Source organism: Burkholderia reimsis (genome assembly GCF_003294055.1).
Taxonomy (GTDB): domain Bacteria; phylum Pseudomonadota; class Gammaproteobacteria; order Burkholderiales; family Burkholderiaceae; genus Burkholderia; species Burkholderia cepacia.
In genome coordinates, this window is record NZ_QMFZ01000002.1 from 280,934 (window position 1) to 336,603 (window position 55,670).

Annotated in this window: 54 protein-coding genes and 1 pseudogene (1 of these 55 cut by a window edge); 34 read left to right on the top strand and 21 right to left on the bottom strand. The window is 68.2% G+C overall.

Annotation, left to right across the window (positions count from 1 at the left end):
* The 7 genes from DPV79_RS04155 to DPV79_RS04185 form a co-directional block, all read left to right on the top strand.
* Window positions 1-644, top strand: partial view of an aldehyde dehydrogenase gene (locus DPV79_RS04155; protein ID WP_113044855.1) — the 3' portion only. It extends 808 nt beyond the left edge of the window; 644 of the gene's 1,452 nt are visible here — the last part of the coding sequence; the start codon falls outside the window, past its left edge; its stop codon occupies window positions 642-644.
* A gap of 101 nt (window positions 645-745) precedes the next feature.
* Window positions 746-2,650, top strand: a complete 1,905-nt coding sequence (locus DPV79_RS04160) for a feruloyl-CoA synthase (protein ID WP_113044856.1) — start codon at window positions 746-748, stop codon at window positions 2,648-2,650.
* Between the two features lie 10 nt (window positions 2,651-2,660).
* Complete coding sequence (locus DPV79_RS04165; RefSeq protein WP_113044910.1) at window positions 2,661-4,412, top strand: acyl-CoA dehydrogenase; 1,752 nt, start codon at window positions 2,661-2,663, stop codon at window positions 4,410-4,412.
* A gap of 170 nt (window positions 4,413-4,582) precedes the next feature.
* Window positions 4,583-5,077 carry a MarR family winged helix-turn-helix transcriptional regulator gene (locus tag DPV79_RS04170; RefSeq protein WP_059487681.1) on the top strand — a complete coding sequence of 165 codons (495 nt, stop codon included), beginning with the start codon at window positions 4,583-4,585 and terminating at the stop codon, window positions 5,075-5,077.
* Window positions 5,078-5,340: 263 nt separating this feature from the next.
* Window positions 5,341-6,546 (top strand): 3-(3-hydroxy-phenyl)propionate transporter MhpT, encoded by a 1,206-nt coding sequence (gene mhpT / locus DPV79_RS04175; RefSeq protein ID WP_059651509.1) that lies wholly within the window; start codon window positions 5,341-5,343, stop codon window positions 6,544-6,546.
* A gap of 67 nt (window positions 6,547-6,613) precedes the next feature.
* Window positions 6,614-7,753 carry a porin gene (locus DPV79_RS04180; protein ID WP_021158633.1) on the top strand — a complete coding sequence of 380 codons (1,140 nt, stop codon included), beginning with the start codon at window positions 6,614-6,616 and terminating at the stop codon, window positions 7,751-7,753.
* 28 nt (window positions 7,754-7,781) lie between these two features.
* Window positions 7,782-9,506 carry a tannase/feruloyl esterase family alpha/beta hydrolase gene (locus DPV79_RS04185; protein ID WP_113044857.1) on the top strand — a complete coding sequence of 575 codons (1,725 nt, stop codon included), beginning with the start codon at window positions 7,782-7,784 and terminating at the stop codon, window positions 9,504-9,506.
* An 85-nt stretch (window positions 9,507-9,591) separates the two neighbouring features.
* Here DPV79_RS04185 and DPV79_RS04190 read toward each other — a convergent pair whose 3' ends face one another.
* Complete coding sequence (locus DPV79_RS04190; RefSeq protein ID WP_027790255.1) at window positions 9,592-10,068, bottom strand: Lrp/AsnC family transcriptional regulator; 477 nt, start codon at window positions 10,066-10,068, stop codon at window positions 9,592-9,594.
* 180 nt (window positions 10,069-10,248) lie between these two features.
* On the opposite strand from DPV79_RS04190, the gene DPV79_RS04195 reads away from it, so the two are divergent.
* Both DPV79_RS04195 and DPV79_RS04200 read left to right on the top strand, forming a co-directional pair.
* Window positions 10,249-11,481, top strand: a complete 1,233-nt coding sequence (locus DPV79_RS04195; protein ID WP_113044858.1) for a diaminopropionate ammonia-lyase — start codon at window positions 10,249-10,251, stop codon at window positions 11,479-11,481.
* A 49-nt stretch (window positions 11,482-11,530) separates the two neighbouring features.
* On the top strand, window positions 11,531-12,715 hold the full coding sequence (locus DPV79_RS04200; RefSeq protein WP_113044859.1) for a M20 aminoacylase family protein: 1,185 nt from the start codon (window positions 11,531-11,533) through the stop codon (window positions 12,713-12,715).
* 161 nt (window positions 12,716-12,876) lie between these two features.
* Here DPV79_RS04200 and DPV79_RS04205 read toward each other — a convergent pair whose 3' ends face one another.
* Entirely contained in the window at window positions 12,877-14,235 is a 1,359-nt protein-coding gene (locus tag DPV79_RS04205) for an aspartate aminotransferase family protein (RefSeq protein ID WP_113044860.1), read from the bottom strand.
* Window positions 14,236-14,362: 127 nt separating this feature from the next.
* On the opposite strand from DPV79_RS04205, the gene DPV79_RS04210 reads away from it, so the two are divergent.
* Both DPV79_RS04210 and DPV79_RS04215 read left to right on the top strand, forming a co-directional pair.
* Entirely contained in the window at window positions 14,363-14,638 is a 276-nt protein-coding gene (locus DPV79_RS04210; protein ID WP_113044861.1) for a hypothetical protein, read from the top strand.
* A 254-nt stretch (window positions 14,639-14,892) separates the two neighbouring features.
* Window positions 14,893-15,096, top strand: a pseudogene (locus tag DPV79_RS04215) (endopolygalacturonase); the annotation flags it as partial.
* Between the two features lie 75 nt (window positions 15,097-15,171).
* Here the strand turns inward: DPV79_RS04215 and DPV79_RS04220 are convergent.
* The gene (locus DPV79_RS04220; protein WP_113044862.1) at window positions 15,172-15,681 is read right to left on the bottom strand and encodes a GNAT family N-acetyltransferase; all 510 of its coding nucleotides are present in this window, start codon (window positions 15,679-15,681) and stop codon (window positions 15,172-15,174) included.
* A gap of 157 nt (window positions 15,682-15,838) precedes the next feature.
* Complete coding sequence (locus DPV79_RS04225; RefSeq protein WP_113044863.1) at window positions 15,839-16,474, bottom strand: helix-turn-helix domain-containing protein; 636 nt, start codon at window positions 16,472-16,474, stop codon at window positions 15,839-15,841.
* 311 nt (window positions 16,475-16,785) lie between these two features.
* On the opposite strand from DPV79_RS04225, the gene DPV79_RS04230 reads away from it, so the two are divergent.
* From DPV79_RS04230 to DPV79_RS04240, 3 genes are all read left to right on the top strand, one after another.
* Complete coding sequence (locus DPV79_RS04230) at window positions 16,786-17,139, top strand: RidA family protein (protein WP_042974203.1); 354 nt, start codon at window positions 16,786-16,788, stop codon at window positions 17,137-17,139.
* A gap of 31 nt (window positions 17,140-17,170) precedes the next feature.
* Complete coding sequence (locus tag DPV79_RS04235) at window positions 17,171-18,421, top strand: NAD(P)/FAD-dependent oxidoreductase (protein ID WP_113044864.1); 1,251 nt, start codon at window positions 17,171-17,173, stop codon at window positions 18,419-18,421.
* 106 nt (window positions 18,422-18,527) lie between these two features.
* Complete coding sequence (locus DPV79_RS04240; RefSeq protein WP_113044865.1) at window positions 18,528-19,919, top strand: amino acid permease; 1,392 nt, start codon at window positions 18,528-18,530, stop codon at window positions 19,917-19,919.
* A gap of 213 nt (window positions 19,920-20,132) precedes the next feature.
* Here the strand turns inward: DPV79_RS04240 and DPV79_RS04245 are convergent, their stop codons facing one another.
* Window positions 20,133-20,780, bottom strand: a complete 648-nt coding sequence (locus tag DPV79_RS04245; protein ID WP_021158654.1) for an outer membrane lipoprotein — start codon at window positions 20,778-20,780, stop codon at window positions 20,133-20,135.
* Between the two features lie 538 nt (window positions 20,781-21,318).
* Here DPV79_RS04245 and DPV79_RS04250 point away from each other — a divergent pair.
* The 3 genes from DPV79_RS04250 (at window position 21,319) to DPV79_RS04260 (ending at window position 24,358) form a co-directional block, all read left to right on the top strand.
* Window positions 21,319-22,518, top strand: coding sequence for an amidohydrolase family protein (locus DPV79_RS04250; RefSeq protein ID WP_113044866.1), 1,200 nt, complete (start codon window positions 21,319-21,321; stop codon window positions 22,516-22,518).
* A gap of 102 nt (window positions 22,519-22,620) precedes the next feature.
* Window positions 22,621-23,805: an amidohydrolase family protein gene (locus DPV79_RS04255; protein ID WP_113044867.1), complete on the top strand. Its 1,185-nt coding sequence runs from the start codon at window positions 22,621-22,623 to the stop codon at window positions 23,803-23,805.
* A 67-nt stretch (window positions 23,806-23,872) separates the two neighbouring features.
* Window positions 23,873-24,358, top strand: a complete 486-nt coding sequence (locus tag DPV79_RS04260; protein ID WP_059553173.1) for a nuclear transport factor 2 family protein — start codon at window positions 23,873-23,875, stop codon at window positions 24,356-24,358.
* Between the two features lie 115 nt (window positions 24,359-24,473).
* Here the strand turns inward: DPV79_RS04260 and DPV79_RS04265 are convergent, their stop codons facing one another.
* Genes DPV79_RS04265 through DPV79_RS04275 form a run of 3 tightly spaced genes read right to left on the bottom strand, consistent with a single transcriptional unit; the run spans window position 24,474 to window position 26,202 of the window.
* On the bottom strand, window positions 24,474-25,337 hold the full coding sequence (locus DPV79_RS04265; protein ID WP_059523154.1) for a LysR family transcriptional regulator: 864 nt from the start codon (window positions 25,335-25,337) through the stop codon (window positions 24,474-24,476).
* A gap of 27 nt (window positions 25,338-25,364) precedes the next feature.
* Complete coding sequence (locus DPV79_RS43025) at window positions 25,365-25,670, bottom strand: nucleotidyl transferase AbiEii/AbiGii toxin family protein (RefSeq protein WP_113044868.1); 306 nt, start codon at window positions 25,668-25,670, stop codon at window positions 25,365-25,367.
* A 52-nt stretch (window positions 25,671-25,722) separates the two neighbouring features.
* Window positions 25,723-26,202 (bottom strand): helix-turn-helix domain-containing protein, encoded by a 480-nt coding sequence (locus tag DPV79_RS04275; RefSeq protein ID WP_113044869.1) that lies wholly within the window; start codon window positions 26,200-26,202, stop codon window positions 25,723-25,725.
* Between the two features lie 464 nt (window positions 26,203-26,666).
* Between DPV79_RS04275 and DPV79_RS04280 the strand changes: the two genes are divergently transcribed.
* Together DPV79_RS04280 and DPV79_RS04285 are read left to right on the top strand one after the other, a co-directional pair.
* Window positions 26,667-27,470 (top strand): ABC transporter substrate-binding protein, encoded by an 804-nt coding sequence (locus DPV79_RS04280; protein ID WP_113044870.1) that lies wholly within the window; start codon window positions 26,667-26,669, stop codon window positions 27,468-27,470.
* 39 nt (window positions 27,471-27,509) lie between these two features.
* The gene (locus DPV79_RS04285) at window positions 27,510-28,358 is read left to right on the top strand and encodes a phytanoyl-CoA dioxygenase family protein (RefSeq protein ID WP_059553171.1); all 849 of its coding nucleotides are present in this window, start codon (window positions 27,510-27,512) and stop codon (window positions 28,356-28,358) included.
* A gap of 104 nt (window positions 28,359-28,462) precedes the next feature.
* On the opposite strand, the gene hutC is transcribed toward DPV79_RS04285, so the two are convergent.
* Both hutC and DPV79_RS04295 read right to left on the bottom strand, forming a co-directional pair.
* Window positions 28,463-29,200: a histidine utilization repressor gene (hutC, locus tag DPV79_RS04290; RefSeq protein WP_048023760.1), complete on the bottom strand. Its 738-nt coding sequence runs from the start codon at window positions 29,198-29,200 to the stop codon at window positions 28,463-28,465.
* A gap of 31 nt (window positions 29,201-29,231) precedes the next feature.
* Window positions 29,232-29,774, bottom strand: a complete 543-nt coding sequence (locus DPV79_RS04295; RefSeq protein WP_021158662.1) for a helix-turn-helix domain-containing protein — start codon at window positions 29,772-29,774, stop codon at window positions 29,232-29,234.
* A 133-nt stretch (window positions 29,775-29,907) separates the two neighbouring features.
* On the opposite strand from DPV79_RS04295, the gene DPV79_RS04300 reads away from it, so the two are divergent.
* From DPV79_RS04300 to DPV79_RS04310, 3 genes are read left to right on the top strand one after another with little or no spacing between them, the layout of a single operon-like run.
* Entirely contained in the window at window positions 29,908-30,690 is a 783-nt protein-coding gene (locus tag DPV79_RS04300) for an aldolase (RefSeq protein WP_059495202.1), read from the top strand.
* 49 nt (window positions 30,691-30,739) lie between these two features.
* Complete coding sequence (locus DPV79_RS04305) at window positions 30,740-31,636, top strand: dihydrodipicolinate synthase family protein (RefSeq protein WP_048023763.1); 897 nt, start codon at window positions 30,740-30,742, stop codon at window positions 31,634-31,636.
* Window positions 31,633-32,340: an MOSC domain-containing protein gene (locus tag DPV79_RS04310; protein WP_113044871.1), complete on the top strand. Its 708-nt coding sequence runs from the start codon at window positions 31,633-31,635 to the stop codon at window positions 32,338-32,340. The genes DPV79_RS04305 and DPV79_RS04310 overlap by 4 nt, the downstream gene beginning before the upstream one ends.
* 13 nt (window positions 32,341-32,353) lie before the next feature.
* Here the strand turns inward: DPV79_RS04310 and DPV79_RS04315 are convergent, their stop codons facing one another.
* Window positions 32,354-33,118 (bottom strand): SDR family oxidoreductase, encoded by a 765-nt coding sequence (locus DPV79_RS04315; protein ID WP_113044872.1) that lies wholly within the window; start codon window positions 33,116-33,118, stop codon window positions 32,354-32,356.
* A gap of 409 nt (window positions 33,119-33,527) precedes the next feature.
* Between DPV79_RS04315 and DPV79_RS04320 the strand changes: the two genes are divergently transcribed.
* Window positions 33,528-34,235: a YceH family protein gene (locus DPV79_RS04320; protein ID WP_059553165.1), complete on the top strand. Its 708-nt coding sequence runs from the start codon at window positions 33,528-33,530 to the stop codon at window positions 34,233-34,235.
* Window positions 34,236-34,326: 91 nt separating this feature from the next.
* On the opposite strand, the gene DPV79_RS04325 is transcribed toward DPV79_RS04320, so the two are convergent.
* The 3 genes from DPV79_RS04325 to DPV79_RS04335 are packed head-to-tail and all read right to left on the bottom strand — an operon-like array spanning window position 34,327 to window position 36,597.
* Complete coding sequence (locus tag DPV79_RS04325) at window positions 34,327-35,592, bottom strand: hypothetical protein (protein WP_113044911.1); 1,266 nt, start codon at window positions 35,590-35,592, stop codon at window positions 34,327-34,329.
* Complete coding sequence (locus DPV79_RS04330) at window positions 35,592-36,014, bottom strand: hypothetical protein (protein ID WP_059688088.1); 423 nt, start codon at window positions 36,012-36,014, stop codon at window positions 35,592-35,594. The genes DPV79_RS04325 and DPV79_RS04330 overlap by 1 nt, the downstream gene beginning before the upstream one ends.
* Before the next feature lie 28 nt (window positions 36,015-36,042).
* Window positions 36,043-36,597, bottom strand: coding sequence for a hypothetical protein (locus DPV79_RS04335; protein WP_113044873.1), 555 nt, complete (start codon window positions 36,595-36,597; stop codon window positions 36,043-36,045).
* 405 nt (window positions 36,598-37,002) lie between these two features.
* Between DPV79_RS04335 and DPV79_RS04340 the strand changes: the two genes are divergently transcribed.
* The 4 genes from DPV79_RS04340 to DPV79_RS04355 all read left to right on the top strand — a co-directional run bounded on the left by DPV79_RS04340 (window position 37,003) and on the right by DPV79_RS04355 (window position 41,234).
* The gene (locus DPV79_RS04340; RefSeq protein WP_113044874.1) at window positions 37,003-38,319 is read left to right on the top strand and encodes a lipase family protein; all 1,317 of its coding nucleotides are present in this window, start codon (window positions 37,003-37,005) and stop codon (window positions 38,317-38,319) included.
* Between the two features lie 194 nt (window positions 38,320-38,513).
* A complete protein-coding gene (locus DPV79_RS04345; RefSeq protein ID WP_113044875.1) occupies window positions 38,514-39,644 on the top strand; it encodes a 3-deoxy-7-phosphoheptulonate synthase in 1,131 nt (376 codons plus the stop codon).
* 16 nt (window positions 39,645-39,660) lie between these two features.
* Window positions 39,661-40,617: a hypothetical protein gene (locus DPV79_RS04350; RefSeq protein WP_060224855.1), complete on the top strand. Its 957-nt coding sequence runs from the start codon at window positions 39,661-39,663 to the stop codon at window positions 40,615-40,617.
* Window positions 40,618-40,805: 188 nt separating this feature from the next.
* Window positions 40,806-41,234, top strand: coding sequence for a PRC-barrel domain-containing protein (locus DPV79_RS04355; RefSeq protein ID WP_042974211.1), 429 nt, complete (start codon window positions 40,806-40,808; stop codon window positions 41,232-41,234).
* A 218-nt stretch (window positions 41,235-41,452) separates the two neighbouring features.
* On the opposite strand, the gene dapF is transcribed toward DPV79_RS04355, so the two are convergent.
* Complete coding sequence (gene dapF / locus DPV79_RS04360; protein ID WP_113044876.1) at window positions 41,453-42,283, bottom strand: diaminopimelate epimerase; 831 nt, start codon at window positions 42,281-42,283, stop codon at window positions 41,453-41,455.
* Between the two features lie 270 nt (window positions 42,284-42,553).
* Here dapF and DPV79_RS04365 point away from each other — a divergent pair, with 270 nt between their 5' ends.
* Both DPV79_RS04365 and DPV79_RS04370 read left to right on the top strand, forming a co-directional pair.
* Window positions 42,554-44,632 (top strand): carbon starvation CstA family protein, encoded by a 2,079-nt coding sequence (locus DPV79_RS04365; RefSeq protein ID WP_021158673.1) that lies wholly within the window; start codon window positions 42,554-42,556, stop codon window positions 44,630-44,632.
* A 12-nt stretch (window positions 44,633-44,644) separates the two neighbouring features.
* Complete coding sequence (locus DPV79_RS04370) at window positions 44,645-44,851, top strand: YbdD/YjiX family protein (protein WP_006480280.1); 207 nt, start codon at window positions 44,645-44,647, stop codon at window positions 44,849-44,851.
* A 116-nt stretch (window positions 44,852-44,967) separates the two neighbouring features.
* Here DPV79_RS04370 and DPV79_RS04375 read toward each other — a convergent pair whose 3' ends face one another.
* Window positions 44,968-46,125, bottom strand: coding sequence for an MFS transporter (locus DPV79_RS04375; RefSeq protein WP_113044877.1), 1,158 nt, complete (start codon window positions 46,123-46,125; stop codon window positions 44,968-44,970).
* Between the two features lie 135 nt (window positions 46,126-46,260).
* Here DPV79_RS04375 and DPV79_RS04380 point away from each other — a divergent pair, with 135 nt between their 5' ends.
* Window positions 46,261-46,647 (top strand): ArsR/SmtB family transcription factor, encoded by a 387-nt coding sequence (locus DPV79_RS04380; protein ID WP_113044912.1) that lies wholly within the window; start codon window positions 46,261-46,263, stop codon window positions 46,645-46,647.
* 210 nt (window positions 46,648-46,857) lie between these two features.
* Window positions 46,858-47,478 carry a PAQR family membrane homeostasis protein TrhA gene (gene trhA / locus DPV79_RS04385; RefSeq protein WP_021158676.1) on the top strand — a complete coding sequence of 207 codons (621 nt, stop codon included), beginning with the start codon at window positions 46,858-46,860 and terminating at the stop codon, window positions 47,476-47,478.
* 221 nt (window positions 47,479-47,699) lie between these two features.
* Here trhA and DPV79_RS04390 read toward each other — a convergent pair whose 3' ends face one another.
* The 3 genes from DPV79_RS04390 to DPV79_RS04400 all read right to left on the bottom strand — a co-directional run bounded on the left by DPV79_RS04390 (window position 47,700) and on the right by DPV79_RS04400 (window position 50,026).
* Window positions 47,700-49,106: an MFS transporter gene (locus DPV79_RS04390; protein ID WP_244321710.1), complete on the bottom strand. Its 1,407-nt coding sequence runs from the start codon at window positions 49,104-49,106 to the stop codon at window positions 47,700-47,702.
* Window positions 49,103-49,534: a nuclear transport factor 2 family protein gene (locus DPV79_RS04395; protein ID WP_113044878.1), complete on the bottom strand. Its 432-nt coding sequence runs from the start codon at window positions 49,532-49,534 to the stop codon at window positions 49,103-49,105. The genes DPV79_RS04390 and DPV79_RS04395 overlap by 4 nt, the downstream gene beginning before the upstream one ends.
* A 138-nt stretch (window positions 49,535-49,672) precedes the next feature.
* A complete protein-coding gene (locus DPV79_RS04400; protein WP_113044879.1) occupies window positions 49,673-50,026 on the bottom strand; it encodes a DOPA 4,5-dioxygenase family protein in 354 nt (117 codons plus the stop codon).
* Window positions 50,027-50,531: 505 nt separating this feature from the next.
* Between DPV79_RS04400 and DPV79_RS04405 the strand changes: the two genes are divergently transcribed.
* Both DPV79_RS04405 and DPV79_RS04415 read left to right on the top strand, forming a co-directional pair.
* Window positions 50,532-50,909: a hypothetical protein gene (locus DPV79_RS04405; RefSeq protein WP_060372908.1), complete on the top strand. Its 378-nt coding sequence runs from the start codon at window positions 50,532-50,534 to the stop codon at window positions 50,907-50,909.
* Window positions 50,910-51,132: 223 nt separating this feature from the next.
* On the top strand, window positions 51,133-51,621 hold the full coding sequence (locus DPV79_RS04415) for a hypothetical protein (RefSeq protein WP_042974196.1): 489 nt from the start codon (window positions 51,133-51,135) through the stop codon (window positions 51,619-51,621).
* A gap of 257 nt (window positions 51,622-51,878) precedes the next feature.
* Here the strand turns inward: DPV79_RS04415 and hpnH are convergent, their stop codons facing one another.
* Entirely contained in the window at window positions 51,879-53,039 is a 1,161-nt protein-coding gene (gene hpnH, locus DPV79_RS04420) for an adenosyl-hopene transferase HpnH (protein WP_021158681.1), read from the bottom strand.
* Between the two features lie 12 nt (window positions 53,040-53,051).
* Window positions 53,052-53,993 carry a 4-hydroxy-3-methylbut-2-enyl diphosphate reductase gene (gene ispH, locus DPV79_RS04425; protein ID WP_021158682.1) on the bottom strand — a complete coding sequence of 314 codons (942 nt, stop codon included), beginning with the start codon at window positions 53,991-53,993 and terminating at the stop codon, window positions 53,052-53,054.
* A gap of 402 nt (window positions 53,994-54,395) precedes the next feature.
* Between ispH and DPV79_RS04435 the strand changes: the two genes are divergently transcribed.
* Window positions 54,396-55,583, top strand: a complete 1,188-nt coding sequence (locus DPV79_RS04435) for a glycosyltransferase (RefSeq protein WP_059487627.1) — start codon at window positions 54,396-54,398, stop codon at window positions 55,581-55,583.
* The last annotated feature ends 87 nt before the right edge of the window (window positions 55,584-55,670 follow it).

The window sequence follows — 55,670 nt, forward strand, 5'->3', positions numbered from 1 at the left end:
TCGAGGCGGTCGCATTCGGCGCGTTCTTCAACCAGGGGCAGATCTGCATGTCGACCGAGCGCGTGATCGTCGATCGGAAGGTCGCCGATGCGTTCGTCGAACGGCTCGTCGCGAAGGCACGCACGCTGAAGGCCGGCAACCCGGCCGCGCCGGGCGTCGTGCTGGGCACGCTCGAAAGCGCGGCCGCCGCGCAGCGGATCGCGGCGATGGTGGACGACGCGCGCACACACGGCGCCGCGCTGCCGCTCGGCTGTGAAGTCGACGGCGCGGTGATGCAGCCGACGATCGTCGACGGTGTCACGCGCGACATGCAGCTGTATGCGGACGAATCGTTCGGGCCGGTGGTGACCGTGCAGCGCGTCGACGGCGACGCCGCCGCGCTCGCGGCCGCGAACGACAGCGAGTACGGGCTGTCGGCGGCGGTGTTCAGCCGCGATATCGCGCGCGCGATGCAGGTCGCGAAGCAGATCGAATCGGGTATCTGCCACATCAACGGCCCGACGGTGCACGACGAGGCGCAGATGCCGTTCGGCGGCGTGAAGGCAAGCGGCTACGGCCGGTTCGGCAGCAAGGCGTCGATCGCCGAGTTTACCGACCTGCGCTGGATCACGGTCCAGACCGCGCCGCGTCACTACCCGATCTGAGCCGTCCCGGGCGCCGCGGCGCCCCAGATAAGACAACGACACAATGAAGTCTCCGCCCGGCGCGCGCACGCGCGCGGGGCGGAACCGACCGGAGACAGAACTTGGATGCGGATCCGACCCAACTGCGCGACGCGGCTGCCGCCCAGCGCGTTCCCGCCGGCTATCGCCCCGTGGCGATCGGCACGGCGCCGCCGGAGATCGTGCAACGCGACGGCTGCTGGACCTTGCGCGCGACGACCCCGCTCGGCGCGTACCCACGCCGGCTGACCGACCGGCTCGCGAGCGGCGCGCGCGCGCATCCGGACCGCTGGCTGGTCGCGCGGCGCGGGCCCGACGGTACGTGGATCGGCATCACGTATGCGCAGATGCTCGAGCGCGCCCGCGCGATCGGCCAGGCGCTGCTCGATCGCGGGCTGTCGGCCGAGCGGCCCGTCGCGATCCTGTCGGGCAACGACCTCGAACATCTGCAAATCGCGTTCGGCGCGATGTGGGCCGGCATTCCGCATGCGCCGCTGTCGCCCGCGTATTCGCTCGTGTCGAGCGATTACGGCAAGCTGCGCCACGCGCTCGCCGTGCTCACGCCCGGGCTGGTCTTCGCGTCGGACGGCGCGGCGTTTCGTGCCGCGCTCGACGCGTCGGTGCCGCCTGATGTCGAGCGCGTGGTCGTGTCGGCACCCGACGGGATGGATGGCGTCACGCGTTTCTCGTCGCTGCTCGACACGACACCGGGCAGCGTCGATGCCGCGCACGATGCGATCACCGGCGACACGATCGCGAAATTCCTGTTCACGTCTGGGTCGACACGGCTGCCGAAGGCGGTGCCGACCACGCACCGGATGCTGTGCAGCAACCAGCAGATGCTGCTCGAGACGTTTCCGCAGTTCGGCCTGGAGCCGCCGGTGCTGGTCGACTGGCTGCCGTGGAATCACACGTTCGGCGGCAGCCATAACGTCGGCATCGCGCTGTACAACGGCGGCACGCTGTACATCGACGACGGCAAGCCGGTCGCCGGCAAGTTCGGCGAGACGCTGCGCAACCTGCGCGAGATCGCGCCCACCGTGTATTTCAACGTGCCGAAGGGCTGGGAAGAACTGGCCGCGGCGCTCGAAACGGATGCCGCGCTGCGCGAAACCTTCTTCTCGCGCGTGAAGATGTATTTCTTCGCGGGCGCCGGACTGTCGCAGGCCGCGTGGGACCGGCTCGAGCGCGTGACGCTCGCGCACTGCGGCGAGCGCATCCGGATCATGGCGGGCCTCGGGATGACCGAGGCCGCGCCATCGTGCATGTTCACCACCGGGCCGGTGTCGGGGGCCGGCTACATCGGCCTGCCCGCGCCCGGCTGCGACGCGAAGCTGGTGCCGGTCGACGGCAAGCTCGAGGCGCGCTTTCGCGGGCCGAACGTGATGGCCGGTTATTGGCGCGCGAGCGGCGACGACGCGCGCGAGGTATTCGACGAGGAGGGCTACTACCGCAGCGGCGATGCGGTGCGTTTCGTCGATCCCGCGCGGCCGGAGATCGGCCTGATGTTCGACGGGCGCATCGCGGAGGATTTCAAGCTGTCGTCAGGCACCTTCGTGAGCGTCGGGCCCATGCGCGCGCGGATCGTATCGAACGGCGCGCCTTACGTGCAGGACGCGGTCGTCACGGGGATGAACCGCGACGACGTCGGCGTGATGATCTTCCCGCGCGTCGACGATTGCCGTCGCCTGGCCGGCGCGGCACCGGACGCCGACGTGCGCACCGTCCTGCAGGCGCCCGAGGTGCGGGCGTTCTTCGCGGCGCTGCTCGAGCGCCTGAACCGCGATGCGACCGGCAGCGCGACGTTCGTCACGCGGCTGTGCGTGCTCGATACGCCGCCTTCGCTCGATCTCGGCGAAGTCACCGACAAGGGCTCGATCAACCAGCGTGCGGTGCTCATGCACCGTGCGGCGGTGGTCGACGCGATGTACGAACCGGGCGCGGCCGACGCGGGCGTGATCGTCGCCGGCACGGCGCGCCGCGCATGAGGTGCGCGCGATGAGCAACGCGTATTGCGCGCCGTTGCGCGACATGCTGTTCGTGATCGGCGAATGGCTCGATGCGCCGGCGCTGTGGCGCCGCGTGCCCGACTGGGCGGAGCTCGACCTGTCGACCGCCGGGCAGGTGCTCGACGAGGCTGCCCGCTTCGTGGTCGAACGCATCGCGCCGCTCGATTCGACCGGCGATCTCGAGGGCTGCCGGTTCGACGGTGCCGGCGTGACGATGCCGGCGGGCTTTCGCGATGCGTACCGCGACTACGTCGACGCCGGCTGGCCGACGCTCGCGCTCGACGCCGATTGCGGCGGCCAGGGGCTGCCGCATCTGCTCGACGTCGCGCTGCAGGAGATGCTCGCGGGGGCGAACTATGCGTGGCTGATGTCGCCAGGGCTCACGCACGGCGCGGTGGCGTGCCTGCGCGCGCACGGCGGCGAGCGCCTGAAGCGCGACGTGCTGCCGAAGATCGCGAGCGGCGAGTGGCTGACGACGATGTGCATCACCGAGCCACAGGCGGGCAGCGATCTCGGCCTGCTGCGCACGCAGGCAGTGCCGGACCCGGCCGCCGACGGCTACCGGATCAGCGGCAGCAAGCTGTTCATCACCGGCGGCGAGCACGACCTGACCGACAACATCGTGCACCTCGTGCTCGCGCGGCTGCCCGATGCGCCGGCGGGAACGAAGGGGCTGTCGCTGTTCGTCGTGCCGAAATGGCTCGACGCGCCGGGCGGCCGCGTGCGCAACGGCGTCTGGTGCGACGGCATCGAGAAGAAGATGGGGCTGAAGGCAAGCCCGACCTGCACGATGCGTTTCGACGCGGCCGCGGGCTGGCTCGTCGGCGAGCCGCATCGCGGGCTCGCATCGATGTTCGTGATGATGAACGCGGCGCGCCTGCAGGTCGCCATGCAGGGTGTCGGGCATGCGCAGAGCGCATGGCAGGCCGCATCGGCCTATGCGCGCGAGCGCGTGCAGGGCAGGGCGGCGCCGATCGCGCAACACGCCGCGATCCGCCGCATCCTGCTCGATGCGCAGGCGATCGTCGAAGGCGAGCGCGCGATCGGCTACTGGATCGCGCACTGGCTCGACGTCGCCGCGCACGATCCGCAGCCGCCGGCACGGCTCGCGGCGGCGCGGCTGGCATCGTTGCTCACGCCGGTCGCCAAGGCGTTCTTCACCGCGAACGGCTTCGCGGCCGCGTCGAACGCGCTGCAGGTATTCGGCGGCTACGGTTACGTTCACGAATACGGGATCGAACAGACGCTGCGCGATTGCCGCGTGTCGATGCTGTACGAAGGGACCAACGAGATCCAGGCGATCGATCTGCTGGTGCGCAAGGTGCTGGGGGATCGCGGCGAGGCGCTGCATGCGCTGCTCGAGTTGATTCGCGCGGAAGCCGCGCAGAGCGTCCAGGCGGCAGCGGACGAGCGGGCGAGGGACGCCGGGGCGCGCGTCGCCACGCTGTGCGCGGACCTCGAGCGCGTGACGGCCGGCGTGATCCGCGCGAGCGAGCACGATCCGGATCTGCCCTACCGCGTCGCGGACGACTATCTCGCGCTGGTCGGCTGGCTGCTGCTCGCGTTCGCGTGGGCGCGCACGCTGCGCATCGTCGGCGATGCGCCGGGAGACGATTCGTTCCGTGCGGGCAAGCGCGCGGTCGGCACCTACTTCTTCGACTATCCGCTCGCGGCATTCGCACACCGGCTCGCGCTGGTGGACGCGGGCTGCCGCGCGGCGTTGCCGGTTGCCGCGGCATGAGGTTTGTCCGAGCCGGGCGTGGACGGCCCCCGGGGCGGCTCGCCGGCCGGCACGAGCCGCCGTGCGGGCCGATTACCGGCCGATATACGGGCTGATATACGGGCCGATTACGGCCTGATATACGGACCGCGTGAGGTAAGATGGCCCGCGATCCTCCTTCCGACACGTTCATGAGTTCGACACCCGTCAAACCGGCCGGCCCGAAACGCACGGCCCGCGCCAGCGAAGCCAGGCCGCGCACGCGTTCGCAGCAGCGGCTTACCTACCTGATCGGCAATCTCGACCGGCTGCTGCGCCGCCAGATGAGCGATGCGCTCGTGCCGCTCGGTGTGACGCTCGCGCAGTACACGGCGCTGTCGGTGCTCGAGGCGCGCGGCGCGCTGTCCAATGCGCAACTCGCGGTGCGCTCGTTCATCACGCCGCAATCCGCGAACGAAGTGATGGTTGCGATGGCCGCTCGCGGCTTCGTGACGCGCGAGGCCGATCCCAGCCATGGCCGCGTGATCCTGCTGCGTCTGACCGACGAGGGCTCGGCAATCCTGCGCGAATGCGAGCAGGTGCTGCGGCCGCTCGAACGCCGGATGCTCGGCGACGACGTGAGCGCCGACGACGTCGCGCAGGTTCACCGCACGCTCGAGCTGTTCGTGCGCAACCTGCGCGACTGAGCACGCCGCCGCGTCTTTCGTTCCGGTTTCTCCGGCCGCACCGCGCCATGCCGCGGGTCGCGAACGGGTTGCGGGTTAACACCGCGCTCGCGACACTTGAAATATCAGGTTACCTGTTATTAAATCATCCCGTCCCTCGACGGGATTTTCTTTCGGGTTCTTAATCAGGTTACCTGATAAACAGACGAGACCCGATCACGATAAAGCAAGGACACCGCGCATGCGTTCCGCGTATGCCGCGCGAGTCACGGTTAGGAGACAGCATGGACACTTCCGTTGCCGCAAGGCCGGCCGTCGCGACGACGCTCGGCCTGTGTTTCGCGATCGCATTGCTCGAGGGGCTCGACCTGCAGTCGGTCGGCGTCGCGGCACCGCGCATGGCCCACGAATTCGGGCTCTCGGTTTCACAGATGGGGCTCGCGTTCAGCGCGGGCACGTTCGGCCTGCTGCCGGGCGCGATGCTCGGCGGCTGGCTGGCCGACCGGGTCGGCCGCAAGCACGTGCTGATCGCGTCGGTCTGCCTGTTCGGGCTGCTGTCGATCGCGACCGCGCAGGTGTCGAGCTTCGCGATGCTGGTCGCCGTTCGTGCGCTGACCGGCCTCGGCCTCGGCGGCGCGATGCCGAACCTCATAGCCTTGTCGTCGGAAGCGGTCGACGCACGCTCGCGCAGCAGCGCGGTGGCCGTGATGTACTGCGGGATTCCGTTCGGCGGCGTGATCGCGTCGCTGATCGGCGTGCTGCTCGCAGGTGACACCGAATGGCGGCACATTTTCTATGTCGGGGGCGTCGGCCCGCTGCTGCTCGCGCCGCTGCTGCTCGCACTGCTGCCCGAATCGCGCGCGTTCCTCGACGTCAGCGCATCGGGCGCGGCGCGCCCCAGCGTCGGACAGACGCTGTTCGGCGGCTCGCGTACCGGCACGACACTGGCGTTGTGGCTCAGCTACTTCTGCACGCTGATCGTGCTGTATTTCCTGCTGAACTGGCTGCCGTCGCTGATGGCCGCGAAGGGGCTCGCGCGCAGCCAGGCCGGGATCGTGCAGATCTTCTTCAACATCGGCAGCGGCCTCGGCGTGCTCGGCATCGGGATGTCGATGGACCGCTTGCGTCCGTCGCGCGTGGTCGGCGGCATGTACGCGGGGATCGTGCTGTCGCTTGCCGCGCTGGCGATCGCGCCCGGGCTCCTGTGGCTGTCCGCCGCCGCGTTCGCGGCCGGGATGTTCGTCGTCGGCGGCCAGTCGGTGCTGTATGCGCTGGCCGCGATCTATTACCCGACCGCGATGCGTGGCACTGGCGTCGGCTCCGCCGTTGCCGTCGGCCGCCTCGGCTCGGTGGTCGGGCCGCTCGCCGCCGCCGAACTGCTCGCCATGGGCCGCAGCGCGTCGGTCGTGATCGGCGCGAGCATTCCCGTCACGCTCGTCGCCGCCGTCGCTGCGCTGATGCTGATCCGGCGCCCGCAGGCGCACGACTGATTTCTTCCCATTTCAACCACGAGCGCCGGTAGAGCGCGATTACGACACAGGTCTGGAGACGAACACCATGAAGCACACCAAAGCCTTGCTGGCGGCCGGCGCATGCGCGCTGGCCGCGACCGGCGCGCACGCGCAGTCGAGCGTGACGCTGTACGGGATCATCGACACGGGCGTCGAGTTCGTGTCGCACGCGAACGCGGCCGGCGACCACGTCGTGCGCATGCCGGGCGTGACGGGCGAGCTGCCGTCGCGCTGGGGCCTGCGCGGCACCGAGGATCTCGGCGGCGGCTACCAGGCGGTGTTCACGCTCGAAAGCGGCTTCAACGTGCGCGGCGGCGATCTCGGACAGGGCGGCCGGCTGTTCGGGCGGCAGGCGTTCGTCGGGCTGAAGGGCGGTTTCGGCACGCTCGCGTTCGGCCGCCAGTACACGATGACCTATCTCGCGCTGCAGGGCGCGGACATCATCGGCCCCGACATCTACGGGCTCGGCTCGTTCGATGCGTACGTGCCGAACGGCCGCTCCGACAACGCGGTGACCTACGTCGGCACCTATCGCGGCGTGACGCTCGGCGCCGCGTATTCGTTCGGCCGCGACGGCGCGGGCACCGGCAACTCGCCCGGGCAGGGCACGTGCGCGGGCCAGGTGCCGGGCGACGCCACGCAGTGCCGCAACTGGTCGGTGATGCTCAAGTACGACAGCGCGTATTTCGGCGCGGCGGCGTCGTACGAGGAGCAGCGCGGCGGCACCGGCGCGGCCGCCAACTTCTTCGACGGCGTGGCGCCCGTTCCTTTCACGAGCAGCGGCGGCAAGGACGCTCGCGCGCACGTGAGCGCGTATGCGCAGGCGGCCGGCGCGCGGATCGGCGCGGGGTGGATCGGGCGGCGCGTGTCGACCGGTTCGCCGGCCGCGCCGGGTGCGCATTCGGACCTGTTCTTCGTCGGCGCGTCGTATGCGGTGAAGCCGGATTTCGTCGTCGACGGCGAGGGCTACCGGATCGTCAACAGCGCGCACGACACGCGCGCGACGATGGCCACGCTGCGCGCGACCTATCTGCTGACCAAGCGCACGGCCGTCTATGCGCAATCGTCGTATCTGTGGAACAGCGCGCATGCGCGCTACGCGGTCAGCGGCGGCGGGCCCGGCACGACGCCCGGCGAAGGGATGGGCCAGCTCGGCGCGATGGTCGGCGTGCGGCACATGTTCTGATTCGGCAGCCTGACGAACGAGGGATATCTTGAACAGAAAATCTGCATTCCTTTGCATTGCACCGCTGTCCGCGGCAGCGATGCTTGCCGGGTGCGGCGGCGACGATTCGGTCAACGCCACGCCGACACATATGAGCGCCGCGACGCCGGCCGCGATGACGCAGACCTGCGACGCGCTCGCCGCGAAGCTCGCGTATGCGAACACGTCGTTCACGTCGGTGACGACCGCGGCCGCGGGCGCGCTGACGGTGGCCGGCAAGCCGGTCGCCGAGCACTGCGTGATCGAAGGGAAGATGAACCAGCGCGTGAGCGCGGTGGACGGCAAGACCTACGCAATCGGCTTCGAGATGCGCTTGCCGAAGGCGTGGAACGGCCGTTTCTTCTACCAGGCGAACGGCGGGCTCGACGGCAATGTCGTGACCGCGACCGGCGAGATCGGCGGCGGCGGGCCGCTGAACGATGCGCTGAACATGGGGTTCGCCGTGATCAGTTCGGATTCCGGGCACAGTGCGGCGCAGAATCCGCTGTTCGGCCTCGATCCGCAGGCGCGCATCGACTACGGCTACGGCGCGGTCGACGCGCTCACGCCGATGGCGAAGCAGGTGATCCGGCTCGCGTACGGCAAGGCGCCCGACCGCAGCTATTTCGGCGGCTGCTCGAACGGCGGCCGTCACGCGATGGTCACCGCCGTGCGCAACCCGGCCGACTACGACGGCATCATCGCGGGCGATCCGGGTTTTCATCTGCCGAAGGCGGCGATCGGCGAGATGTACGGCGCGCAGCAGTTCGCGAAGATCGCCTCGGCGACCGGCACGAACGGGCTGCCGGACATCCGTAGCGGCTTCACCGACGCGGAGCGGCAGTTCGTCGGCGCGAAGATCCTCGAGAAATGCGATGCGCTCGACGGCGCGGCCGACGGGATGGTGCAGGACGTCGCCGCGTGCCAGGCGCACTTCAGCGTCGAGTCGGACGTCCCGACTTGCGCGAACGGCACGCGCACGGGCGCGTGCCTGACGCCCGCACAGAAGACCGCGCTCGAGAACGTGTTCACGGGCGCACGCAACAGCGCGGGCACGGCGCTCTACGCGGGCTTTCCGTACGACCCGGGCATTGCCGGTGGCGGCTGGGCCGCGTGGAAGCAGTCGAATTCGATCACGCTCGATCCGGCCGCGATGGCGTTCACGTTCACGACGCCGCCGAAAAGTACCGCGACGCTCGCGAACCTGCCCGGTTTCGCGCTCGGCTTCGACATGGACAACGACGCACCGGCGATCTTCGCGACGAACGGTACGTACACGCAATCCGCGTGGACGTTCATGACGCCGCCCGACGAGACGAACCTGTCCGCGCTGAAGGCGCGCGGCGCGAAGCTGCTCGTCTATCACGGCACGGGCGACCCGGTGTTCTCGTTCGACGACACGCGTGACTGGTATGCGCGGCTCGCACAGGCGAACGGCGGCGATGCGTCGGATTTCGCGCGCCTTTATCCGGTGCCGGGGATGAACCACTGTTCGGGCGGGCCGGCGGCCGACCAGTTCGACCTGCTGACGCCGCTCGTCGCGTGGGTCGAGCAGGGGCAGGCGCCCGCTACGGTGGTGGCCGCCGCGCGCGACGCGACGAACGCGGTGCCGAGTGCGGATGTGCCGGCGTCATGGGGCGCGGGGCGTACGCGTCCGCTGTGCCCGTATCCGCAGGTGGCGCGCTACAACGGTTCTGGCGACGTGAATTCGGCGGCGAGCTTCAGTTGTCGCTGACGTAGCCGTCGATGGGAAACGGCCGGTGCGCGCGCGATCGCGTGCCGGCCGCTTCTTGTGTGCAATCGCTCACGCATTCACTCATTCATTCGCCCGGATCGACCGGCACCTCGAGCCCGACCTTCACGCGGCTCATGCTCACCAGCGTCTTGAACCGCTTCACGTTGTTGTTCGCGAAGAACAGCTCGCGCGTGAGCGCGTTGTACTGATCCATGTTGCGCACCGCGACGATCAGCACGAAATCCCATTCCCCCGTCACGTAGTAGCACTGCTGGATCTGCGGGCAGCGCTCGAACGCACGCTTCATCGCGTCGAGCTGGTCGATCTGCTCGCTTTCGACCTCGACGTTGACGACGATCGTCAGCGGATGATCGACCTTGTCCGGTGCGACGACGGCGGTGTAGCGCTCGATCACGCCGTCGTCCGCGAGACGTTTCAGGCGCCGGTTCACGGCCGCGGTCGACAGGTTGACGCGCGCGCCGAGTTCGCTCTGCGGCGTCTGCGCGTCGCGCTGGATTTCCATCAGCAGCTTGCGATCGAACGCATCGAGTGGGGTGGTCATGACGGTGTGTGAAACCTCGAAAGAATGAGAAATTTTTGCGTATCGGCGGTCGATTCGGCGATTTTATTGACCGGGATGCGCAATATTATTTTTCCAACCGACGGCGAGCGCAACCCGCGCTTGCCCGATCCGATCCACCCGACGGGCCGCCGGCGCGGCCCTGTTCCCGAGCCTTTCGCCATGCTGATCGCCAACCCCCGCGCATCGCGCGCCGCCTATCCCCACGCGCTGCGACGCGTGATGAACATCGCGTCGGCCGACGAAAGCGGCGCGTGGCTGTCGCACTGGCCGCTCGTCGGCCACGCGCGCACGCCGCTTCGCGTGCTGCCGGATCTCGCCGCGCGGCTCGGCGTCGCGAGCGTCAGCGTGAAGGACGAGTCGTGCCGCTCGCCGCTCGGCAGCTTCAAGGCGCTTGGGGCGCCGATCGCGCTGGTGCGGCTCGTGAAGCGGCTGCGCCGCCAGCAGGATCTCGATCCGCAAGGGCTCGTCACCGGCCGCTATGCGTCCGAACTGGCCGACCTGACGGTGATCAGCGCGACCGACGGCAATCACGGCCGCGCGCTCGCCGCCGCTGCGCGCGCGATCGGCTGCGGGTGCGTGATCGTGCTGCACGCGAACGTCGACGCGGAGCGTGAGCGCGCGATCTCCGCGTACGGCGCGCGGATCGTGCGCATCGCGGGGAACTACGACGAATCGGTGGTCTGCGCGGCACAGCTCGCGCAGGCGAACGGCTGGTACGTCGTGTCGGATACGTCGTACGACGGCTACGAAGCGATTCCGCGCGACGTGATGCAGGGCTACGGCGTGATCGCCGCCGAGGCCGCCGCGCAGGCGGCGCGGGACGACGGGCGGCCGTTCACGCATGTGCTGCTGCAGGGCGGCGTGGGCGGCCTCGCCGCAGGTGTCGCGAGTTATCTGTGGGAGCGCGACGGCGTGGAGCGGCCGCATTTCATCGTCGTCGAGCCGCGCCAGGCCGACTGCCTGTACCAGAGTGCACTGGCCGGGCGCGCCACCAAGGCGAGCGGCAGCGTCGATTCGGTGATGGCCGGGCTCGCGTGCGGCGAGGCGTCGCCGCTGGCGTGGGATTTCCTCGAGATGTGCATCGACCATTTCATGCTGATCGACGACGAAGACGCGGTGCAGGCGATGCGCGGCCTCGCGGCCGGCAGCGAACGCGACGTGCCGGTCGTGGCCGGCGAATCGGGCGCGGCCGGCATCGCGGGGCTGGACGTGCTGATGCGCGACCCGGCACGCGCGCGGCAGGTGGGGCTCGACGCGCATTCGCGCGTGCTGGCGATCAATACGGAAGGCGCGACGGCACCGTCCGTGTACCGGAGCTGCGTCGGCGAGGCGGCCGACGCCGTGCTCGCGCGGCAGCGCGACTGGCTGGACCGTGCGACGCTGGCGGCCTGAACGACATCACGACCGACGACGACCGACTACGACCGACGAGGCAAACGCAATGGACGCAATCGACGCAATCGACGAAAGCACGCTGCAGGGGCAACTGAAGACCTGGCGCCGCCACCTGCACCAGCATCCAGAGACGGGTTTCGAAGAGGTGAACACGTCGGACTATGTCGCGCGCATCCTGACGACGCTCGGGCTCGACGTGCATCGCGGGATCGGCGGTACGGGGCTCGTCGCGAACCTGACGGCCGGCACCGGCAAGCGCGCGATCGGCATCCGCGCGGACATGGACGCGCTGAACATCGCCGAGCACGCGCCGGGCCGCGAACATGCGTCGCGCACGCCGGGCAAGATGCACGCGTGCGGGCACGACGGTCACATGTCGATGGTGCTCGGTGCTGCACGGCTGCTGGCCGAGCGCAAGGATTTCGACGGGACGGTGCGTTTCATTTTCCAGCCGGCCGAGGAGCATGGCCGCGGCGCGAAGGCGATGATGGCCGACGGGCTGTTCGAGCGCTTCCCGGTCGACGCGATCTTCGGCGCGCACAACATGCCGGGCATGCGCGCGGGCACCTTCTCGACGCGCGCGGGCGGCATCATGGCGAGCGAGGACAACTTCGTGATCCGGATCGACGGGCGCGGCACGCATGCGGCGCGGCCGCACATGGGCATCGATCCGATCGTGATCGGCGCGCAGGTCGTGCTCGCGCTGCAGACGATCGTGTCGCGCAATCTCGACCCGGGCCAGCAGGCGGTGATCTCCTGCACGGAGTTCATCACCGACGGGCTGCGCAACGTGCTGCCGTCGACGGTGACGATCAAGGGCGACACGCGCAGCTATTCGCGCGACGTGCAGGCGCTGCTGGAAACGCGGATGCGCGAGATCAGCGAAGGGATCTGCCGCACGCACGGCGCGGCGTGCACGTTCGAGTACACGCACGAGTTCGCGCCGACGGTGAATTCGCCGGAGTGGGTCGACACGGCGGTGCGGGCCGCGGCGCAGGTCGCGGGCGCGGAGGCGGTGAACGCCGACGTGCAGCCAATGATGATCTCGGAGGATTTCGGCGCGTTCCTGCAGGCGGTGCCCGGCAATTTCGTGTTCATCGGCAACGGTGAAGCGGGTGGCCTCGGCGGCGTGCCGCTGCATAACGCTACGTATGACTTCAACGACGCGATCCTGCCGGTGGGCGCGCGGTATTTCGCGGAAGTGGCGCGGCGGGCGTTGCGGGCGGTGTAACGTGTCGTCGCGCGATTGACGTATCACGGGAAGCGGCTCGCTTGATGGCGGGCCGCTTTGCCGTTCGGCGACACGAGCGGTTCTGCAACGCGGCAGCGCATCGCGAGCACACCGACAGTGCCGTGCCCGCACGATGCGCATTCGCCGCGAACGTCACTGCGTCACACCAGTTCCCCCAGGCACGCGTCGAATTGCGTGACGAGCCGGTCGACATCGTCGGCCGTCGTCTGCGGACACACGAGCATCATGTTGTGGAACGGCGTGATCAGCACGCCGCGATTCAGCAGGTACAGGTGCACGATGTGCTCGAGTTCGCTGTCGAGTTGCGCGCCGGCGATCGTGCCGTTGCGCGGCGGCACGGGTGCGAACTGGAACTCGGTGCGCGCGCCGATGCGCGTCACGCACCACGGCAACCCGTGTTTCGCGATCGCCTGTTCGAGCCCCGTCGCCAGCCGCGCGGCGAGTTCGAACATGTGCGCATACGCGGCGTCGGTCGCGACTTCGGCGAGCGTCGCGCGCATCGCATGCATCGCGAGCATGTTCGCGGTGAGCGTCGTGCCGATGCCCGAATGGCCGGGCGGCGCGTTCAGCTTCGCCTGCTTCGCGCGTTCCGCGAATTCGGCGCTGAACCCGTACACCGCGCACGGCACGCCGCCCGCGATGGGTTTGCCGACCACCAGCATGTCCGCGTCGAGATCGTGCGCGACCGCGTAGCCGCCCGGGCCGCTGCTGATCGTGTGCGTCTCGTCGATCACGAGCAGCGTGCCGTAGCGGCGCGTCAGTTCGCGCGCGGCCGCCCAGAAGCCCGGGTCGGGCAGCACCATCCCGATGTTCGTCATCGCGGGCTCGGCCAGCACGCATGCCACGTCGCCATCCTTCAGCGCAGCTTCGAGCGCGGCCAGGTCGTTGAATTCGACGACGCGCGTGTTGGCGAGCAGGTCGTAGGCTTGCCCGAGCAGGCTGTCGCGCTGCACCGGGCGGCCGTCGACGAGATCGACGAATACGTCGTCGACCGTGCCGTGATAACAGCCGTTGAACACGACGATCGTGTTGCGGCCGGTGGCCGCGCGCGCCCAGCGCAGCACGAAGCGGTTCGCGTCGCTCGCGCTCAATGCGAATTGCCAGACCGGCAGCTTGAAGCGGCGTGCGAGTTCGCGCGACACCCATGCGGCGTCTTCGCTCGGCAGCATCGTCGTGTAGCCGCGCGTCGCCTGTTCGACGAGCGCACGCGCGACAGGTTCGGGCGCGTGGCCGAACATCGCGCCCGTATCGCCGAGGCAGAAATCGACATATCGATGGCCGTCGACGTCGGTGAACGTCGCGCCGCGCGCCTCCTTCACATACAGCGAGAACGGCGTCGACCAGTCCTGCATCCAGTGCAACGGCACGCCGAACAGCAAGTGCTCGGACGCTTCCGCGGACAGGGCGCGGGAGACCGGCATGGCTTCGGTGAACGCTTGGCGCTCGCGATCGAACAGCGCGCGGGCGCGGATGAGGTCGACTCCGTGGCGGGAAGGCAAAGGCAGCTCCTGGGCTGTGAAGAAGGAGAAACGATAGCGCGGCCGGCAGGGGGCTGAACAGAGGCGGAATTACCGAGGCGAGGGGGCGCGCGAATATCCGCTGCGGCTGTCGACCGGTCGCGACAACATGGCCGACGCAAGGGGCGTGCTGACGGGCAAGACAGGCGACGCGGAAATCGTATCCGGCGCCGCTCGCACGATCACGCTGGTCGAGCCCGGGCACGACGGCTTTGACGGCTACGACGAAACCCGCAACTTGAAAGTCAGCGCCCATGTGCCGGTCGTCAGCGGGGCGACCTCGACCATCGGGAGTGGTCACGGCGATCTGGTGCTGGCGTTCGAACCGGCTGCTTCGGCTGGGCGCGAGCCGGCGACGGGTGCGGTAGCGGCTGCCGGCGAGTAGGTCGTTGCCCCGGCGGACGGTGTCGGCCGGGGCATTTCAGTTGAAGTTTTTGCGCATAAACATACGACAACGTATTTCTAACAGCGCATTCGATGATGTGAGTGGGCACACACATTCAGCGGAGTGCTTCGGTAAAAACGGGGTATGCGACAAATGCGTGTCCTGTTTTGATCGCATTTAGACTGCGCGTTGTGATGCGACGACGTATCACTAGTGATCTGCCGCCGGACGTGTCGATACCCCATGCACTGAACAACGGCACGCCGCCTGTGCCGGCCGTGCAGCCGATTTCCGGCGAGACGATCAGCGACTGCGACTTCGACACGCCGGTCGCGTCGGGTACGCCGACGGTCACGTCGCCGGGGCCGATCCATGCGTTCAACGTGAGCGCGCTGACGCTGACGAACGTGACGATCGCCGGGCAGGCCGTCAATACGACGATCACCGACAAACGGTGACGTGATGTGAGATGAAGGTGAAGGGCATTCGCGTGCCGCGGTCGATGCACGCGACCGCGAACCTGATTGAACGCGTCAAGCCAGCGTCTTGACCATGTGGTGTTCGTCGTAGAACCGCCCGTCGACGAACAGCGAGCGCGGTTCCGTGCCGAACCGGACGAACCCCTGCGACGCATATAGCCGCTCCGCGGTGCCGTTGACCTCATTTACGCACAGCATCAGTTGCTTGCATTGCCACGCCTGTGCCGCATGCGCGGTCGCGCTTTCGAGCAGCGTCTGCGCGATGCCCTGCCCGCGATACGCGGGATCGACGAACACGCCCCAGATCGTCGCCTTGTGCGCGATCTTCGCGCGCGCATCGCGGCGCACGCCGGTGATGCCGACGAGCGTATCGCCGTCGAATGCGCCGAACACGGCACGTTCGTGGGTTGGCGTGATGCGTATCGCGAATTCGTCGACCGGCACCTGCGATTCTTCGTCGGGTGTCGGCAGGAAAGACGTGGGCGCGGTGTCGACCGCACGCAGGCGAACGGTCTGGAAACGGGCGGCGTCGGCCGCGTCGAGCAGGCGAGTCGTGATCGTCATCGAGGGGATTCCGGTTGAGGGTCGTGCATGCCGGAGCGGGCCGCTATGGCCGCTATGACCGATAGGGCCGCGGAATGCATCGTACTAATCCTAATAGGAATCCGGATCGCGCGTGTCGGCGTTCCGCGTATCGCTCGCCGTGGCCGCGCCGTTGCGTTCAGATCGCGTCGCGCGGCCGCCGCGCGTCGCCGTCGACGCAGCACGCGAGCACCTCGGCATCGGTGTCGCCGAGGCTCAGGTACACGTGCCCGACAGCGCTGTCGAAGTACAGGCTGTCGCCGGCGCCGAGCCGGTACGCGTGGCCGTTCTCGAAGCGCAGTTCCAGCTCGCCGCTCAGCACGAACACGAACTCCTCGCCGCTGTGCCGGATGTAGTCCGCGAAGTCCGACAGCTTGCGCGCATGGATCCGCCCGCGCACGGGCACCATCCGTTTGCCGGTCAGGTCGTTCGCGAGCATCCCGTACGCATAGTTCGGCGTGTCGTAGACCATCTGCTGGCCGGCCGGCGTGAACGACGGCGTCATCGCGCCGGCGGGCGCGGGCCGGCCGAACATCGTGTCGAAGTCGAGCGCGAGCGCATGCGTGAGCGCCGCGAACTTGTCGTAGGTGAGCGCAATGTCGCCGCGCTCGGCCTTCGAAATCGTCGACACCGCGATACCGGAACGCTCGGACAGTTGCGCGAGCGTCAGGCCGCGTGACTTGCGCGCGTCGCGCAGCCGCGCGCCGACTGTCTGGTGGTCGAGTTGCGGCGCGGTGTCGGTGGGCGGCCGAACGGGAACGGTGGATTTGGGCATGCGGATACAGGGCGCGACGTGAATACGGGTTTTGTCGTATACGAGAATAAATTTTCTCGTATATGATAATTTTCGTCGAAAGCGCCGATGGTCGGCGTGACGGCCACTCTAGCATCGGACGACGCGAAACTCGCGCGGCCGGTGCGGCCGGCTTGAACGACACGTGCGCGACACATGCGCGACACGTGTACGAATCGTGTCCGAATCGGCACAGCTCGCCCGTGCGGCGGCGCCTCGATCCTGCGCACGCCAGCGGTCTATCCCAGTCATTTTTCCGGCCGGTCGCGGCCGGGCCCGTGAAGGTGCAATCCATGTCCAGTGAAATCAAACGTCTGCAGACCGGCGCACGCATGAGCCAGGTCGTGATCGCGAACGGCATCGTCCATCTGGCCGGCCAGGTGCCCGATACGGCCGGCGCGCCGATCGCCGTGCAGGCGACCGAAATCCTCACGCGCATCGACGCGCTGCTCGCGTCGGCCGGCGTCGACAAGACGCGCGTGCTCACGGCCAACGTATGGCTCAGCGACGCCGCGCATTTCGACGCGTTCAACGCGGTGTGGGACGCCTGGGTGCCGGCCGGCCACGCGCCGACCCGCGCGTGCGTGCAGGCGTTGCTGATGAAGCCCGGTCTCGACGTCGAGATCGCCGTGACCGCGCTCGCCTGACGCCGGCGCCGCCCGCCCGAGGAGCCTCCCGATGACCTACGACACGCTCGTCCTGGGCGGCGGCATGATCGGCGTATCCGTCGCCGTTCACCTGCAGCAGCGCGGCCTGTCGGTCGCGCTCGTCGACCGCAAGGCGCCCGGCAACGAGACGTCGCTCGGCAACGCCGGGCTGATCCAGCGCGAAGGCGTGTACCCGTATGCGTTTCCGCGCGGCTTCGGCACGCTGCTGAAATACGCGTGCAACCGCTCGCCCGACGTCCGCTATCACGTCGGCGCGCTGCCGAAGCTGATCCCGTTCCTGTACCGCTACTGGCGCAATTCGCATCCGGCGCGCCATGCGGAGATCGCGCGCGCGTATGCGCCGCTGATCGAACATTGCGTGACCGAGCATCGCGCGCTGATCGAAGCGTCCGGCGCCGGCGCACTGCTGCGCGAAGGCGGCTGGCTGAAGGTGTTCCGCACGGCCGCGACGCGCGATGCCGAAACGCGCGACGCCGAGCGCTGGCGCGCCGAATATGGCGTGACCTTCGATGCGCTCGATGCGGCCGCGCTGCGCGACGCGGAACCGAACCTGAGCCGCGCGCTGATCGGCGCACTGCGTTACACGGGCTCCGATTCGATCAGCGATCCGAATGCACTCGTCACCGCCTATGCGCGCCGCTTCGAGCAACTCGGCGGCCGCATCCTGACCGGCGACGCGCTGACGCTGTCGGCCGGGAACGGCTGGCGCGTCGATACCGCGCAAGGCCCGGTCGACGCGCGCGCGGCGGTCGTCGCGCTCGGGCCCTGGTCGGACCTGCTGTGCGAGCGGCTCGGTTACACGCTGCCGCTCGCGGTCAAGCGCGGCTATCACATGCACTACGCGCCGCAGCCGGGCGCGCGGCTGAACCGGCCCGTGCTCGACGCCGACAGCGGCTTCCTGATCACGCCGATGACGCGCGGCATCCGCCTGACGACCGGCGTCGAGCTCGGCCATCGCGACACGCCGCCGACGCCGTCCCAGCTTGCCGCCGTCGAACCGGTCGCGCGCGAGCTGTTTCCGCTCGGCGCGCGCGTCGACGGCACGCCGTGGCTCGGCCGCCGGCCCTGCACGCCCGACATGCTGCCCGTGATCGGCGCGGCGCCGCGCCACCGCGATCTGTGGTTCGCGTTCGGGCACGCGCATCACGGCTTCACGCTCGGCCCCGTGACCGGCCGGCTGATCGCCGACCTGATGACCGGCACGCAGCCGTTCGTCGATCCGGCGCCGTTTCGCGTCGAACGTTTTCTGCACGGGCGCTGAACCGGCGTCCGTGCGCTGCAGCAGGGCGGCCGGCACACGACGCCGGCCGCTCCGTCCAGCGGCCGGCCCATCCGGCTTGCCGCGACGATCAACGACTGGAGACGACATGCAACAGCACACGATGCGGCGCGAGCTCGGCGCGCGCCAGATTTCGTTCATGGCCCTCGGCATGGCCATCGGCGTCGGCCTGTTCCTGGGCTCGGCGTCCGCGATCAAGGCGGCCGGGCCCGGCGCGCTCGTCGCGTACCTGATCGGCGGCGCGATGATCTTCCTGATCATGCGCGCGCTCGGCGAGATGGCCGTGCACCGGCCGGTATCCGGCTCGTTCGGCGCGTATGCGTTCGAATACCTCGGGCCGTACGCCGGCTACGTGGTCGGCTGGAGCTACTGGCTGCTGATGGTCGGTGTCGGCGTCGCGGAGACGACCGCCATCGGCATCTACATGGGCTTCTGGTTTCCGGAGGTGCCGCAGTGGCTGTGGGTCGTGGCGGCGATCGCCGCGATCTCGGCGTTCAACCTGCTCAACGTGAAGGTGTACGGCGAACTGGAGTTCTGGTTCGCGATCGTGAAGGTCGTGACGATCGTGCTGATGATCGCGGGCGGCGCGCTGATCGTGTTCACGGGGATCGGCCGTCACGGCGAGCCGGTCGGGCTGTCGAACCTGTGGCGGCACGGCGGCGTGTTTCCGCACGGCGTGCTCGGGGTCGTGAGCGCGCTGCCGATCGTCGCGTATTCGTTCGCGGGCGTCGAGATGATCGGCCTCACGGCCGGCGAGGCGCGCGAGCCGCAGAAGATGATCCCGCGCGCGATCAACTCGGTGCTGTGGCGCATCCTGATCTTCTACGTCGGCGCGCTGTTCATCATCATGGCGCTGTATCCGTGGCACGAGCTCGGCGAGCACGGCAGCCCGTTCGTGACGACGTTCGAATCGCTCGGGCTGCGGCAGGCGGCCGGCATCGTCAACTTCGTGGTCGTGACGGCCGCGCTGTCGAGTTTCAACTGCATCGTGTTCAGCGGCGCGCGCATGCTGTCGAGCATGGCCGGCAACGGCCTCGCGCCCGCGTCGTTCGCAGCGCTGAGCGCCAGCGGGTCGCCGTCGCGCGCGGTGCGGGCGACCGTGCTGTTCATGTCGGTCGGCGTGGTGCTGAACTACGTGATGCCCGCGCGCGTGTTCGGCTGGCTGATGTCGTTCCTGTCGTTCGACGTGGCCGTGATCTGGGCAATGATCGTGCTGACGCACATGCGGTTCCGGCGCGTGCTGGCCGCGCGCGGCGAGACGGTCGCGTTCCGCCTGCCGTACGCGCCGGTCACGTCGTGGATCTGTCTCGTGTTCGTCGCGTTCGTGTTCGTGATGCTCGGCGTCGATCCGTCGACGCGCGGGTCGCTGTATGCCGGTGCGGCGGTGATGGTGGTGATGACGATCGTCTACCGGCGCTCGCGGCATCTGCAGGCGGCCGCGCGGTCGACGCGGGTCGGGCTCGGGGTCGAGCGGGTGTGACGGCCAGGCGCGGGGGCGCGGATGTCGGAGTGCGAGTGGTGGCGCGGTCGTGCGCCGGGTGCGCTGAAGGCGGATGCCGGCGCGTGCGTCATGTGCGCCGCGCCGGCACGAAGGATGAGGATGGGGTGAAGCAGGTACGCCGTCGCGCCGAACCGGCCCCGACGTCAAACGCGCGACGATGCGCCCGATCAGGTCAGGCGCACCGCATCCGAATCAATACCGCGCCAGCTGGTTGCCGTTGATCTGCACGCGATCGCCCGGCCGGAGGTTGCCCGGCGATTGCACGTCGAACGAGCGCATCGTGCCGTCGCTGACCTGCACGTCGATCCGGTAGCTGCTCGGGCCTTGCGCGGCGCCCATCTGCTGGCCGATCTGGTTGCCGGCCACCGCACCGCCGAGCGCACCGATCACGGTCGCCGCATCGCGGCCGTGGCCGCGGCCGAACTGGTTGCCCACCAGGCCGCCGACCAGCGCACCGACGACGGTGCCGGCCACGCCCGACGGGCCGACCGAGCCGTTGACCGGCTGGATGTTCGAGACCGTGCCGTACTGCGTGCCGTAGCCGTTGCCGTATTGCTGCTGATTGCCGTACTGGTCATACGGCTGCGACCCGTATTGCTGCGGGTTGCCGTACTGGTCGTACGGTTGCGGCGCCTGGTTCGGATACGGCTGTTGCTGCTGCACGTAGCCCGGTTGCGAATACGCGGGCTGCGCGTAGCCGGGCGTCGCGTATTGCTGTTGCTGCGGATACCCCGGCTGCGCGCCGTAGTAACCCGGCGCGACGCAGGCGGTCAGCGGAAGCGCCGCGACGGCGACGAGCGAGGCGAACAGAACGGTCTTCGTGGAAGGCATGCGCATCATGATGATTCCTGCATCGGCAACGGGTTCGCCGACGAATGCCAGGACGGGTGGCGAACTCGGCGTGAGTATAAGGAATGGCGGGTGGCGCGTCCGGTGCGGCCGGGTAACAACGTGTAAAGTCTGTTGCCGCGTAAATCGCCGCCCGGGCGGGGCGATCGCGCAATGCGCGGCGAGGGCGGCGGCGCCCGGTCGGCAACTGCGATGACGCGGATCGACAGCGGTCCGGCGGCTTATCCTGCGAGGCAGTCGGCCCCTCGATGCCGGCGCGCGAAACGTCGGCTTCGGCGACGTCACCCGACGGGCCGTAGGCATGCGCCCGTCGCCGACGAGATCGGACCCCGCAGCCGCACGTGGCTGGCACGGCGTTTGCGCCGCGCATCGCGAAATCGAATGCGCGGCATCGCGACATTTAATTGGCCTCTGCCGGCGCCGTCCGATATCGTGGCCGGATTCCCTGCCAACGGTCGCGCCGGGCCGGCTGCGGTGCCTTCCCCTGTCCGCGCCGGCGACGTGCCGCGACCGCCCCACATTCCGAGCCATGACCGATCGTATCTTCATCAACGCCGTCGATGCCGGCGGCCAGCCCATCAACCTCGTCGTCCGTGACGGCCGCTTTGCCGCGATCGGCGCCGATCGTGCGGCCGCGCCCGGCGCGGAAACGATCGACCTCGACGGCCGCGTCGTGCTGCCCGGTTTCGTCGATGGCCATATCCACCTCGACAAGAGCTTCGTCGGCGATCGCTGGGTGCCGCACGAAACGGTCGGCACGCTGCGCGAGCGGCTCGCGGTCGAGAAGCGCCAGCTCGCGGCCGCGCCGCCGATCGTCGAGCGCGCGAATGCGCTGATCGCGCAGGCCGCCGCGTTCGGCACGGTCGCGATGCGCAGCCACGTCGACGTCGATGCGACGACGGGCCTGTCGAACCTGCAGGCCGTGATGGCCGCGCGCGAGCAATGGCGCGGCATCGTCGACATCGAACTCGTCGCGTTCCCGCAGGCCGGCGTCGTCACGTGCCCCGGCACCGCGGAGATCCTCGACGCAGCGGTGCGCGAGGGCGCGGACGTGGTCGGCGGGATCGACCCGACGACACTCGACGGCGACGCGGACGGCCAGCTCGACATCGTGTTCGGCATCGCCGAGAAGCGCGGCGCGAAGATCGACATCCACCTGCACGAGCCGGGCGAGACGGGCATCGCGCAACTGCTGCGGATCGCGGCGCGCACGCGCGCGGCGGGGCTCGGCGGGCGCGTGAACGTGAGCCATGCGTACGCGCTCGGCCAGGTGAGCGACGACGACGTGCGGCGCACCGCGGCGGCACTGGCTGAAGCCGGCGTGTCGATCCTGACGAATGCGCCGGGCGACTGCGCGTTTCCGCCGGTACAGCCGCTGCGCGACGCGGGCGTGCAGGTGATCGCGGGCAACGACAATATCCGCGACGCATGGTGGCCGTACGGCAACGGCGACATGCTGCAGCGCGCGATGATGGTCGGCTATCGATCGGGCTTCTACACCGACGAAGCGCTCGGCATCGCGCTGGACATGGCGACGCATGCCGGCGCGCGCGTGATCGGCAAGGATAACTATGGAATCGCAGTCGGCTGCGACGCGACGTTCGTCGCGGTGCGTGCGCCGAATGCGGCGGCGGCCGTCGCGGGCGTGCCGGCCGAGCGCTGGGTGTTCCGCCGCGGCGAAAGCGACACGGGCGCGCCGTTCGCCCCTGCGCTGCGCTTCACGCGCTGACCGGCCTGGCCGACCTGAGCGGCGGCACGGCACGCGCCGTGCCCCGTTGCACTGACTGTACCGACCGCACTGACCGCACTGACTGACCACACCGGAACCGACATGACGAACCTGCTGATCCGCAACGTCCGCCCGAGCGCCGACGCCGCGCTCGACATCCTGATCGAAGGCGATCGCATCGCGCGCATCGGCCCGTCGCTCGACGCACCCGCCGGCTGCGCGATCGAGGACGGCGCGGGGGCGCTCGCGCTGCCCGGCCTCGTCGAAGGCCATACGCACCTCGACAAGACGCACTGGGAGATGCCGTGGTATCGCAACCAGGTCGGCCCGCGCCTCGTCGACCGGATCGAGAACGAGCGCCACTATCGCGCGACGAGTGGCCACGACGCCGGCGTCGCGTCGCTCGCGCTGGCGCGTGCATTCCTCGCGGCCGGCACGACGCGTATCCGCACGCACGTCGACATCGATACCGAAGCCGGGCTGCGGCATCTGCACGGCGTGCTCGCGACACGCGAGACGCTGCGCGGGCAGGTTGAAATCCAGATCGTCGCGTTTCCTCAATCGGGCGTGCTCAAGCGGCCGGGCACCGACGCACTGCTGTCCGACGCGCTCGCCGCCGGCGCCGATCTGCTCGGCGGGCTCGACCCGTGCGCGATCGAAGGCGATCCGGTCGAGGCGGTGGACGTGCTGTTCGCGATCGCCGAACGCCATGGCCGCGGGCTCGACCTCCACCTGCACGAGCGCGGCTCGATGGGCGCGTATTCGCTCGACCTGATCCTGCAGCGCACGGCGGCGCACGGCATGCAGGGCAAGGTGACGATCAGCCACGGGTTCTGTCTGGGCGATATCGCCGAACGCGAGCGCGATGCGCTGCTTGCCCGGATGGCGGCACTCGGCGTCGGGCTCGTCACGACCGCGCCGGCGGCGGTGCCCGTGCCGCCGGTGGCCGCGTGCCGTGCGGCGGGCGTGACGGTCATCGGCGGCAACGACGGCGTGCGCGATACGTGGACGCCGTACGGGTCGCCCGACATGCTCGAACGCGCGATGCTGATCGGCATGCGCAACGATTTCCGCCGCGACGACGCGCTCGAGGTCGCGCTCGACTGCGTGACGCACGGCGCGGCGCGCGGTTGCGGCTTCGACGGTTACGGGCTGCAGCCGGGCAGCCGCGCGGACGTCGTGCTGGTCGACGCGCTGACGTTCGCCGAGGCCGTCGTCGCACGGCCGGTGCGTCGGCTCGTCGTGTCGTCGGGGAAGATCGTGGCGCGTAACGGCGCGCTGGTCTGAGCGAAACCCGGGTGAAGCATCGCCCCGGTATGATCCGGTTTTCAGCCGGATTTCCCGGGAGAAGACGATGCGACGCACGACCGCGGCACGGGCCGCACGATGGATGGCGGCGGCCCTGTTCGCCGTGAGTGCCGCGCATGCGGTGGCGGCCGGGCCGACGGATGCGCGAACGGACGCGCAGCAGGAAGCGAACCGGCGCACGGTGCTCGCGTTCTATGAAAAAGGCCTGAACGAGAAGGATGCCGACGCCGCACTCGCGTATGTCGGCGATCGTTACGTGCAGCACAATCCGAACGCGGCCGACGGCCGCGACGGCTTCCGCCAGTTCGTCGCGTTCCTGCGCGACAAGTATCCGCGGTCGCACAGCGAGATCAAGCGCTCGTTCGTCGACGGCGACTACGTGATCCTGCACGTGCACGCGGTGCGCGAACCCGGCACGCGCGGCAGCGCGATCATGGACATCTTCCGGCTCGAGAACGGCAAGATCGTCGAGCACTGGGACGTCAATCAACCCGTGCCCGAGCAGGCCGCGAACGGGAACACGATGTTCTGACGGGGATCGGGTGCGCGGACGTGCCGACGCGCGCGCGAGCGCGTCGCATCGGCCGTGCCGGCGGCGTCGCGGCGGTCGTTCGCTTGCTCGCTGGCCGCATCCGGCGTTCTCTTTCCTACTGCTCCTCGTGCTCCAGCATGGCCGCGAGCGCCTTCGTCAGTTCGCTGACCATCGGGTCGGCCGTCGGCCGATGCAGGATCGCGATGTCCATGTGTTCGATCGGCGCGAAACCCTGCTTCGCGGTCAGCACGACGTGCTCGTCCGTCACCACGCGTGCGGGCAGCACGCTGATGCCGAGCCCGTCGGCGACGGCGGCCTGGATGCCGCTCAGGCTCGACGTCGTGAAGCTGATCCGCCAGCGGCGGCCGCGTTCCTCGATCGCCTTGATCATGTCGTCGCGATAGAGCCCGCGCGGCGGAAACACGACGATCGGCACCGGGTCGAGATCGATCGACGGATGCGCGGCGCTGTCGATCCAGCGCAGCTTCTCGGGCCAGCGCACGACGGCCTCGCGGCTGTCGCGGCGTTGCTTGATCAGTACGAGGTCGAGTTCGCCGCGGTCGTATGCGGCGCTGATGTCGCGGCTCAGCCCGCACATCACCTCGAGCTTCACTTGCGGATGCTCGCGCTTGAATGCCGCGAGCGCATGCGTCGTGCGGCCCGCCGCGAAATCGTCGGGCACGCCGAGCCGGATCGTCAGCGCGACCGTCGCACCCGACAGCGCTTCCAGCATCTCGTCGTTCAACGCGAGCATGCGCCGCGCATAGCTGAGCACCGTCACGCCCGCGTCGGTCGGCCGCACGTCGCGCGTGCCGCGGTCGAGCAGGCGATGCCCGGCGATTTCCTCGAGCCGGCGCACCTTCTGACTGACCGTCGACTGCGTCGAGTGCAGGCGCGCGGACGCCGTCGTGAAGCTGCCGCAGTCGGCGACCATCACGAGCGCGCGCAGCAGGTCGATGTCGAACAGGGGTCTATTCATTTCTGCACTTCTGTGGATTCGAGCATTTCATTTCCAAATGCGTGCGACGACTTTTAACATGGCCGGATGCCGTGGGCAATCGCGGTTTCGCCGGACCCGGTGCGGCGTCAGGTGGTGGCGCGGGGGCGCCTGACGGATCGAATCGACCGGCTCGGCGCGCGCCGCACGCAGGGCGGACGCCGGAAGTTTTTCAAACGGATCGCGATCATCGGCCCGTTTGTCGACATCCTTGCTGACGCGATGGCCGTGGCGCAGCATGAGAACCGTGCCTCCACCGAACGTCCAGAACGGATTCGACGTGCCGTGCTTGCATATCTCGTCAACCAGCGTCACCGCGTGACGAAAAAGGCCTTGCCACGGGCCGTCGGCAACGCGATTGGTGCAGTCATGCCCATACCTCCCGATACAGGTGAAGATCCTTCGACCATGCCGCCAGGTTTTTCCAGATGGTCCGAAGCGGAGTGCCCGAGCGCTCCGCAGCCTCCTCGGCTGCTTTCACCACAACAGGTAACGGCACTTCGTCGAGGATGACGGAGAACGGCGATTCGTATCCTTCCGGAATGTGTCCGGTGATCAACGCGTCGGCCAGCAAGCGTTCGGTCAATTCGCCCTTGTAGCTGACGTTCGCGCTCACAACGGCCTTGTAAAGGCCGTTGTGAGCCTGTCGCGGCAATGCCAGGAGTTCGATGCCGAGCACGCTGAGCAACGGGATCAGCTTGTTGATGCCGAGATCCTTGACCTTGCCGGCTTCGAGCTGGTTGACGGTGAACCGGGACAGTCCGGCGAGCTTGGCAAGCTGGGCCTGTGTGAGATCGAGTTCCGCCCTCCGTTTCGCAACGGCCTGACCGATTTCGTAGAGTTGCACGTTGACCTCCCGGCGCAGGTTCGATGCGCGTGAATGCAAAGTATGTCTTACATGCAGGGGTGGCCAAGTGTCTCCGAGCATTGTCTTTTGCGGTATAGGACGCATCGTCGATGCCGCCGGAGCGGAATCGGGCGATGCCTGTATAGACATCGTTATTTCACGGAAATCCGGAAAAACGCGCCCTGTGGCGGGCGCGCGTCTCCTAGGGTAAACACCCGAAAATCTCGTAAATCCACGCGATGTGCATGTGTTTAGGGCGTCATTTCCGGCCTCTCGCAGTCTCCTGACCTTAATCCGCGCATTCTGCCTTCCCCCTGCTTGCGCTCGAAATTTGAGCGGTCTAGACTGCATCGCAGTTTCATCGAAGTCCCAGTCTTTCGCGCACCGCGCCGGGCGTTCCGGCGCAACGCCCCCCACCGGACGCCGGCGCTTGCGCGCCGCGTCGAGACCATCAAGGACACGCCATGAACCGCACTGCAAAGCTTCTCGTTACCGCGCTGGCGTTCGCGCCGCTCGTGTCGTTCGCGCAGGACACGTCGACGATCCGCTGGGGCATCGACCCCACGTATCCGCCGTTCGAGGCGAAGCAGCCCGACGGCTCGCTCGCCGGCTTCGACATCGACCTGCGCAATGCGATCTGCGAGCAGCTGCGTGCGAAGTGCGTCTGGGTCGAGCAGGGCTTCGACGGGATGATTCCGGCGCTGCGCGCGCGCAAGTTCGACGTGATCATGTCCGCGATGACGGCCACCGACGAGCGGCTCAAGCAGATCGACTTCTCGAACAAGCTGTATGCGTCGCCGGGCGCGCTCGTCGCGCCGGTCGGCTCGAAGCTGCTGCCGACCGCCGCGTCGCTCGCGGGCAAGCGCGTCGGGATCGACCAGGGCACGACGCAGGAGGCGTACGCGAAGGCCGAATGGGCGACCAGGGGCGTGACGATCGTCTCGTACCAGAACCAGGACCAGGTGTACCAGGATCTCGTCAACGGCCGCCTCGACGCGACCTTCCAGGACAAGACGCAGGCCGGCTATTCGTTCCTGAAGACGCCGCGCGGCAAGGGCTATGCGTTCGCGGGCCCTGACGTGACCGACGTGCGGATCACCGGCTACGGCGTTGCGATGGGCATGCGCAAGGGCGACGACGCGATGAAGAAGCGGCTGAACGACGCGATCGTCGCGATCCGCGCGAACGGTACGTACCAGAAGATCGCCGCGAAATATTTCGACTTCGACATCTACGGTGCGAAGCAGCAGCTGACTTCGGCACCGTGATTCGGTGACTCCGCAATTCATTCAATCGACAGGCACACCATGACGAGTATCGAGGATCGCGTCGCGCAAGCCGTGACGCCCGAACTGATCGCCGCGTTCCGCGAGGAAGGTGCGGTCTGCATCAAGGGCATCTTCTCGCCCGACGAAGTCGCCGCGCTGCGCGCCGGCATCGACGCGAATCTCGCGCAGCCGAGCCCGCGCGCGAAAGTCGCGAGCCGGCCCGACGATCCGGGCTGGTTCTTCGAGGATTTCTGCAACTGGCAGCACAACGACGCGTATCGCGACTTCATCGTGCGCTCGCCCGCGCCGTCGGTGGCCGCCGCGCTGATGGGCACGGAGAACGTGCGGCTCCATCACGACCACCTCCTTGTGAAGGAGCCCGGCACGCGGCAGCGCACGCCGTGGCACCAGGACCAGCCGTACTACAACATTGAGGGCGACGACAACGTCAGCATGTGGATTCCGGTCGATCCGGTGCCGCTCGAATCGACGCTGGAATTCGTCGCGGGCTCGCATCGCGGGCCGTGGCTGATGCCGCGCACGTTCATGGACAAGGAAGCGAAGTGGTTTCCGGAAGGCAGCCTCGCGGACCTGCCCGACATCGAAGGCGACCGCGCGGCCTTCCCGATCCGCCATTGGGCGCTCGAGCCCGGCGACATGGTGTGCTTCCGGATGCTCACGCTGCACGCGTCGGGCGGTACGCAGAACCGTCGGCGCGCGTTCTCGATCCGCTTCGTCGGCGATGATGTCCGTCACGCGCCGCGCCGCTGGAAGACGTCGCCCGATTTCCCCGGGCTCGCGGAGCAACTGCCCGATGGCGCGCCGCTCGACCACCCGCTGTTTCCGGTCGTGTGGTCGCGTGGCGCGGGGCAGGCCGGCGCGCTTTGACGCCGGCGGGCCTGCATGAACGACGCGGCGGCCGTTTTCTGACGAAACGGCCGCCGCGCGCTTTTGTGCGGGTCGGGATGTGACGAAGGGTGTGTGACGAAGGATCAGGTCGGGTGGCGCCCGGCGCCCGGCTTGAAGCGCGAGCCGAGCCGGTAGCGGTTGCCCGGATGCAGGAAGTGCACGAACGTGACGGGCAACCCGTTCGTCCAGGTGCGGCGCGTGAGCGTGAGGCACGGCTCGTCGGCGCGCATGTCGAGCAGCCGCGCCTGTTCGCCGGTCGGCAGCGACGCATCGACCACATGCTCGATTTCCAGTTCGTAGTGCGACACGTTGTTGTACAGGTACTCGGACGGCGGTTCGACCTGGAAATCCTGGTCGATGAAACCGGGCGCGGCGGCCGGGTTCACGTAGCGATCCTCGAGCTGGATCGGGCGGCCGTTTTCCTCGTGCACGCACACCACGTGAAAAACCGGCGTATTGACCGGCAGGCCGAACGCGGCCGCGACGTCGAACGACGCGGGCTCGCTCGACTGGCTCAGCACGCGGCAGCGGTATTCGTGCCCGCGCGCGCGGATTTCGTCGCGGATGTGCGCGATCATCAGCAGGTTCGACTGCGGCTTCACCTCGGCGACGAACGTGCCGACGCCCGCGATGCGCTTCAGCACGCCTTCCTCGGTCAGCTCGCGCAGCGCGCGGTTGACCGTCATGCGTGCAACGCCGAACTGCGCGGCGAGATCGAGTTCGGACGGAATGCGGTCGCCGGGGCGCCAGTCGCCCGAGTCGACGTTCTGGCGAACGAGCGTCTTGATCTGCTGGAACGGTGCGGTGGCCTTCGTGACCATCGGGGGATCCTTGCGCGAAGAGGTGGCGAGGCTAGTCGTCGTGACTGACGATGACCAGGATCTCCGCCTGCGCGGCGCCAAGGCTGCGCGTGCGGTGCGGGATGAGTGCGTTGAAATAGACTGAATCGCCGGTCTTGAGTTGCACCGTCTCGTTCGGGAATTCGATTTCGACGCGCCCCTTGTGCACGAACAGGAATTCCTCGCCTTCGTGCTCGCGGAACGTCGATGCGACGAATTCGTGCGGCGGATGCACGACGAACGGCAGCATCTTCTTCGGCGCGACGCCGGCCGCGATGCTCTCGAAGCGGTGTGCGTGGCTGTCGGCCGCCGCGCCCATCGCCGTGCGCTCGCCGGCGCGCGTGACCGTGATCAGCTCGCGGTTGCGGCTTTCCGAGAACAACTGTTCGACATCGACATTCAGTGCCTTCGACAGCTTCAGCGCGACCGCGATCGACGGCACGCTCAGGCCGCGCTCGACTTTCGACAGGTAGCTCTTGGTGAGGCCCGTCTCGTCGGCCAGCACGTCGAGCGTCCAGCCCTTCTGTTTTCTGAGCAGCTTCAGGCGAATCGTCATGGGGCGCCACGTGTCCTTCGAAAAACCGATTGTAACGCATGACACAAAGTGTCCTGTGGTGTATCGTGTGTCACGTGTTCCCGGAAAAGCGGCGCGGACGGCGCGACCGACCCGGTCCATTCAGGAGGTGAACATGGCGGAAACGCTGAATCTGACGAAGGACGCGCTGGTCGCACTGGCGGAGCGGCGTCTCGACAACGAGGTGGGCGACAGCGGCTGGTCCGCGCGGCAGAAGCTCGCGCTCACGTGCCGGATCCTGTTCGACGCCGGTCACGACTCGGGCCTGGCCGGGCAGATCACCTGCCGCGCGGGCGACGCCGGCACGTACTACACGCAGCGGCTCGGGCTCGGTTTCGACGAGATCTCGGCCGCGAACCTGCTGCGCGTGAACGAGGATCTCGACGTCGTCGACGGCGAAGGCATCCCGAATCCGGCCAACCGGTTCCATACGTGGATCTATCGCGAGCGCCCGGACGTGAACTGCATCATCCATACGCATCCGGCGCATGTCGCGGCGCTGTCGATGCTCGAGCAGCCGCTCGTCGTGTCGCACATGGATACCTGCCCGCTGTACGACGATTGCGCGTTCCTGAAGGACTGGCCCGGCGTGCCGGTCGGCAACGAGGAGGGCGAGATCATCTCGAAGGCGCTCGGCAGCAAGCGCGCGATCCTGCTGTCGCATCACGGCCAGCTCGTGGTCGGCAAGACGATCGAGGAAGCGTGCATCCTCGCGCTGCTGATCGAGCGGGCCGCGAAGCTGCAACTGCTCGCGATGGCGGCCGGCGAGATCAGGCCGGTGCCGCCGGCGCTGGCGCGCGAAGCGCACGACTGGATTTCGAAGCCGAAGCGCGACGCGGTGACCTTCGACTACTACGCGCGCAGGGCATTACGCACGCATCCGGACTGCGTCGCGTGAGCGGGCGATTCGCCGCCGCCGTGCCCGACCATCACTGAGGATTACTATCGTGTCCATCCTGCTGAAAGGCATCATTGCCTACCCGGTTACACCGTTCTCCGCCGACGGCGGCGTCGACCTCACGGCGCTCGACGCGCTGATCGAGCGCCTGATTGCCGACGGCGTCCACGCGATCGCGCCGCTGGGCAGTACCGGCGAGAGCGCGTACCTGTCCGACGCCGAATGGGAGGCGGTCGCCACCGCGTCGATCCGCGCGGTGCGCCGGCGCGTGCCGACCGTCGTCGGGATTTCCGATCTCACCACGGCGGGCGCGGTGCGCCGCGCCCGCTTCGCCGAGCAGGCCGGCGCCGATGCGGTGATGGTGCTGCCGGTGTCGTACTGGAAGCTCGGTCACGACGAGATCGTCGCGCACTATCGCGCGATCGGCGCCGCCATCGGCATCCCGATCATGCTGTACAACAACCCCGCGACGAGCGGCGTCGACATGTCGCCCGACCTGATCGCGACGATCTGCCGGACCGTCGACAACGTGACGATGGTGAAGGAGAGCACGGGCGACATCGGGCGGATGCACCGTCTCGCGCAACTGAGCGACGGCGCGATTCCGTTCTACAACGGCAGCAACCCGATGGCGCTTGCCGCACTCGCGGCAGGCGCGGCCGGATGGTGCACGGCCGCGCCGAACCTGAATGCGGCGTTGCCGCTGGCGCTGTTCGACGCGATGCGCGCGGGCGATCTGGCACGCGCCCGGGCGGTTTTTCAGGCGCAGCTGCCGCTGCTGCAGTTCATCGTCAACGGCGGCTTGCCGGTGACCGTGAAGGCCGGGCTGCGCCTGTGCGGCTTCGATGCCGGCGAACCGAGGAAGCCGCTGATGCCGCTCGGCGACGCGCGCACGCGCGAACTCGAACGCCTGCTCGCGGCATTGCCTGACGGTGTGACGACATGAGCGACGCGGCACGGCCGGCGATCTCGGCCATTATCGGCGCGGTGCGGATCGGCGCGAGCCGGCCGCTGGCCGGCACGCCGCACGCCAGCGCGATCGACAAGCAGCCGGTCGGATCGCGCTTGTGGCTGGGCGCGCTCGGCTTTGCCGGCGACGAGCAGGCCGATGCGCGGCATCACGGCGGCCCCGACAAGGCGGTGCACCACTATGCGCACGATCACTACGCATGGTGGGCCGCGCAGATCGGCGCACGCGACGTGCTCGCGCAACCGGGTGCGTTCGGCGAGAACCTGTCGACGCACGGCGTGACCGAGCACGACGTGTGTCTCGGCGACGAGTTCACGCTGGGCGGCGCCGTGCTTCAGGTGTCGCAGTCGCGGCAGCCGTGCTGGAAGCTCAACGCGCGCTTCGATCATCCGCGGATGGCCGCGCTCGTGCAGCAAAGCGGCCGGACCGGCTGGTATTACCGCGTGCTGCAGGCGGGCTGGGTGGCGCCGGGCGACGTGCTGGCGCTGCAGCGGCGCGTCTATCCGCAATGGACACTGTCGGCGGTGCTCGACGTGCTGTACCGGCGCACGCTCGACATGGCCGCGCTCGACGCGCTGTGCGAGGTCCCGATACTGCCGGCCGGCTGGCGCAAGCTGCTCGACAGGCGCCGGGCGGAGCGGCGGGTCGAAGACTGGACGAAGCGGCTCGAAGGACGTTGACGTTCGGCGTGGCTCAGTGGCCCGGCAGTTCCCGCACGTCGGCGGTCGGTACCGAGCCGAACGCATCGCTCAGCGCATAGCCGATCAACTGCCGCGCGGCCGCCTCGGGCGTCGCGAGCGCGCCGCTCGACTTCAACTGGTCGAATTTCTCGCGCATCGGGAAGTTGTCTTCGCTGGTCGAGCGGATCGTTGCCTGCATGCCCGTGTCGACGACGCCCGGCGCGACGCTGCAGACCCGCAACGCGCGGTTCGCGTCGAGCGCGACCGCGCGCGCATGGTGATCGAGCGCGGCCTTGGTCGCGCAGTAGACGCTCCAGCCCGCGTACGCGTTGCGCGCCGCGCCGCTCGACACGTGCAGGATCCGGCATTCGGTCGTGGCCGATGCCGCTTGCGCGAGCGCGGCCGACAGCATCAGCGGCGCCGCGACGTTCACGCCGACCGCGCGCGCGACGATCGCCGGATCCTGCGCGGCGAGCGGGCCGATCGGATCGACGATGCCCGCGTTGTTGAACAGCAGCACGATCGACGCGCCGTCGACGAAGCGGCGCAGCGTGTCGACGGCCAGCCAGGTCGCGACGGCCGGCGTGTCGGACAGGTCGAGTTCGATTTCGGTGAATCGGTCGCCGGCTTGCGACGCGAGCGTCGGATGACGGCTGCGCGACACGCCCAGCACGGCGATGCCTTCCAGCAGCAGCTGTTCGGCGAGCGACGCGCCGAGGCCGCGCGTGTGTCCGGTGACGATGGCGCGCACGTGCGGTGCGGAAGAGGATGCGGTCATGGCGGTGAGCGGGTCGAAGGGGTGAATGGATGAACGGATGAGCGGCGTCGACGGGCGACGCGCATGCACGGCGGCTTGGCGTGCGGGACGGGCGATGCGTGGTGATGCGTGCGAAAGCGCTCGCGCCGCGCTGCGGACGTCGGGGTGACGCATATCGTAGCGCCGGCATGCGTGTCGCGCAAACGCCGCCGCGTGCGAGGCGGCGGAATCGCCGTCACGGCGCGCATCCGTCGCCGCGCGGCACCGGCCGGCGGGCAGGGCGGACGAAAGCCGGCTGCGGCAAGTGCGCGCGGCGGTTGGCGAGTGGCGCCGGGCCGAGCGACGCGAGCTATCATATGGCTCGCCCGTGCGCGATGCCGGACGGGCCGCGACTGTTTCCCTTCACCTGCTGCACGCTGCGACGCCACTCATGACCACCACGCCGGATACGCCCACGCCACGCGCCCTTCGCGAACTCACGCCCCTCGAGGCCCGCATTCTCGGTGTGCTCGTCGAGAAACAGCACACGGTGCCGGACACCTATCCGCTGTCGCTGAATGCGCTGACCGCGGGCTGCAACCAGAAAACCGCGCGCTCGCCGGTGATGAACGTCAGCGAGGACGAAGTCACGACCGCGCTCGACGGGCTGAAGCACCTGAGCCTCGTGATGGAAGGCAGCAGCAGCCGCGTGCCGCGTTTCGAGCACAACGCGAACCGCGTGCTCGGCATCCCGAGCCAGGCGATCGCGCTGCTGACGATCCTGCTGCTGCGCGGCCCGCAGACGGCCGCCGAGCTGCGCCTGAACAGCGCGCGCCTGCACGGTTTCGCGGATATCTCGTCGGTCGAGGCGTTCCTCGACGAACTCGCGGCGCGCGCGCAGCCGCTCGTCGTCCGGTTGCCGCGTGCGCCGGGCGCGCGCGAGAACCGCTGGATGCACCTGATGTGCGGCGAAGTGAACGTGGCCGACTTCGCGGGTGCGGAGGCCGGCGGCGCGGATTCCGTGCCGCCTTCGGAATTCGAAGCGCTGAAGGCCGAACAGAAGCGCCTCGCGGATGAAGTGGCGCGACTGAATGCGCTGGTTCTGCGGATGGCCGGCGAACTCGGCATCGACGTCGACGCGCAAGGCGACGCGTCCTGACACGAGCGACTGCGATTCATGCGCCTTCGCCCGGCCCGGTCGTTATGCGGCCGGGCCGGGGCGCGACGCGGATGCCGGCCGCACCGCCTTATTACTTCAGCTTGACGCCCGGTACGAGATAACGCGCGCCGCCCGGCCTCAGGATCGGCGCGAGCGCCGCGAACGGCACATCGAGTTGCGGCCCGAGACAGGCGCCCATTGCGTGGCCGATCCCGGATACGACGAACGAGAGCTTGCCGGGTGCGTCGAGTTCGAACGCCAGATACTCGGGGAATACATCCGCGCACGACAGCGAATCGCTTTCGCCGTCCGTCACTTGCTGACCGTGTGTTGCCTTGTCGCGCAACCGCGTAATGAAACTCACCAGCGCGGGACTCGTTCCCGGGTCGCCGTCCTTGCCTGTCGTAGCCGCGTCGATCACGCGATTCCAGTCGAGGTACGTACCACGCAGCAGGTCGAACGTGACCGGATCGTAGTGATTGTTCGGATGAGCGCCGCCGCAGTACGTACTGCCCGATTCCACGATGCCGAGTGCCGCAGGTGACAGCCACGTGACCGTCACCTGTTCGTCGTCGTAGCCGCCGAGCGAACCGGCGGCCGGCCCGTCGTCGGAATAGCGGGTCGACGCACATTCGAGCGCGGCGAGATTCATCTGCCAGTGCTGCTGTTCGAGCAGGCGGTTGACCCGTGCCATGACCGCTGCATCGGGATGGCGGCTCAGACGCGGGTACATGAGCTTCGTGCGCGGGTCGCGCCACATCCGGTACGCGACGGTGCCGTCTCCGATCTCGGGGCCGGCCGGCTGCGCGTGCCCGGCAAGCTTCAGCGTCGCATAAGGCGCCTGCCGCATGTCGATGGCCACGCCGCTTGCGATACCGCTGCCGACGCCACCGGCGATGCTGTTGGTAACGGCTTCGACGGAGCCGGGCGCAACCGCGTCGGGATCGTATTCAGAGACGCGCCGCAGCGTGAAGCTGCGCGTCTTGCCGGAGCGTGTGTCGGTCCAGCGGCCGCGATAGCCGGCTTTGTCCCGCGTGCCTTGCCAGGTGGCCGCGGCGTGATCGAAATCGGCTTGCTCGCGGTATCCCAACGGACTGCGCGCGTCGTCCGGCAACTGCGTTCGCACGAGCGGTTCGACCAGTTGCGCGGGCGTGCCGTGCAGCGGAATATCGACGCCGTGCTGCGCGTAGAAGTAGCGGCCCGAGATCGAGCCGTCCGCAGCCGGGCGATCGTCGAGTTCCATCACGACGGCTCCGGCACCTTGCAGCGTGCCTTCGTAGACCGTGCGCGGCGCGGCATGCGCGAAGCCTGCGTGCAGCGCGACCAGCACCCACGCGATCCGGATCAGCGGGCGCATCACCAGCGGCACCCGGTCTGTTCGGACGCGTCGACATCCAGCGCGCGACCGAACGCGGTCTGCTTGCCGGTGCGCGCGTTGGTGTAGGTCATCGAATAGACCATCGCGCCCTGGGTCATCATTTCGTAGCGCCCGTTGACCTTGCCGCCGACCATTTCGACCCAGGTCGTCGTGTACTGGTGCGGACGGCTTTCGTCGAGCACTTCATCCTCCTCGTGCTCGATCACCAGCGGCAGGGCCGTTTTCGACTGCGCGTACCGGACCATGCCGCCCGACCATTTGACCGCATCGTCATAGTAGGTGCGCATCTCGAAGCGCACGGGTTTGTCGCCGTCCGACCTGAAGCAGAACACGTCGGTGGATACCTTGGCGAGTGCCGGAAGCGACACGCAAAGCAGCACGGCTGCGAAGATTTTTTTCATGATGGCGTAAGGGAAACGAAGTGGCCAATCAACCGACGCGGATCCGCGAAGCGCCCGCATCGACGAGCCGGAACAGCAGATCCTCGACGGCCGTTTCGGGCGCGGAGCCGAGATCCGCATGGACGCGCCACCCCTGTTCCGCGCGAACCGGTTCCGACAGGTAGTGAACGATCCCGTGCAGGCCGTCTTCGGCCGGCGTGTTCTCGTCGTCGGCATCGAACCACGCGAAGAACCATGCCTTGAACGCGTCGGCCGTCGCGCTTTCGCCGAGACCGTCGGCCTCGATCGCGGCCCAGTCCCACACGAACGGGCGGATCGACACGGCCGCCGTGTCGAGATCGAACGCGAACGGCTCGAAATCCAGCTGCGTGGCGGAATCGACCATCGCCGGCTGGCCGGCCGATTCGCCTTCGGTCGCGATGACGTCGGCCCGGCACGGCAGCGCGAGCGGCCCTTCGGTGGCGAGCGTGCCGTCGGCACGCCGGTAGGCCGGTTCGGCGATCACGGCCGGTTGTGCGGCCGCCTTCGCGAGCAGGTCGGCATACGGTTGGCGAATGGCGCGGAGCAGTTCGGAGACGGTCATCGTGGCGTGTCGGCTGGGCAGGAAACGATCGGTCACAGGCAGGCGGTGCGCCGTGCGGCCGGCATCGCACGACGCGGCCGCTTCGGTACCCGACAGCCGTGATCGTACGGTACTTCCGCAAAACGCGGACAGTCGGCCGAACGGCCGGCGCGCCCCGCATCGTGCGGCGGCGCGTTTAGACGTTTACCTTCAAACAATGGAAAACGCCCGTCGAGCGCGTTCTCGATGTGCTTCAATTAATCCGGTTTGTACTCCTACTAAAACGACGAATTCAGAACAGGCCGGATCAATCTTTCACAGGAGACAGTCGATGGCACGGAAACGGTTTTGACGCGGCGCACACGATGGTCTGCAACACCGCCGAACTTCCTTCGATGAGAGCTGGTTATCCCAGGGGCCCCAACCATGTCCTCCAGACGTTTCATGCTGGCCGTGGCAGCCGTATCCGCCGCGCTGGCGGTCGCCGCACCGCCGGCCAGCGCCGGCGCACCGGCCGTGTCCGATCCGTTCTATACCTACACCGGCACCACGCCGCTGGCATCGATTCCACCGGGCACGGTGCTCAAGACGCGCAACGTCACCTATCACGTGGCCGGCATTCCGACCGCGCTGACCGCGCAACAGTTGCTGTATCGCACCAATAACGCGCTGAACCAGCCGGTCGTGAACGTGACGTCGGTGATCCGGAGCCAGGTCAGCAACGGCCGGGCCATCTCGTACCAGTCGGCTTACGATTCGCTGAACCCGTACGACGAGCCGTCGCAGGTGATCGCCGGCGATCGCGACGTCACGAAGATCATCAACGTCGGCACGCTGCTCTACAGCGCGGAATCGATTCCGCTGTCGACGCTGCTGCTGCTCGGCTACAACGTCATCGTGCCCGATACGGAAGGCCAGACGGCCGATTTCGCCGCCGGCCCCGAATACGGGATGACGACGCTCGATTCGATCCGCGCGGCGCTCAATACGCCGTCGACCGGCCTGAGTCCGTCGAGCAAGGTCGCGATGATCGGCTATTCCGGCGGCGCGATCGCGACGAACTGGGCCGCGCAGCTCGCGCCGAGCTATGCACCCGAGATCAACAGGCAGCTCGTCGGCGCGGCGGAAGGCGGTGTGCTGGTCGACCCCGCGCACAACCTGCGCTATGTCGACGGCAGCATCGTGTGGGGCGGCGTGGCCGCGGCCGCGCTGGCCGGGCTGTCGCGCGGCTACGGCTTCGACCTGACGCCCTATCTCAGCGATACCGGCGTCGCCGTGTTCAACGACATCCAGAGCCAGTCGCTTGCGTACATCCTGCCGAAATACACGGGGCTGCACTGGGGCACGCTGTTCAAGCCGCAATACGCGAACGACATCAACAGCATTCCCGCGTACGTGACGTATGCCAACAAGGTGAATGCCGGGCTGGCCGCATCGCCGACGATCCCGATGTTCATCGGCCAGGGCACGGCGGGCGCGCTGGACGGCACCTTCAGCAGCCAGGTGGGTGACGGCGTGATGCTCGCGTACGACGTGCGCGCGCTCGCGCAGAAGTTCTGCGCCAGCGGCACGCCGGTCACGTACAACGAGTATCCGCTCGAGCATGCGGGGGCGATCGTGCCGTGGGTGGCCGGCATGCTGCCGTGGCTCTACGACCGTTTCAACGGGAAAGCCGCGCCGAGCAATTGCTGGCTGACGTTGCTGCTGCCGAGCAATTCGCTGGCGCCCGAGACGCTGCACTAGCCGCACCGCACCGTACCGCGCGGCGCATGGCCGGGCGACCCTTCACGGGTCGCTTTTTTCATTCCGGCATTGATCCCGGTCGCGTCAACGCGGCCTTTGCCTCGCCCGGCCCTCCCGCCGGAACCCTTCGCCGCCCCGCCCGGGTGCCATAATCGAGCCTGCTCACCATTACAGACGTCCCCCGGAGAATCACCATGCAGAACCTCGACAATCCTTCCCACGATCGCGAGGTAGGCAGCGCCGACGCGACGCAGGACACCACGCGCATCGACGACGTCCGCATCGGCGCCGTGCGCCCGCTGATTTCGCCCGCGTTGCTGCTGGACGAGCTGCCGGTGCCGGCCGCCACGCAGACGCTCGTCGAGGACACGCGCCGCGCGATCGGCGACATCCTGCACGGCCGCGACGACCGGCTGCTGCTCGTCGTCGGCCCGTGCTCGATTCACGATCACGACCAGGCGCTCGACTACGCACGCCGGCTGAAGGCCGCCGCCGATGCGCTGAAGGACGACCTGCTGATCACGATGCGCGTCTACTTCGAGAAGCCGCGCACGACGGTCGGCTGGAAGGGCTACATCAACGACCCGCGCCTCGACGGCAGTTTCCGCATCAACGAAGGGCTGCGTGCCGCGCGGCAATTGCTGCTCGACATCAACGCACTGGGCCTGCCGGCGTCGACCGAATTCCTCGACCTGCTGAGCCCGCAATACATCGCCGACCTGATCGCATGGGGCGCGATTGGCGCGCGCACGACGGAGAGCCAGAGCCACCGCCAGCTCGCGTCGGGCCTGAGCTGCCCGATCGGTTTCAAGAACGGCACCGACGGCGGTGTGCAGGTCGCGTCGGACGCGATCGTCGCGGCGGCCGCGAGCCATGCGTTCATGGGGATGACGAAGATGGGGATGGCCGCGATCTTCGAGACGCGCGGCAACGACGATGCGCACGTGATCCTGCGCGGCGGCAAGAACGGCCCGAACTACGACGCCGAACATGTCGAGGCGAGCTGCGCGGTGCTGCGCAAGGCCGGGTTGCGCGAACAGGTGATGGTCGACTGCTCGCACGCGAACTCGAACAAGTCGCATGAGCGGCAGATCGAGGTGGCGCAGTATCTCGCGCGGCAGTTGGGGCAGGGCGAGCACCGGATCGTCGGCGTGATGGTCGAGAGCCATCTCGAGGCAGGGCGGCAGGACCTGAAGCCGGGCGTGCCGCTGAAGTACGGCGTATCGATCACGGATGCATGCCTGAGCTGGACGCAGACGGAGCCGGTGCTCGACGTGCTGGCGGAGGCCGTGCGGCAACGGCGTGCACAGTCGCGCAACGCATGACGCGGACGATACCGGCATGACCGATTTCCCTTTCGACGCACCGGCTGTCCCGGGCGAACCCGCTGCTTCCGGCGGGGCGGCGACGGTGCCGCCCGGCAAGCTGTTCACGATGGCGGGCATAGGCTGGGCGGCGTTTCTCGGCTCGCCGCTCGCCGGCGGCATCCTGCTCGCGGCGAATGCGCGGCGTCTCGGCCACCGCGCGCTCGCGCAGCGGCAGATTCTCGTCACGGCACTCGTCACGCTCGTGTCGATCGTGCTTTACGCGGCGGCGGACGTTCCGGAAACCGCGGCGGTGCCCCACGCGCTCGTGCATGTGGTCGTCATTGCCGGCCTCGCCGGGACGATCGTCTATGCAAGGCACGCGCAGCGCGCTGCCGTCGACGCTCACCGGGCGGCCGGCGGTGCACTGCAATCGAACTGGCGTGCGGCGGGCATCGGCCTGCTGACGCTGCTCGGCGTCTGGCTGTCGATTGCGACGGCGATCGTCGTGCTGGGTGTTGCGGGTGTGCTGAACTTCGACAACGACCTGCGGCTCGTGCGCGACTATCCGGCGCCCGCGGAACTGCGTCTGCCTGCGGGATGGCGCGTCGCGAACCAGCCGGAGGATCGCGGCGACGCGACCTACCGGATCCGGCGCTTCAGGTTCGGGCTGATCTCGGCCGGGATCGAGTTCGTCATCGGCGACAAGAGCGACGATGCCCTGTCGAGCCTCTGCGACGGGTGGGACGAGGGAGGCGGGGAAGGGGGCAGCGCGACCGAATCGCCGCACGCGGCAAACGAAACGATAGCCGGCAGGCCCGCACTGACTTGCGAGCACAAGGAGACGCTCGGCGACGCAGTCGTCCACCAGGCGGTCGTGGCGACTGCCGGCGACACGAAGACCTGCGCGCTGATCTACACGGCGCGCGAGGAGAACTACGCGCGTTATCTGCCGGAGTTCGATCGCGTTCGCGATTCGCTGCGTTGTCCGTAGTGTCGCCATCGCGCGGGGCGGGTGACGGGTGCTGCGTCATCGCGTCCGATGCAGCGTTGCGCGAGTGGCGCTAACATGGGCCGGTGCGATGTGTCGCGCGCGGGCCGCCGGGCTTCGCGCGGCGCATGCACGGCGGCGGCTCGGCCGGCCGCCGCGACCGACAACAATTCACCGGAGTGCACAACAGCATGGCTTTCTACAAGACCCTCATCGCAGCAACCGTCCTCGCCTCGAGCGTCAGCGCGCACGCGCAGATCGCAGGTGCGCAGCCGATCAGCGTCACCGTCGAGCAATCGCAGGCGCTGCTCGAAGGCTGGAGCGTGAAGAAGAGCGTGCTCGGCAAGGCCGTCTACAACGACGACAACCAGAAGGTCGGCACCGTGCGCGACCTGATCGTCGCGCCGGACGGCTCGGTGTCCGCGGCGATCGTGTCGGCCGGCGGCTTCCTCGGCGTGGCCGCGCACGACGTCGCGGTGCCGATCGCGTCGCTCGACGTGCGCAAGGGCAACATCTACCTGCCGGGCGCGACGAAGGAAGCGCTGAAGGCGACGCCGGCGTTCCAGTACGCGAAGGTGCCGTCGCCGCCGAAGCCGAAGAAGGTCGACGACAAGCACTGATCGCCGATTCGATGCATCGCCGCCCGGCGCGCACCGCGCCGGGGGCGGCGACCGTCGTTCGTCGATGGCCATGCGAGTCGGCGCGAGTCGGCGGGGTTCGGCCTCGCATCATGGCTCCGGACGAATTGCCTCGACGATCGATGCCGATGCAACTGCGCATCGCGCGCGAATCGGCGCGGTGCGCCGTCACACGCCGTGAATGCCGCACATGCCGGCGATCAGATCGCCGGCTTCTCCTCGCCCACCCATACCCCGCTGAACCCGAACGAAACCGGCCCGCTCAGGAGCACGCTGCCGGTACCGTCCCATCGAACGGTGACGTCGCCGCCGTCGCAGGTCACGCGCACCGTATCGTCGAGCAGCCCGCGCCGGATGCCGTTGACGACCGCGCCGCACGAACACGATCCCGAACCGAGCGGCACGCCGCCGCCGCGCTCCCAGATGCGCAGGCGAATATGCGTGCGATCGATGACCTGAACGAAATGCACGTTGGTTTTCTGCGGGAACAGCGGATGCGTTTCGATGGCGGAGCCGAGTGCCGCGACGTCGATCGCGCGGAGATCGTCGACGAAGAACGTGCAATGCGGGTTGCCCATGTTGCAGGCGGCCGGCGCGCCGGGCAGCGGCAGCGCGAGGGTGTCGAGTGCGTTGGCGACCGGCACGTCCCGCCAGCCGGTGAGCGGCGTGCCCATCTCGACGGTGATCAGGCCGTTCGTCTCCCTCGAACACACGAGATAACCGCGGCGGGTCCGCAGCACGAGCGACGCCATGCCGGATTCCCGCATCAGCTTCCATGCGACGCCGCGCGTTGCGCTGCCGCAGGTGTCGAGGGGCGAGCCGTCGGCGTTCCAGAACGCGACGCGGGCCGCCGCGTCGTCGCAGTCCGACACGACGGCAAGCTGGTTGAAGCCGATGCCGCGGTGCCGGTCGCCCATGCGCCGCACGAGGTCGCGGTCGATACGCGGCAGGTGTTCCTGATCCTGACCGCGCAGGTCGACGATGACGAAGTCGTCGCCGTTTGCGTTCATCTTCTGAAATCCGATCGGCATGGCGGTTCCGGAATGGAGACAGGTGAACACTGTACGTGGCCCGCCGTTCACGATCAATCGCGCGCCGGACGATATCTACCCAACCGGCATCTACGTAATTCTACGTAGCTCCGCATACGTAGTTAACCGCTTGTAAGCCTCCCCGGTCACACGGAATACTACGGCCCATCGCCGCGGCCTTTGCGAGACCGCGGCACGACGCATCGACGTCACGCGGGTTCGGCGCCTCGCCGCATCCACTCAAAAACACATTGGAGACCAGGAGACGCCATGAATCGGGCTTCCAGTACCCTGCTCTGGATTGCGGTCGCGCTGCTCGGCGCGTTCGCGTTCGGCACGATCGCACTCGCACACGGCGAGCGCGTCAGTGCCCTCTGGATCGTGATCGCCGCAGTCTGCGTGTATCTGATCGCGTATCGCTTCTACAGCCGTTTCATCGCCAGCAAGGTCATGCAGCTCGATGGGCTGCGGATGACGCCGGCCGTCAAGTACAACGACGGCCTCGACTACGTGCCGACCAACAAGTACGTGCTGTTCGGCCATCACTTCGCCGCGATCGCCGGCGCCGGCCCGCTCGTCGGGCCCGTGCTCGCCGCGCAGATGGGCTACACGCCCGGCATGCTGTGGATCCTGGCCGGCGTCGTGTTCGCCGGCGCGGTGCAGGACTTCATCGTGCTGTTCATCTCGACGCGCCGCGACGGCCGTTCGCTCGGCGACCTCGTCAAGATGGAGCTCGGCACGGTGCCCGGCGTGATCGCGCTGTTCGGCGCGTTCCTGATCATGGTGATCATCCTCGCGGTGCTCGCGCTGATCGTCGTGAAGGCGCTGACCAATTCGCCGTGGGGCACGTTCACCGTCGCCGCGACGATTCCGATCGCGCTGTTCATGGGCGTCTACACGCGCTACATCCGTCCGGGCCGCATCGGCGAAGTGTCGATCATCGGCTTCGTGCTGCTGATGGCGTCGATCGCGTTCGGCCAGCACGTGCACGATTCGCCGACGCTCGCCGCGTGGTTCACGTTCACCGGCACGCAGCTCACGTGGATCCTGATCGGCTACGGCTTCGTCGCATCGGTGCTGCCGGTGTGGCTGCTGCTCGCGCCGCGCGACTACCTGTCGACGTTCCTGAAGATCGGCACGATCCTCGGCCTCGCGATCGGCATCCTCGTCGTCGCGCCGGAACTGAAGATGCCCGCGCTGACGAAGTTCGTCGACGGCACGGGCCCGGTGTGGTCGGGCAACCTGTTCCCGTTCCTGTTCATCACGATCGCGTGCGGCGCCGTGTCGGGCTTCCATGCGCTGATCTCGTCGGGTACGACGCCGAAGCTGATCGACAACGAAACCAACGCGCGCTTCATCGGTTACGGCGCGATGCTGATGGAATCGTTCGTCGCGATCATGGCGCTGGTTGCCGCGTGCGTGATCGAGCCGGGCATCTACTTCGCGATGAACGCACCGGCGGCCGTGCTCGGCTCGACGCCGGAAGCGGTGGCCAACACGGTCACGCAGTGGGGCTTCGTGCTGACGCCGGACATGCTGACGCAGACCGCGAAGGCCGTCGGCGAAACGACGATCATCGCGCGCGCGGGCGGCGCGCCGACGCTGGCCGTCGGCATGGCGCACATCCTGCACCAGGTGATCGGCGGCGAAGCGATGATGGCGTTCTGGTATCACTTCGCAATCCTGTTCGAGGCGCTGTTCATCCTGACGGCCGTCGACGCCGGCACGCGTGCGGGCCGCTTCATGCTGCAGGACCTGCTCGGCACGTTCCACCCGGCGCTCAAGCGCACCGAGTCGCTGCCCGCGAACCTGGTCGCCACCGCGCTGTGCGTGGCCGCGTGGGGCTACTTCCTGTACCAGGGCGTGGTCGATCCGCTCGGCGGCATCAACACGCTGTGGCCGCTGTTCGGCATCTCGAACCAGATGCTGGCCGCGATCGCACTGGTGCTCGGCACCGTCGTGCTGTTCAAGATGAAGCGCGAGCGTTATGCGTGGGTGACGATCGTGCCGACCGTGTGGCTGCTGATCTGCACGCTGACCGCCGGCTGGCAGAAGATTTTCGACGCGAACCCGAAGGTCAGCTTCCTCGCGCACGCCGCGAAGCTGCAGGCCGCGGTGGACGAAGGCAAGGTGCTCGCGCCGGCGAAGTCGATCGCGCAGATGAAGCGGATCATCTTCAACGATTACATCGACGCGGCGCTGGCCGGGCTGTTCATCTTCGTCGTCGTGGCGATCGCGGTGTACGGCGTGCTCGCCGTGCTGCGCGCGCGCCGCGAGTCGAAGCCGACCGTGCGCGAGACGCCGTACGAAGCGATGCCGGCCGCGCAGGCGCTCGGCAGCGGACGTTGAGGGGAGGCCGCGATGTTCAGCGATCTTGGCAGCGACCTGCGCAGCGCGGGGCGTTACCTCGGGCAGGCGTTGCGGCTGATGGTCGGCCTGCCCGACTACGACACCTACGTCGCGCACATGCGCGAGACCCATCCGGACCGCGAGCCGATGACGTACGAGGAATTCTTCCGCGAGCGTCAGAATGCGCGGTACGGCTCGGGAGCAGGGAAGTGCTGTTGAGCGGTTGAAACGGCAGGAAAGAACGAAAAGGCGTCATGGCGTGAAAGCCATGACGCCTTTTTTCATGTCGCCGCAAGGCGACCGGCTCGTGCAATGCATGCCGTCGCGTGCGGCCGTCAGTCGTTGTCGTGACGGAGCGCAAGCACCGCGGCGGCCCCCGCGGCGAGCGCGATCAGCGTCAAGGCGACGGCGAAACCGGTCGCGCCTGCCGTGAAGCCGACGCGGTCGATCGCGTACCCGGTCATCACGGGCATCAGTCCCGCCGGGAGGTAGCCGCCGATGTTCATGACGGCGTTCGCCTCGGCGCGCCGCGCGTCCGGTACGTGCAGGCCGATCAGCGTCAGGCCGCCGAGCTGCCCGAGGCCCTGTCCCGCGCCCGCGAAGAGCGCCGCCGCGACGAGGACGGCAGCCGACGACGCATGCACGGCGATGCACAGCATCACCATCGACAGCGTGGTGGCGACCGAGCCGGCAACGAACGTCGCGCGGATCGATCCGCGCCGCGCGACGAACTGGACACCGGTAGCGGCGATGAACATCGCGCAGGCCATGCCGCCCGCGAGCAGCGGGCTGCGCACGTGAAGCAGGCGTGCCAGCAACGACGGACCCAACGCAAGCACGAAGGAGGTTGCGGTGATGCCCGGCCCGAACACGGCGACGCCGCTGGCGACATGGCGCCGGTTGTGAACCGGCACGGACGGCAGACGTAGCGGCGGCGCGGCGCCTGGCGCCTGCGCGGGCTGGTTGCGCGGCAGCCGCAGCGCGACGGCCAACGCGCTCAGCAGGATCACGAACTCGACGCCGAAGACGAGGGCGACCGGATGCGCGGCGGTTTGCGCGGCAATCCCGGCGAGCAACGGCCCGAGCCCCGCGCCGAGCACCATGGCGACCGACGCGAGCAGCGCGGCCTTGCGGCGCGCGGTGCCCGCGAGATCGATCACCGACGCCATGCCCGCCGACACGATCACGCCGACCGCGATGCCCGTCAACAAGCGGGCGACCGCGAGCATGGCGACGGACGACGCGGTCGCGAACAACGCGCACGCGATCAGCGCCGCGGCGAGGCCGGGCAGCAGGACCGGCTTGCGCCCGTAACGGTCCGAAAGCTGGCCGGCGACGAGCAGCGTACCCAGCAGGCCGGCGATGTAGAGCGCGAAGATGACGGTCAGCGTGCCGGACGAGAAACCGAGTGCGCGCTGCCAGGACACGTACAGCGGCGTCGGCGAGTTGGACAGCATGAACACGGCGGTGACCATCCAGGCGGCGTGCGCCATGCGAGGCGCGGAACGCGAGCCCGCGGGTCGAGATTGGGGGACGGCGGTGTCGGACATGAGTGCGCTCCTTGTACGAGTTTTTTCGAACTATAGCTTAGTTCGAAAAAACTCGTACAGGGTGATATGCTTGCGGACATGAAACGAACCCACCCTGAACGGGCGGCCGGCCTCGTGCCGGCGCCCGCGGATTTGCCCGATCCGCTGCCGGAGCCGGGCGTGGCCGAGCTTCGGCTCGAAACCATTCTTGGCGCGCTGGCCGATCCGTTGCGACTGAGGATCGTGCGGAAACTGATGCTGGAATCCGAGGCTTACGACCATCCTTGCGGCTGGTTCGGCTTCGATCGCCCGAAATCGTCGCTCACCCATCACTTCAAGGCGTTGCGCGACGCGGGCGTGCTGCGCCAGCGTCAATACGGGCTCGAGCGGCGCAGCCGCGTGCGCACGGAAGATCTCGATCTGCGCTTTCCCGGCCTGCTGAAGCTCGTGGCCGAGTGGGCGCCGCCGGCAGACAGCGACGGTTGACGGCTGCTGGAGGGTGGAAGGTGGAGGGTGGATGAGCCGCCCGGCGGCACGCGCCGGTTCGCCATGCGGCGGCGAGCGTGACGCGCCGGGCGCGCGGCGCCGCGGAGCCGTCCGCGTGCCGGGCTTGATCTGCCTGCAACCCGGCTTCGTTTCCCGGCCGGTATCATGTGAACCATTCACCCCGATGAACCCGCACAGGAGGAGCCCGTCGTGCATGCCGGTGAGCGTTTCAACAGCATTACCCATCTCGTCGGCGCGGTGCTATCGGTGGCAGGGCTGGTAACACTGGTGACGATGGGCGCGCTCGAAGGCGACGCCTACAAGGTGGTGAGTTTCAGCGTGTACGGCGCGATGCTCTGCGTGCTCTACGCGATCTCGACGCTGTACCACAGCGTGCGTAGCCCGCGCCTGAAGGCCATTCTGCAGAAGTGCGACCACTCGGCGATCTACCTGCTGATCGCCGGCAGCTATACGCCGTTCACGCTGGTCACGCTGCGCGGCCCGTGGGGCTGGTCGCTGTTCGGCGTGAGCTGGGGGCTGGCCGTGTTCGGCATCGTGCAGGAACTGACGCTCGGGCGGCGCACGCGCATGCTGTCGATGATCCTGTACGTGGCGATGGGCTGGCTCGCGCTCGTCGCGGTACGTCCGCTGATCCACGCGCTGCCGCCGGTCGGCACCGCGTGGCTCGTGGCCGGCGGCCTGATCTACAGCGCGGGTATCTACTTCTTCATCAACGACGAACGCATCCGCCACGGGCACGGCATCTGGCATCTGTTCGTGCTGGCCGGCAGCCTGTGCCAGTTCGTCAGTGTCGCGATGTACGTTGCGTGAGCGGACGGCGGCGTCAGCCGCCGCCGGCATCGTGTCGACCGGCCGCGGATCGACGATCGCACCGGCATCGGGTTGACGCATGTCGGCGCACCGGCACACGAGGTCGTTGTGTTCGCAACGCGTATGCGGACGTAATGCGATGAACCAGGGGGCGTGTGCAGGAAGATCCGCTCGTGCGTGGCGCTGTTCGTCGTGACACGCTTTCGCTTCGGGCGAATGATCTATTCGCCTTCGAGCACACGAATCCCGACCGTGTGAGCGCCCACTTTCAGCACTTCCCTTGTTGCGATCCACCACGTCGCCATCGCAGACCCGGATATCGCCACAGCCGCCAGCAACGTCACCCGCATCGCCACCGGAAACGGCTGCACGGTCGCGATGCACGCGCCGAAGATCGCGACACCGAGCGCCGACCCGCTCTGCCGCGCCGCGTTCAGCGCGGCCGCCGCCACGCCCGCGCGGCGGCGGTCGACCGTCCCGAGCGCCGGCGACGTCGCGGCCGGCGAGATGAATCCCGATGCAAAGCCGATCGCGAGCATCGGCGCGACGGCGAGCCACGCCGGTGTCGCCGCACCGATGCCCGTCATCCCGAGCGCACCGGCCGCATAGAGCGCGAACGCGCCGCACATCGAACCGCGCGCACCGAAGCGTGCAACGAGCCTGCCCGAGCACAGTCCGCCGAGCGCGACCATCGCCGTCATCGGCAGGAACGCGAGCCCGGTGTCGAGCGGGCTCGCGCCGCGGATCTGCCGATAGAACAGGCTGAGGACGAACAGCAAGCCGTAGAACACGAACGCCGATGCCATCGACACGAACGTCGATCCGGCGAACAGCCGGTTGCGGAAGAACGCGAGCGGCAGCATCGGTTCGCGGCGCCGCGCTTCGATCGCGATGAACGCGACCCACGCGACGGCGCTCGTCGCCGCGCCGCCGACGATCGGCGCCGAGCGCCAGCCGAGCGACGGGCCTTCGATCAGCGTGCCGATCAGCGTGGCGATCGCGATGATGGCCGCGGCCTGGCCGCCCCAGTCGAAATGTCGCGACGCGTCGCCGGCGGCGCGCGTGACCGTGCGGGCGAGCCAGATGCCGGCAAGCCCGAGCGGCAGGTTCACGAAGAAGAGGCTGCGCCACCCGGACAGGTGGATCAGCAGGCCGCCGATCAGCGGGCCCGACGCCATCGCGATGCCGCCGCAGCCCATCCACAGGCTGATTGCCGATGCGCGCGCGGCCGGCTCGGGGAACGCGCGGTTGAGCAGCGCGAGCGAGCAGGGCACCAGCATCGCGCTGCCGACACCTTGCAGCGCGCGGGCGATCGCGAGCGCCGGGAGGCTCGGCGCGATGCCGCATAGCGCGGATGCGGCGACGAAGATCGCGAGCCCCGCGACATAGACGGTGCGATCGCCCAGCCGGTCGCCGCGCGTGCCGCCCGTCATCAGCAGGCTCGCGAACGTGAGCGTGTACGCATTCACGATCCACTGCAGGCCGGCTATACGGCTGCCGAACGTGTGGGCGATATCGGTGAGCGCGACGTTGACGATGGACGCGTCGAGCAGCACGAGCGTGTAGCTCACGCAGGTCGCGGCGAGCACGCGGCGGGCCGCGGCACGGTTCGGCGCGGCGGCCGTCATGCGTGGTCGGGCGCCGGCGCGGCGGCCCGCAGCGCGAGAAAGCCGACCCATCCCCAGTACACGCGATGATGCGCGATCAGCCCGTCGCGCAGGTCCATTACTTCGACGAGATCGACCTGGTCGCCTTCCGGTGTCGCGCGCGGATATTCCCACGTGAGCTGGCGGCCGTTCGAGAAGAACAACCCGGTGCGGTACCAGCGCCCGAGCCGGTTGCCCGGATTGCGCAGGCCGGCCGCGAAGAACGCGCCGATCGCGGCCTTGCCGTGCAGCACGCCCGAGCCGTGATCGGGCAGCGTGACGACGATCAGCGGCGTTTCGAGCACCGCGTCGTCGGTATACAGCGCCATCAGCGCATCGACGTCGCGCGCGACGACGGCCGCGTGCCAGTCTTCGTAAATGTGCCGGGCATCGGCATCGGGTTGTGTCATGGCGGGTTCCGGAAGTGTCGATAACGGAACCCACTGTATGAGCGCGCGGTCGCGGGACGTTTCACGTCGACCCGAAACGTGGATGCCGCCGTGGCGAAGGCGGCGCTTATCGACCGCTTTCCGGCCGAGTTTCGGCCGTTATCCGGCCAGCGCGTCGAGATTCAGCACGTACGACTTCCCGATCCACACTGCGCAATCGCGATGGTCGCGCAGTTCGTCGCCCGTATTCGGATGCAGGAAGATATCCAGCGCGCAGTGGTTCAGCACGAGCCACGGCACGATTTCGTCGAAGCGCGCGGTGTCGAACGCGATCTGGTACGACCACGCCGGGTGCGGGCCGACGAGGCGTTCGTGAAAGCGGCCGAGTTCGATGATTGCGCCGAACCGTTCGTCGACGACCTGGCGAAACGCCCACGCGGCGTCGCGGCTGGCCGCATCGAAATAGACGTGCGCATGCCAACTGTGGATGGCGGTGGTGTCGAGGGCAGCCATGGAAGGACTCGATAAAAATGGGAATGCATGAGGTGCCGTGCGAAACGGCCGATGCGTGATTATCGCGCGTCCTTGCCGCGCACGTCGTGTCGCTATCCGGCAAGCCGGATGCGATGCTTGTCCTGAATCACGAGAACCGTTTGATCCGGCAACGCCGCGGTTTGAGATATATATCCGCGGGTATCCGCACGCGCGATATCACACCTGAAGCCTTGCCGGAAGGTGCGCCCGCTGCGATCGCATCGGCAACACGTCATTTCCGAAATTGAAAAAGCGCTGTGTGCACGGCCTCGGATCGTCTGAACAAATGCGATCAGGGCATTGAATGAAATAAGGAAATTCCGATTGGGCGGGATTCGCGCATGACGTGATTCGCGCACCGAATTCCGAAGCCGAAAATATCAATTGCGGAATCGGCTATTCAAGCGGCATGCAGCGCGACATACGATGCTTTCAACGCATCGTCGAACACGATCGATGCGGGGACAACCACCTGGAGGCCACTATGCGATCCCTCGTTCCCGTTGCTGCACTTTCCTGCGCACTCGTTGCGCTGCCCGCCGTCAGCTTTGCGCAGTCGGCCGTTTCCGATGGGGCATCGAATGCCTCGCTGTCGAGCTGGTCGGCGGCGCGCGCCGAAACCAACGCGCAACTGATGCAGATGACGCGCGCGGGCTATCGCGCGACGTCGGCCGGCAACCAGAACTATCCGCTCGCGATGCAGCGTGCGCTCGAACGTGTCCGCAATCCGGTGCCGGACCGGTCGCGCGAAGAGCGGGCCGAGATGGAGGCGCGCGCCGCACGCGACGCGCAGGGCGGCCATCCGGTCAAGGCGTTCTTCGTGAAGACCGCGTACTACCTGAAGGGCGAGAACACGTTCTGATGCAGGAGACGAGCATGGCTTGCCCGATCCGATTTGCCTGCGTCGTGCGCGCGTCGGCGCTGCGCCGGCTGGCGGCCGCGCGAGCGTCGCAGCGGCGGGACGATGCGCGCGGCGCGCGACGTCGCGCGAAACACCGCCGCCTTGCGTACCGTGCTGCCGTTGCGTGCCGTACCGCATGGCCGGCCCTCGCGGCGAGCGATGCGCCCGCAAGCGGGAGCCCGTCATGAAGGGCTCCCGGAAGCACCGCCGCCACGTGCCGCTGACCCGCGAGTGGTTGCTGCCGCTGCCGCCGGTGCATGCGCGCGACATCTCGCTGAAATGCCACATGGCGCTCGTCGCGCTGCGCGGCGGGCATGGCAACGAGGCGCTGCTGATGCGGTTGCGCACGAGCGTCTACCTGGTGTTCCTGGCGCTCGACGATGCGGTGTGCGCGGATGCCGACATCGACCTGTGCGTCGACGCGGAGCGCGCGCTCGACGCGGGCGTGGCACGCGCGGCGCAAGGCGGTGCATGGACGCTGCACGACGACGAATGCGCGGTGCTCGAGCATGTGCTCGCGGCGAACGACACGTGCGTCACGACGCTCACGCGGCGTCGGCTGGCCGAGCTGTGGGAGCACGTCTGCGCGTTCGCGTCGAGCGGCCAGCCGGCGCTCGTCGCGGGCGCGGCGGAGAAGATCCGCATGCACGCGGCCGAATCGCTGGCCGCGTAGCGTCTCGCATTGGTTTTGCCGGGAGTCTGGAGGAGACAGGGCCGGCCGCACCGGCACGGCCGCCGTTAATCGCGGAAGCAGCGATTGCACGGCTGTCGCGGCGTGTCGTGGTCTGTTGCAGCCTGTCGTGGCCATAGGGTGACGGCGGAACGCGACTCGACACCACGGCCCAAAACAAAAGCGCCACGGAGCAGGCTCCGTGGCGCTTCTTTTTTCCCGCCGGCACGGAGGCAAGCCCCCCGCGTGGCGAAACGCGCTTAAGCGGCGGCTGCCGGTTTCGCCGGCTTCTGCAGCTTGCCCTTGCCGGCGCGCTGGATTTCCTCGAGCTTGATCTCGACGTGGCGCGAGAACACGTACTCGGCCGGACGCTGCTTGTCGATCGGAATGTCCGGTGCGAACGGGCCGTCGGTCTTGATGCCCTTGCGGCTCACGGCGAACGCCTTCAGCGGATGCGCCATCGTGTCCATCACGGCGGTCGCCTCGAAGCCGCAGTGGACCATGCAGTCCGCGCACTTCTCGTAGTTGCCGACGCCGTAGTTGTCCCAGTTCGTGTCTTCCATCAGTTCCTTGAAGGTCTTCACGTAACCTTCGCCGACCAGGTAGCACGGCTTCTGCCAGCCGAACACCGTACGCGCCGGGTTGCCCCACGGCGTGCACTTGTACGTCTGGTTGCCGGCCAGGAAGTCGAGGAACAGCGACGACTGGCTGAACGACCAGCGCTTGCCGCCTTCGCCGCGCTTCAGGATCTCGCGGAACAGGTTCTTCGTCTTGTCGCGGTTCAGGAAGTGCTGCTGATCCGGTGCGCGCTCATACGCGTAGCCCGGCGACACGGTGATGCCGTCGACGCCGATCGGCTTGAGCGTATCGAAGAACTTCGCGACGCGCTCGGGGATCGCATCGTTGAACAGCGTGCAGTTGATGTTCACGCGGAAGCCGCGGCGCTTCGCTTCCTTGATCGCCGCGACCGCCTTGTCGTACACGCCTTCCTGCGACACCGAATGGTCGTGCATCTGCGCGTCGCCGTCGAGGTGGACCGACCAGACGAAGTACGGGCTCGGCTGGTAGTCGTCCATCTTCTTTTCCATCAGCAGCGCGTTCGTGCAGAGGTAGACGAACTTCTTGCGCTTCATGATGCCGCGGACGATTTCCGGCATTTCCTTGTGCAGCAGCGGCTCGCCGCCGGCGATCGACACGATGGGTGCGCCGCACTCGTCGACCGCTTCCAGGCATTCCTGGACGGACAGGCGCTGGTTCAGGATGGGATCCGGGTAATCGATCTTGCCGCAGCCGTTGCAAGCGAGGTTGCAGCGGAACAGCGGCTCGAGCATCAGCGCGAGCGGATAGCGTTTGTTGCCGGACAGGTGTTGGCGCGTGATGTACGCGCCGACGCGGACTTGCTGGAGCAGCGGAATAGACAAGAGATGTCCTCCTTAAACTTCGCGGGCGACAGCTTGCGTGAGCTTCGCCGGCAACTTGAATTCGACTTTTTCTTCACGGCCCGCCATCGTCGTGACGTCGACGGGGCCCAGCGCGCGCAACGCGCCGATTACATCTTCAACCATTTCCTCGGGCGCGGACGCCCCGGCGGTCAGGCCGACAGTCGTCGCATTCGCGAACCATTCGGCCTTGACTTCCGAACCGTCGGCGACGAGGTAGCTCGGCACACCGCTTTCGGTGCCGATCTCGCGCAGGCGGTTCGAGTTCGAGCTGTTCGTCGCACCGACCACGAGCAGTACGTCGACCTGTTCGCTCAGTTCGCGCACGGCAGCCTGGCGATTCTGCGTGGCGTAGCAGATGTCGCGCGTGTCCGGGCCGACGATGTCGGTGAACCGGCGCTGCAGCGCTTCGATGATGCCGCGCGTATCGTCGACCGACAGCGTGGTCTGCGTGATGTACGCGACCGGCGTGTCGACGGGCAGCGTCAGCGTATCGACTTCCGCTTCGCTTTGCACGAGGATCACCTCGGCCGGAATCTGGCCGATCGTACCCTCGACTTCCGGATGCCCCGCATGGCCGATCAGGATCAGCCGGCGGCCCGCCGCGACGTACTGGCGGCCCTGCACGTGCACTTTCGTGACGAGCGGGCAGGTGGCGTCGAGCACGTCGAGCCCGCGCGTTTGCGCATCGCGCTCGACCGTCTGGGCGACACCGTGCGCGCTGAAGATCGCGACAGCGCCGTGGGGCACCTCGTCGAGCTCCTCAACGAATCGCGCCCCTTTATCACGCAGGTTTTCGACGACATGCCGGTTATGCACGATCTCGTGACGCACATAGACCGGCGCACCGTGCTGTTGCAGCGCGCGATCGACGATCTCGATCGCACGGACAACCCCCGCACAAAAGCCGCGGGGCTGGGCAAGGATGACTCGCATAAGTGAGCGAACTCCGACGACAGACGCCGGGGTTCGAGGAGCTGGCACTCGCTCGCTCGCCCCGGCTTGATGTTATGAAGGCAGGAACGAACCGGCCGGCCAGGCCCCGGAACCCCGAATTAATCGCGCATTTTAACTCTATCGGGCCGTCCTTGCTTTGGTGCTGTGTCTGCCGTGTTGCATTTGCGGGAGAGCCGCGTCGGCGCTGGCGCGTGCGGAACCCAGTAAACTATGTGGTTTCGCGGGCAGCCGCTCCGGCTGCCCGGCGTCGCGCTCATTTCAAGGCCATTCGATGACCGTCGATTCTTACGCGTATTACCCGGCCGCCCGTGCGGTTTCGGGCGCTTTGTTCCTGACCCCCATTGATCCTGCCGAACCCGGCGCCCGGCAGGAGGCGCGCCGATGATGCTGGTTCTCGCTTTCCTGGTGTCCGGGCTGTCGCTGATCATCTGGATCGTGCTGCTCGTCGCGCGTGGCGGTTTCTGGCGCGCGGTGCCCGCGCGGCCGTTGCCGCCCGAGGCGCGCGGCGCTGCGGCCGAGGCCGGCTGGCCGGCCGTCGTCGCGGTGGTGCCGGCGCGCAACGAGGCCGACGTGATCGCCCGGGCGGCGACTTCGCTGCTCGAGCAGGATTACCCGGGTGAATTTCATCTGATCATTGTCGACGACCACAGCGACGACGGCACCGCCGACGCCGCCCGCGCGGCCGCGCTCGCGATCAACCGCGCCGACCGGCTGACGGTGCTGGCCGCGAAGCCGCTGCCGGCCGGCTGGTCGGGCAAGGTGTGGGCGCAGTCGCAGGGGATCGCCGCGGTGCAGGCGCTCGGCCTGCCGGCCGACTACCTGCTGCTGACGGACGCCGACATCGGCCATCCGCCGGACGCCGTCGCGCAGCTCGTCACGCGCGCGCAGGCCGAGAACCGCGATCTCGTGTCGCTGATGGTGCGGCTGCGCTGCGATTCGTTCTGGGAAAAGGCGCTGATCCCGGCGTTCGTGTTCTTCTTCGCGAAGCTCTACCCGTTCTCGTGGATCAACAACCCGCGCAACCGGACGGCCGGTGCCGCGGGCGGCTGCATGCTGGTGAAGCGCACGGCGCTCGAGGAAGCGGGCGGCATCGAGTCGATCCGCGGCGCGCTGATCGACGACTGCAGCCTGGCCGCGCAGATCAAGCACCGCGGCAGCGGCCGCCACCCGATCCGGCTCGACCTGGCCGACCGCAGCGTGTCGCTGCGTCCGTACGACAGCTGGCGCGACATCTGGAACATGATCGCGCGCACGGCGTTCACGCAGCTGCACTATTCGCCGCTGCTGCTGGCCGGCACGCTGCTCGGGATGACGATCATCTATCTCGTGCCGCCCGCCGCGGCGCTCGCGTACGGCGCGCGCGCATGGCCGGCGTGGCTCGCGTGGGCGTCGATGTGCGCCGCGTATGCGCCGATGCTGCGCTACTACCGGCGCTCGCCGCTGTGGGCGCCCGCGCTGCCGCTCGTCGCGCTGTTCTACGTCGGCGCGACGTTCGCGTCCGCGTGGCGCTACTGGCGCGGCAAGGGCGGCCAGTGGAAGGCCCGCGTGCAGGCGCCGGTGGATCGCTGAGCGCATCCCGGGAGGCGTGCCTCCCGGCAGCCGGAAAGCAAACAGCCCGATCGTGGAAACGGTCGGGCTGTTTCGTTTTCGGCGGGG

What these genes read in the sequence shown, in the direction of transcription:
- DPV79_RS04165 (WP_113044910.1), top strand. Translation starts at nt 2,661, where the DNA reads ATGAGCAACGCGTATTGCGCGCCGTTGCGCGACATGCTGTTCGTGATC.
- DPV79_RS04170 (WP_059487681.1), top strand. Translation starts at nt 4,583, where the DNA reads ATGAGTTCGACACCCGTCAAACCGGCCGGCCCGAAACGCACGGCCCGC.
- mhpT (WP_059651509.1), top strand. Translation starts at nt 5,341, where the DNA reads ATGGACACTTCCGTTGCCGCAAGGCCGGCCGTCGCGACGACGCTCGGC.
- DPV79_RS04180 (WP_021158633.1), top strand. Translation starts at nt 6,614, where the DNA reads ATGAAGCACACCAAAGCCTTGCTGGCGGCCGGCGCATGCGCGCTGGCC.
- DPV79_RS04190 (WP_027790255.1), bottom strand. Translation starts at nt 10,068, where the DNA reads ATGACCACCCCACTCGATGCGTTCGATCGCAAGCTGCTGATGGAAATC.
- DPV79_RS04195 (WP_113044858.1), top strand. Translation starts at nt 10,249, where the DNA reads ATGCTGATCGCCAACCCCCGCGCATCGCGCGCCGCCTATCCCCACGCG.
- DPV79_RS04200 (WP_113044859.1), top strand. Translation starts at nt 11,531, where the DNA reads ATGGACGCAATCGACGCAATCGACGAAAGCACGCTGCAGGGGCAACTG.
- DPV79_RS04210 (WP_113044861.1), top strand. Translation starts at nt 14,363, where the DNA reads ATGGCCGACGCAAGGGGCGTGCTGACGGGCAAGACAGGCGACGCGGAA.
- DPV79_RS04220 (WP_113044862.1), bottom strand. Translation starts at nt 15,681, where the DNA reads ATGACGATCACGACTCGCCTGCTCGACGCGGCCGACGCCGCCCGTTTC.
- DPV79_RS04225 (WP_113044863.1), bottom strand. Translation starts at nt 16,474, where the DNA reads ATGCCCAAATCCACCGTTCCCGTTCGGCCGCCCACCGACACCGCGCCG.
- DPV79_RS04230 (WP_042974203.1), top strand. Translation starts at nt 16,786, where the DNA reads ATGTCCAGTGAAATCAAACGTCTGCAGACCGGCGCACGCATGAGCCAG.
- DPV79_RS04235 (WP_113044864.1), top strand. Translation starts at nt 17,171, where the DNA reads ATGACCTACGACACGCTCGTCCTGGGCGGCGGCATGATCGGCGTATCC.
- DPV79_RS04240 (WP_113044865.1), top strand. Translation starts at nt 18,528, where the DNA reads ATGCAACAGCACACGATGCGGCGCGAGCTCGGCGCGCGCCAGATTTCG.
- DPV79_RS04245 (WP_021158654.1), bottom strand. Translation starts at nt 20,780, where the DNA reads ATGATGCGCATGCCTTCCACGAAGACCGTTCTGTTCGCCTCGCTCGTC.
- DPV79_RS04250 (WP_113044866.1), top strand. Translation starts at nt 21,319, where the DNA reads ATGACCGATCGTATCTTCATCAACGCCGTCGATGCCGGCGGCCAGCCC.
- DPV79_RS04255 (WP_113044867.1), top strand. Translation starts at nt 22,621, where the DNA reads ATGACGAACCTGCTGATCCGCAACGTCCGCCCGAGCGCCGACGCCGCG.
- DPV79_RS04260 (WP_059553173.1), top strand. Translation starts at nt 23,873, where the DNA reads ATGCGACGCACGACCGCGGCACGGGCCGCACGATGGATGGCGGCGGCC.
- DPV79_RS04265 (WP_059523154.1), bottom strand. Translation starts at nt 25,337, where the DNA reads ATGAATAGACCCCTGTTCGACATCGACCTGCTGCGCGCGCTCGTGATG.
- DPV79_RS04280 (WP_113044870.1), top strand. Translation starts at nt 26,667, where the DNA reads ATGAACCGCACTGCAAAGCTTCTCGTTACCGCGCTGGCGTTCGCGCCG.
- DPV79_RS04285 (WP_059553171.1), top strand. Translation starts at nt 27,510, where the DNA reads ATGACGAGTATCGAGGATCGCGTCGCGCAAGCCGTGACGCCCGAACTG.
- hutC (WP_048023760.1), bottom strand. Translation starts at nt 29,200, where the DNA reads ATGGTCACGAAGGCCACCGCACCGTTCCAGCAGATCAAGACGCTCGTT.
- DPV79_RS04295 (WP_021158662.1), bottom strand. Translation starts at nt 29,774, where the DNA reads ATGACGATTCGCCTGAAGCTGCTCAGAAAACAGAAGGGCTGGACGCTC.
- DPV79_RS04300 (WP_059495202.1), top strand. Translation starts at nt 29,908, where the DNA reads ATGGCGGAAACGCTGAATCTGACGAAGGACGCGCTGGTCGCACTGGCG.
- DPV79_RS04310 (WP_113044871.1), top strand. Translation starts at nt 31,633, where the DNA reads ATGAGCGACGCGGCACGGCCGGCGATCTCGGCCATTATCGGCGCGGTG.
- DPV79_RS04315 (WP_113044872.1), bottom strand. Translation starts at nt 33,118, where the DNA reads ATGACCGCATCCTCTTCCGCACCGCACGTGCGCGCCATCGTCACCGGA.
- DPV79_RS04320 (WP_059553165.1), top strand. Translation starts at nt 33,528, where the DNA reads ATGACCACCACGCCGGATACGCCCACGCCACGCGCCCTTCGCGAACTC.
- DPV79_RS04325 (WP_113044911.1), bottom strand. Translation starts at nt 35,592, where the DNA reads ATGCGCCCGCTGATCCGGATCGCGTGGGTGCTGGTCGCGCTGCACGCA.
- DPV79_RS04330 (WP_059688088.1), bottom strand. Translation starts at nt 36,014, where the DNA reads ATGAAAAAAATCTTCGCAGCCGTGCTGCTTTGCGTGTCGCTTCCGGCA.
- DPV79_RS04335 (WP_113044873.1), bottom strand. Translation starts at nt 36,597, where the DNA reads ATGACCGTCTCCGAACTGCTCCGCGCCATTCGCCAACCGTATGCCGAC.
- DPV79_RS04340 (WP_113044874.1), top strand. Translation starts at nt 37,003, where the DNA reads ATGTCCTCCAGACGTTTCATGCTGGCCGTGGCAGCCGTATCCGCCGCG.
- DPV79_RS04345 (WP_113044875.1), top strand. Translation starts at nt 38,514, where the DNA reads ATGCAGAACCTCGACAATCCTTCCCACGATCGCGAGGTAGGCAGCGCC.
- DPV79_RS04350 (WP_060224855.1), top strand. Translation starts at nt 39,661, where the DNA reads ATGACCGATTTCCCTTTCGACGCACCGGCTGTCCCGGGCGAACCCGCT.
- DPV79_RS04355 (WP_042974211.1), top strand. Translation starts at nt 40,806, where the DNA reads ATGGCTTTCTACAAGACCCTCATCGCAGCAACCGTCCTCGCCTCGAGC.
- dapF (WP_113044876.1), bottom strand. Translation starts at nt 42,283, where the DNA reads ATGCCGATCGGATTTCAGAAGATGAACGCAAACGGCGACGACTTCGTC.
- DPV79_RS04365 (WP_021158673.1), top strand. Translation starts at nt 42,554, where the DNA reads ATGAATCGGGCTTCCAGTACCCTGCTCTGGATTGCGGTCGCGCTGCTC.
- DPV79_RS04370 (WP_006480280.1), top strand. Translation starts at nt 44,645, where the DNA reads ATGTTCAGCGATCTTGGCAGCGACCTGCGCAGCGCGGGGCGTTACCTC.
- DPV79_RS04375 (WP_113044877.1), bottom strand. Translation starts at nt 46,125, where the DNA reads ATGGCGCACGCCGCCTGGATGGTCACCGCCGTGTTCATGCTGTCCAAC.
- DPV79_RS04380 (WP_113044912.1), top strand. Translation starts at nt 46,261, where the DNA reads ATGAAACGAACCCACCCTGAACGGGCGGCCGGCCTCGTGCCGGCGCCC.
- DPV79_RS04390 (WP_244321710.1), bottom strand. Translation starts at nt 49,106, where the DNA reads ATGACGGCCGCCGCGCCGAACCGTGCCGCGGCCCGCCGCGTGCTCGCC.
- DPV79_RS04395 (WP_113044878.1), bottom strand. Translation starts at nt 49,534, where the DNA reads ATGACACAACCCGATGCCGATGCCCGGCACATTTACGAAGACTGGCAC.
- DPV79_RS04400 (WP_113044879.1), bottom strand. Translation starts at nt 50,026, where the DNA reads ATGGCTGCCCTCGACACCACCGCCATCCACAGTTGGCATGCGCACGTC.
- DPV79_RS04405 (WP_060372908.1), top strand. Translation starts at nt 50,532, where the DNA reads ATGCGATCCCTCGTTCCCGTTGCTGCACTTTCCTGCGCACTCGTTGCG.
- DPV79_RS04415 (WP_042974196.1), top strand. Translation starts at nt 51,133, where the DNA reads ATGAAGGGCTCCCGGAAGCACCGCCGCCACGTGCCGCTGACCCGCGAG.
- ispH (WP_021158682.1), bottom strand. Translation starts at nt 53,993, where the DNA reads ATGCGAGTCATCCTTGCCCAGCCCCGCGGCTTTTGTGCGGGGGTTGTC.
- DPV79_RS04435 (WP_059487627.1), top strand. Translation starts at nt 54,396, where the DNA reads ATGATGCTGGTTCTCGCTTTCCTGGTGTCCGGGCTGTCGCTGATCATC.